45 protein-coding genes (1 of these 45 running past the window's edge) are annotated in these 44496 nt (G+C 70.5%); 38 read left to right on the top strand and 7 right to left on the bottom strand.

Annotated features, from left to right (window positions below):
* Positions 1 to 67: 67 nt before the first annotated feature.
* Complete coding sequence (gene bldD, locus ABZZ20_RS13535; RefSeq protein ID WP_007263032.1) at positions 68 to 568, bottom strand: transcriptional regulator BldD; 501 nt, start codon at positions 566 to 568, stop codon at positions 68 to 70.
* A gap of 266 nt (positions 569 to 834) precedes the next feature.
* Between bldD and pyrR the strand changes: the two genes are divergently transcribed.
* The 14 genes from pyrR (at position 835) to ABZZ20_RS13465 (ending at position 17614) form a co-directional block, all read left to right on the top strand.
* Entirely contained in the window at positions 835 to 1431 is a 597-nt protein-coding gene (gene pyrR / locus ABZZ20_RS13530) for a bifunctional pyr operon transcriptional regulator/uracil phosphoribosyltransferase PyrR (protein WP_356869567.1), read from the top strand.
* A gap of 126 nt (positions 1432 to 1557) precedes the next feature.
* Complete coding sequence (locus ABZZ20_RS13525) at positions 1558 to 2547, top strand: aspartate carbamoyltransferase catalytic subunit (RefSeq protein WP_356869566.1); 990 nt, start codon at positions 1558 to 1560, stop codon at positions 2545 to 2547.
* Positions 2548 to 2549: 2 nt separating this feature from the next.
* Positions 2550 to 3836, top strand: a complete 1287-nt coding sequence (locus ABZZ20_RS13520) for a dihydroorotase (protein ID WP_356869565.1) — start codon at positions 2550 to 2552, stop codon at positions 3834 to 3836.
* Positions 3833 to 4414, top strand: coding sequence for a hypothetical protein (locus tag ABZZ20_RS13515; protein WP_356869564.1), 582 nt, complete (start codon positions 3833 to 3835; stop codon positions 4412 to 4414). The genes ABZZ20_RS13520 and ABZZ20_RS13515 overlap by 4 nt, the downstream gene beginning before the upstream one ends.
* Positions 4411 to 5568 (top strand): glutamine-hydrolyzing carbamoyl-phosphate synthase small subunit, encoded by a 1158-nt coding sequence (gene carA / locus ABZZ20_RS13510; RefSeq protein ID WP_356869563.1) that lies wholly within the window; start codon positions 4411 to 4413, stop codon positions 5566 to 5568. Before ABZZ20_RS13515 ends, carA begins: the two co-directional genes overlap by 4 nt.
* Positions 5561 to 8869 (top strand): carbamoyl-phosphate synthase large subunit, encoded by a 3309-nt coding sequence (gene carB / locus ABZZ20_RS13505; protein ID WP_356869562.1) that lies wholly within the window; start codon positions 5561 to 5563, stop codon positions 8867 to 8869. The genes carA and carB overlap by 8 nt, the downstream gene beginning before the upstream one ends.
* 84 nt (positions 8870 to 8953) lie before the next feature.
* Positions 8954 to 10063, top strand: a complete 1110-nt coding sequence (locus ABZZ20_RS13500) for a quinone-dependent dihydroorotate dehydrogenase (RefSeq protein ID WP_356869561.1) — start codon at positions 8954 to 8956, stop codon at positions 10061 to 10063.
* Positions 10060 to 10908 (top strand): orotidine-5'-phosphate decarboxylase, encoded by an 849-nt coding sequence (gene pyrF, locus ABZZ20_RS13495; protein WP_356869560.1) that lies wholly within the window; start codon positions 10060 to 10062, stop codon positions 10906 to 10908. The genes ABZZ20_RS13500 and pyrF overlap by 4 nt, the downstream gene beginning before the upstream one ends.
* A gap of 301 nt (positions 10909 to 11209) precedes the next feature.
* A complete protein-coding gene (locus ABZZ20_RS13490) occupies positions 11210 to 11533 on the top strand; it encodes an integration host factor (protein WP_008740406.1) in 324 nt (107 codons plus the stop codon).
* A 61-nt stretch (positions 11534 to 11594) separates the two neighbouring features.
* Positions 11595 to 12158, top strand: coding sequence for a guanylate kinase (gmk, locus tag ABZZ20_RS13485; protein ID WP_356869559.1), 564 nt, complete (start codon positions 11595 to 11597; stop codon positions 12156 to 12158).
* Positions 12159 to 12218: 60 nt separating this feature from the next.
* Positions 12219 to 12491: a DNA-directed RNA polymerase subunit omega gene (gene rpoZ, locus ABZZ20_RS13480; RefSeq protein WP_004948662.1), complete on the top strand. Its 273-nt coding sequence runs from the start codon at positions 12219 to 12221 to the stop codon at positions 12489 to 12491.
* Positions 12492 to 12616: 125 nt separating this feature from the next.
* Positions 12617 to 13846, top strand: a complete 1230-nt coding sequence (coaBC, locus tag ABZZ20_RS13475) for a bifunctional phosphopantothenoylcysteine decarboxylase/phosphopantothenate--cysteine ligase CoaBC (protein ID WP_356869558.1) — start codon at positions 12617 to 12619, stop codon at positions 13844 to 13846.
* Between the two features lie 195 nt (positions 13847 to 14041).
* On the top strand, positions 14042 to 15262 hold the full coding sequence (metK, locus tag ABZZ20_RS13470) for a methionine adenosyltransferase (RefSeq protein WP_356869557.1): 1221 nt from the start codon (positions 14042 to 14044) through the stop codon (positions 15260 to 15262).
* Positions 15263 to 15481: 219 nt separating this feature from the next.
* Positions 15482 to 17614, top strand: coding sequence for a primosomal protein N' (locus ABZZ20_RS13465; protein WP_356869556.1), 2133 nt, complete (start codon positions 15482 to 15484; stop codon positions 17612 to 17614).
* Between the two features lie 131 nt (positions 17615 to 17745).
* On the opposite strand, the gene ABZZ20_RS13460 is transcribed toward ABZZ20_RS13465, so the two are convergent.
* Positions 17746 to 18264, bottom strand: a complete 519-nt coding sequence (locus ABZZ20_RS13460) for a hypothetical protein (protein ID WP_356869555.1) — start codon at positions 18262 to 18264, stop codon at positions 17746 to 17748.
* Between the two features lie 331 nt (positions 18265 to 18595).
* Here ABZZ20_RS13460 and fmt point away from each other — a divergent pair, with 331 nt between their 5' ends.
* From fmt to ABZZ20_RS13425, 7 genes are all read left to right on the top strand, one after another.
* Positions 18596 to 19540: a methionyl-tRNA formyltransferase gene (gene fmt, locus ABZZ20_RS13455; protein WP_356869554.1), complete on the top strand. Its 945-nt coding sequence runs from the start codon at positions 18596 to 18598 to the stop codon at positions 19538 to 19540.
* 98 nt (positions 19541 to 19638) lie between these two features.
* Positions 19639 to 21114: a transcription antitermination factor NusB gene (locus tag ABZZ20_RS13450; RefSeq protein ID WP_356869553.1), complete on the top strand. Its 1476-nt coding sequence runs from the start codon at positions 19639 to 19641 to the stop codon at positions 21112 to 21114.
* Between the two features lie 212 nt (positions 21115 to 21326).
* Positions 21327 to 22013, top strand: a complete 687-nt coding sequence (gene rpe / locus ABZZ20_RS13445) for a ribulose-phosphate 3-epimerase (protein ID WP_356869552.1) — start codon at positions 21327 to 21329, stop codon at positions 22011 to 22013.
* Positions 22014 to 22137: 124 nt separating this feature from the next.
* On the top strand, positions 22138 to 23151 hold the full coding sequence (locus ABZZ20_RS13440; RefSeq protein WP_356869717.1) for a sugar-binding domain-containing protein: 1014 nt from the start codon (positions 22138 to 22140) through the stop codon (positions 23149 to 23151).
* A 106-nt stretch (positions 23152 to 23257) separates the two neighbouring features.
* Positions 23258 to 23479, top strand: a complete 222-nt coding sequence (locus tag ABZZ20_RS13435; RefSeq protein ID WP_030157491.1) for a CarD family transcriptional regulator — start codon at positions 23258 to 23260, stop codon at positions 23477 to 23479.
* A gap of 61 nt (positions 23480 to 23540) precedes the next feature.
* Positions 23541 to 24023, top strand: a complete 483-nt coding sequence (locus ABZZ20_RS13430; RefSeq protein WP_356869551.1) for a ribonuclease domain-containing protein — start codon at positions 23541 to 23543, stop codon at positions 24021 to 24023.
* Complete coding sequence (locus ABZZ20_RS13425; protein WP_356869550.1) at positions 24020 to 24436, top strand: barstar family protein; 417 nt, start codon at positions 24020 to 24022, stop codon at positions 24434 to 24436. The genes ABZZ20_RS13430 and ABZZ20_RS13425 overlap by 4 nt, the downstream gene beginning before the upstream one ends.
* A 178-nt stretch (positions 24437 to 24614) precedes the next feature.
* On the opposite strand, the gene ABZZ20_RS13420 is transcribed toward ABZZ20_RS13425, so the two are convergent.
* The 5 genes from ABZZ20_RS13420 to ABZZ20_RS13400 all read right to left on the bottom strand — a co-directional run bounded on the left by ABZZ20_RS13420 (position 24615) and on the right by ABZZ20_RS13400 (position 28459).
* Complete coding sequence (locus ABZZ20_RS13420) at positions 24615 to 25094, bottom strand: group II truncated hemoglobin (RefSeq protein WP_356869549.1); 480 nt, start codon at positions 25092 to 25094, stop codon at positions 24615 to 24617.
* A complete protein-coding gene (locus tag ABZZ20_RS13415; protein WP_356850942.1) occupies positions 25091 to 25426 on the bottom strand; it encodes an antibiotic biosynthesis monooxygenase family protein in 336 nt (111 codons plus the stop codon). Before ABZZ20_RS13415 ends, ABZZ20_RS13420 begins: the two co-directional genes overlap by 4 nt.
* 77 nt (positions 25427 to 25503) lie before the next feature.
* A complete protein-coding gene (locus tag ABZZ20_RS13410; protein ID WP_356869548.1) occupies positions 25504 to 26004 on the bottom strand; it encodes a hypothetical protein in 501 nt (166 codons plus the stop codon).
* A gap of 88 nt (positions 26005 to 26092) precedes the next feature.
* The gene (locus tag ABZZ20_RS13405; protein WP_356869547.1) at positions 26093 to 27811 is read right to left on the bottom strand and encodes an FAD-dependent oxidoreductase; all 1719 of its coding nucleotides are present in this window, start codon (positions 27809 to 27811) and stop codon (positions 26093 to 26095) included.
* A gap of 375 nt (positions 27812 to 28186) precedes the next feature.
* The gene (locus tag ABZZ20_RS13400; protein WP_356869546.1) at positions 28187 to 28459 is read right to left on the bottom strand and encodes a UBP-type zinc finger domain-containing protein; all 273 of its coding nucleotides are present in this window, start codon (positions 28457 to 28459) and stop codon (positions 28187 to 28189) included.
* A gap of 267 nt (positions 28460 to 28726) precedes the next feature.
* Here ABZZ20_RS13400 and ABZZ20_RS13395 point away from each other — a divergent pair, with 267 nt between their 5' ends.
* The 17 genes from ABZZ20_RS13395 to ABZZ20_RS13315 all read left to right on the top strand — a co-directional run.
* Positions 28727 to 29551, top strand: coding sequence for a type 1 glutamine amidotransferase domain-containing protein (locus tag ABZZ20_RS13395; protein ID WP_356869716.1), 825 nt, complete (start codon positions 28727 to 28729; stop codon positions 29549 to 29551).
* A gap of 32 nt (positions 29552 to 29583) precedes the next feature.
* Positions 29584 to 31233 carry a thiamine pyrophosphate-binding protein gene (locus ABZZ20_RS13390; RefSeq protein WP_356869545.1) on the top strand — a complete coding sequence of 550 codons (1650 nt, stop codon included), beginning with the start codon at positions 29584 to 29586 and terminating at the stop codon, positions 31231 to 31233.
* Between the two features lie 53 nt (positions 31234 to 31286).
* Entirely contained in the window at positions 31287 to 31718 is a 432-nt protein-coding gene (locus ABZZ20_RS13385) for a nuclear transport factor 2 family protein (protein ID WP_356869544.1), read from the top strand.
* A 23-nt stretch (positions 31719 to 31741) separates the two neighbouring features.
* Positions 31742 to 32197 (top strand): nuclear transport factor 2 family protein, encoded by a 456-nt coding sequence (locus ABZZ20_RS13380; RefSeq protein ID WP_356869543.1) that lies wholly within the window; start codon positions 31742 to 31744, stop codon positions 32195 to 32197.
* A 13-nt stretch (positions 32198 to 32210) separates the two neighbouring features.
* On the top strand, positions 32211 to 32591 hold the full coding sequence (locus ABZZ20_RS13375; protein WP_356869542.1) for a nuclear transport factor 2 family protein: 381 nt from the start codon (positions 32211 to 32213) through the stop codon (positions 32589 to 32591).
* A 13-nt stretch (positions 32592 to 32604) separates the two neighbouring features.
* Positions 32605 to 34239, top strand: coding sequence for a GMC oxidoreductase (locus ABZZ20_RS13370; protein ID WP_356869541.1), 1635 nt, complete (start codon positions 32605 to 32607; stop codon positions 34237 to 34239).
* Positions 34232 to 34843: a DJ-1/PfpI family protein gene (locus ABZZ20_RS13365; protein WP_356869540.1), complete on the top strand. Its 612-nt coding sequence runs from the start codon at positions 34232 to 34234 to the stop codon at positions 34841 to 34843. The genes ABZZ20_RS13370 and ABZZ20_RS13365 overlap by 8 nt, the downstream gene beginning before the upstream one ends.
* A complete protein-coding gene (locus ABZZ20_RS13360; RefSeq protein WP_356869539.1) occupies positions 34843 to 35298 on the top strand; it encodes a VOC family protein in 456 nt (151 codons plus the stop codon). The genes ABZZ20_RS13365 and ABZZ20_RS13360 overlap by 1 nt, the downstream gene beginning before the upstream one ends.
* Positions 35299 to 35376: 78 nt before the next feature.
* Positions 35377 to 37197, top strand: a complete 1821-nt coding sequence (locus ABZZ20_RS13355) for an AGE family epimerase/isomerase (RefSeq protein WP_356869538.1) — start codon at positions 35377 to 35379, stop codon at positions 37195 to 37197.
* A 38-nt stretch (positions 37198 to 37235) separates the two neighbouring features.
* Positions 37236 to 37580, top strand: a complete 345-nt coding sequence (locus tag ABZZ20_RS13350; protein ID WP_356869537.1) for an STAS domain-containing protein — start codon at positions 37236 to 37238, stop codon at positions 37578 to 37580.
* Positions 37577 to 39712: a glycogen debranching protein GlgX gene (gene glgX, locus ABZZ20_RS13345; protein ID WP_356869536.1), complete on the top strand. Its 2136-nt coding sequence runs from the start codon at positions 37577 to 37579 to the stop codon at positions 39710 to 39712. Before ABZZ20_RS13350 ends, glgX begins: the two co-directional genes overlap by 4 nt.
* Before the next feature lie 74 nt (positions 39713 to 39786).
* Complete coding sequence (locus tag ABZZ20_RS13340) at positions 39787 to 40098, top strand: STAS domain-containing protein (protein ID WP_030157520.1); 312 nt, start codon at positions 39787 to 39789, stop codon at positions 40096 to 40098.
* Positions 40099 to 40103: 5 nt separating this feature from the next.
* Positions 40104 to 40580, top strand: coding sequence for an anti-sigma regulatory factor (locus ABZZ20_RS13335; protein ID WP_356869535.1), 477 nt, complete (start codon positions 40104 to 40106; stop codon positions 40578 to 40580).
* Positions 40562 to 41827, top strand: coding sequence for a PP2C family protein-serine/threonine phosphatase (locus ABZZ20_RS13330; RefSeq protein WP_356869534.1), 1266 nt, complete (start codon positions 40562 to 40564; stop codon positions 41825 to 41827). The genes ABZZ20_RS13335 and ABZZ20_RS13330 overlap by 19 nt, the downstream gene beginning before the upstream one ends.
* Positions 41827 to 42576, top strand: coding sequence for a MinD/ParA family protein (locus tag ABZZ20_RS13325; RefSeq protein ID WP_356869533.1), 750 nt, complete (start codon positions 41827 to 41829; stop codon positions 42574 to 42576). Before ABZZ20_RS13330 ends, ABZZ20_RS13325 begins: the two co-directional genes overlap by 1 nt.
* Before the next feature lie 70 nt (positions 42577 to 42646).
* Positions 42647 to 43387 (top strand): type 1 glutamine amidotransferase domain-containing protein, encoded by a 741-nt coding sequence (locus ABZZ20_RS13320; protein ID WP_356869532.1) that lies wholly within the window; start codon positions 42647 to 42649, stop codon positions 43385 to 43387.
* Between the two features lie 36 nt (positions 43388 to 43423).
* Positions 43424 to 44496, top strand: partial view of an aldehyde dehydrogenase family protein gene (locus tag ABZZ20_RS13315; protein WP_356869531.1) — the 5' portion only. 412 nt of this gene lie beyond the right edge of the window; the window shows 1073 of its 1485 coding nt (coding positions 1-1073); the start codon lies at positions 43424 to 43426; the stop codon falls past the right edge of the window.

Below are 44496 nucleotides of genomic sequence, written 5' to 3'. Positions count from 1 at the left end.
TGGGCCGGGAGCCGCAACCGGCTCCCGGCCCACGCCGGTAACGTTTCTGCTGTTCCTGGGCGCGGGACTAGATGTCCTCGTGCGCCACGGCGCGACGCGCATCCGCGTCCAGTACGCCCCAGCTGATCAGCTGCTCGGTCAGGACCGAGGGGGACTGGTCGTAGATGACGGCGAGGGTGCGCAGGTCGTCCTGGCGGATCGACAGCACCTTGCCGTTGTAGTCGCCACGCTGGCTCTGGATGGTCGCCGCGTAACGCTGGAGCGGGCCGGCCTTCTCGGCGGGAACGCCCGCGAGGCGCTCCAGGTCCAGGCGCAGCTTCGGCGGCGGCTCGGCAGCCCCGCCCGGAGTCGTGCCCGGAAGGAGCTCCTGCACCGGCACTCCGTAGAAGTCCGCCAGCTCGGCGAGGCGCTGGACGGTCACGGCGCGGTCCCCGCGCTCGTAAGATCCGACCACCACGGCCTTCCACCGGCCTTGGGACTTCTCCTCGACACCATGGAGGGAGAGGCCCTGCTGGGTGCGGATGGCGCGGAGCTTGGCCCCGAGCTGTTTGGCGTATTCGCTGGACATAACGCTCCCGGACGCTGTGACGCTGTGACGACATGGACGCTGTGACGACATTGACCACGTGCGGCTCCGCCGCGCGGCTGGTAACTCACTGTGAGGTTACGCAGCGTTACTTGGATGCGTCAAGCCGAATGCTCTCCATCGACCACGTACGAGGGTCCTCGCCCGGGCCCGGTGCGGGTTCCCCGCCATCCCCCTGGTACCGTGGAAGACGTACATCAGACGTCCTTTAAGGTCCGTCCCGTGAGGCGGAGAAGGAGGTCCTTTCCATGGACGCTCAGGCTGCTCAGAACGTCGATGCCCAGGGCATCGAAGCGATGCGCCCCGTGCTCGAAGCACAGGACATCGCGCGGGTGCTGACCCGCATCGCCCACGAGATCGTCGAACGCGCCAAGGGCGCCGACGACGTGGTGCTCCTCGGCATCCCCACCCGCGGTGTGTACCTCGCCCGCCGGCTGGCCGCCAAGCTCGAAGAGATCACCGGTACGAAGATCCCGGTCGGATCCCTCGACATCACCATGTACCGCGACGATCTGCGGATGAAGCCCGCCCGTGCGATCGGTCGCACCGAGATCCCCGGCGACGACATCGACGGACACCTCGTCGTCCTCGTCGACGACGTGCTCTTCTCCGGCCGCACCATCAGGGCCGCCCTCGACGCGCTCGGCGACCTCGGCCGCCCCCGCGCCGTGCAGCTCGCGGTCCTCGTCGACCGCGGCCACCGCGAACTGCCGATCCGCGCCGACTACGTCGGCAAGAACCTCCCCACGTCGCTGCGGGAGACCGTCAAGGTCCAGCTCCAGGAGGAGGACGGCCGAGACGCCGTGCTGCTCGGCCAGCGGACCGACGCGGCAGCCGGCCAGTAGCCCGTACGAGTGATGGGCCCCGACAGCGGGGTCCGCGCGCAAGCCTGCCCTGCCCGCACCCCGGTCAGCCCGCACTCCAGACAGCCCGCCCGCCTGCCTGCCCTCCCCGACTTACGGAGCACCCAGATGAAGCGCCACCTCATCTCGGCCGCCGATCTCACGCGCGACGACGCCGTCCTCATCCTCGACACCGCCGAGGAGATGGCCCGCGTCGCGGACCGGCCGATCAAGAAGCTGCCCACCCTGCGCGGGCTCACGGTCGTCAACCTCTTCTTCGAGGACTCGACCCGCACCCGGATCTCCTTCGAGGCCGCCGCCAAGCGGCTCTCCGCCGACGTCATCAACTTCTCCGCCAAGGGCTCCTCGGTTTCCAAGGGCGAATCCCTGAAGGACACCGCGCTGACCCTGGAGGCCATGGGCGCGGACGCGGTCGTCATCCGCCACCACGCCTCCGGCGCCCCGTACCGGCTCGCGACGTCCGGCTGGATCGACTCCGCCGTCGTCAACGCCGGCGACGGCACCCACGAGCACCCCACCCAGGCCCTGCTGGACGCCTTCACCATGCGCCGCCGCCTGGTCGGACGTGACGCCGGCCTCGGCAAGGACCTGGCAGGCCGCCGGATCACCATCGTCGGTGACGTCCTGCACAGCCGGGTGGCCCGCTCCAACGTCCAACTGCTCCACACGCTCGGCGCGGAGGTCACCGTGGTGGCCCCGCCCACCCTGGTCCCGATCGGCGTCGAGAGCTGGCCCTGCGAGGTCTCGTACAACCTCGACGAGGTGCTGCCGAAGTCCGACGCGGTGATGATGCTTCGTGTGCAGCGCGAACGCATGAACGCGGCCTTCTTCCCGACCGAGCGCGAGTACTCCCGCCGGTACGGGCTCGACGGCGACCGCATGGCCAAGATGCCCGAGCACGCCATCGTGATGCACCCCGGTCCGATGAACCGCGGCATGGAGATCACCGCCGAGGTCGCCGACTCCGACCGCTGCACGGCCGTCGAACAGGTCGCCAACGGCGTCTCCACCCGGATGGCCGTCCTGTACCTGCTGCTCGGAGGCTCCGAGCCCGCCGTCACCACCACCAGCACGCCCCGCATCGAGGAGAGCAAGTAAAGATGAGCAAGATCCTGATCCGTGGCGCGAAGGTACTCGGCGGCGAGGCGCAGGACGTCCTGATCGACGGCGAGACCATCGCCGAGGTCGGTCAGAACCTCTCCGCCGACGACGCGACCGTCATCGAGGCCGGGGGCCAGGTCCTCCTCCCCGGCCTCGTCGACCTGCACACCCACCTGCGCGAGCCCGGCCGCGAGGACTCCGAGACCGTGCTGACCGGCACCCGCGCCGCGGCCTCCGGCGGCTACACCGCCGTCTTCGCCATGGCGAACACCTTCCCGGTTGCCGACACCGCCGGCGTCGTCGAGCAGGTCTGGCGCCTCGGCAAGGAGTCCGGCTACTGCGACGTGCAGCCCATCGGCGCCGTCACCGTCGGCCTGGAGGGCAAGCAGCTCTCCGAGCTGGGCGCCATGCACGACTCCGCCGCCCGCGTCACCGTCTTCTCCGACGACGGCAAGTGCGTCGACGACGCGGTCATCATGCGCCGCGCCCTGGAGTACGTGAAGGCCTTCGGCGGTGTCGTCGCCCAGCACGCCCAGGAGCCCCGCCTCACCGAGGGCGCCCAGATGAACGAGGGCGTCGTCTCCGCCGAACTGGGCCTGGGCGGTTGGCCGGCCGTCGCCGAAGAGTCGATCATCGCTCGCGACGTCCTCCTCGCCGAGCACGTCGGCTCCCGCGTGCACATCTGCCACCTCTCCACCGCCGGCTCCGTCGAGATCGTCCGCTGGGCCAAGTCCCGCGGCATCGACGTCACCGCCGAGGTCACCCCGCACCACCTGCTCCTGACCGACGAGCTCGTCCGCTCCTACAACGCGGTCTACAAGGTCAACCCGCCGCTGCGCACCGAGCGCGACGTGATGGCCCTGCGCGAGGCGCTCGCCGACGGCACGATCGACATCGTCGCCACCGACCACGCCCCGCACCCGCACGAGGACAAGGACTGCGAGTGGGCCGCCGCAGCCATGGGCATGGTGGGCCTGGAGACCGCGCTCTCCGTCGTCCAGCAGACGATGGTGGAGACCGGGCTGCTCGACTGGGCGGGCGTCGCGGAGCGCATGTCCTTCGCCCCCGCGCGCATCGGCAGCCTGGAGAACCACGGACGGCCCGTCTCGGCAGGTGAACCCGCGAACCTGACGCTGGTCGATACCTCGTACCGTGGTGTCGTGGACCCCGCACACTTCGCTTCCCGCAGCCGCAACACGCCTTACGAGGGCCGTGAGCTGCCGGGGCGCGTCACTCACACCTTCCTGCGGGGCCGGGCAACGGTCGTGGACGGGAATCTGGCGTGACACCTGCAGTAATCCGACTGGCCGCCGAGGCCGCCGAACGACAGTCGGCGGAGGTGACGGACTGGGGCGCCCGCATCGCGTGGGTGATCGGTCTGCTCGTCTTCATCGCGTTCGTGTACTGGCTGATGCGGCAGGGCTGGAAATGGCGCGGCGCCCTGCAGAGCGATCTGCCGGAGCTGCCCGTCGCCCCCGGCGGTCTCCCCGAACACCGGCTGGCCCTGACCGGCCGGTACCACGGGTCCACCACCGCCGGGCAGTGGCTCGACCGGATCGTCGCCCACGGTCTGGGGGTGCGCAGTCGGGTCGAGCTCACGCTCACCGACGCCGGCCTCGACGTGGTCCGTCCGGGTGCCACCGACTTCTTCGTACCGGCTGCGCAGCTGCGCGGCGCCCGCCTCGACAAGGGGATCGCGGGCAAGGTACTCACCGAGGGCGGTCTGCTCGTCGTCACCTGGGCGCACGGCGACACGCTGATCGACTCGGGATTCCGCTCCGACCGCGCGGCCGAACACGCCGCCTGGGTCGAAGCCATCAACCTCATGAACCCATCCATCACGACGGAAGGCGCCGAACGATGACGACCTCCACCAGGGGAGCAGCCAAAGCTCCCGCCGTACTCGTCCTGGAGGACGGTCGGATCTTCCGCGGCCGTGCCTACGGCGCTGTGGGGGAGACCTTCGGCGAGGCCGTGTTCTCCACCGGCATGACCGGATACCAGGAGACCCTCACCGACCCGTCGTACCACCGGCAGGTCGTCGTGATGACCGCCCCCCACGTGGGCAACACCGGAGTCAACGACGAGGACCCCGAGTCCTCCCGCATCTGGGTGGCCGGGTACGTGGTCCGCGACCCCGCCCGCAAGCCCTCCAACTGGCGCGCGCAGCGCTCGCTGGACGAGGAGCTGGTCGCGCAGGGCGTCGTCGGCATCTGCGGCATCGACACCCGCGCCCTGACCCGCCACCTGCGCGAGCGCGGCGCCATGCGCGTCGGCATCTTCTCCGGCAAGGCCGTCGCTGACGACGCGAGCCTGCTGGCCCGCGTCCTTGAGGCCCCGCAGATGAAGGGCGCCAACCTCTCCGCCGAGGTCGCCACCAAGGAGACGTACGTCGTCCCCGCCATCGGCGAGAAGAAGTTCACGGTCGCCGCCGTGGACCTCGGCATCAAGGGCATGACCCCGCACCGGATGGCCGAACGAGGCATCGAGGTGCACGTGCTGCCCGCGACCGCCACCGTCGAGGACGTGTACGCGGTCGCTCCGGACGGCGTGTTCTTCTCCAACGGCCCGGGCGACCCGGCCACCGCCGACGGTCCCGTCGCCCTCATGCAGGCCGTCCTGGAGCGCAAGACCCCGCTCTTCGGCATCTGCTTCGGCAACCAGATCCTCGGCCGCGCGCTCGGCTTCGGCACCTACAAGCTGAAGTACGGCCACCGCGGCATCAACCAGCCGGTCCAGGACCGCACCACCGGCAAGGTCGAGGTCACCGCGCACAACCACGGCTTCGCCGTCGACGCGCCCCTCGACAAGGTCTCCGAGACCCCCTACGGCCGCGCCGAGGTCTCCCACGTCTGCCTGAACGACCAGGTCGTCGAAGGCCTCCAGCTGCTCGACCAGCCGGCCTTCTCCGTCCAGTACCACCCCGAAGCGGCTGCCGGCCCGCACGACGCCGCGTACCTCTTCGACCGCTTCACGTCTTTGATGAGCACCGCCCAGATGGAGGCCGAGCGTGCCTAAGCGCACCGATATCCAGTCCGTCCTGGTCATCGGCTCCGGCCCGATCGTCATCGGACAGGCCGCCGAGTTCGACTACTCCGGCACCCAGGCCTGCCGCGTCCTCAAGGCCGAGGGCCTGCGGGTCATCCTGGTGAACTCGAACCCCGCGACGATCATGACCGACCCGGAGATCGCCGACGCCACGTACGTCGAACCGATCACCCCCGAGTTCGTCGAGAAGATCATCGCGAAGGAGCGCCCCGACGCGCTGCTCCCGACCCTCGGCGGCCAGACCGCGCTCAACACCGCCATCTCCATGCACGAGCAGGGCGTGTTGGAGAAGTACGGCGTCGAACTCATCGGCGCCAACGTCGAGGCCATCAACAAGGGCGAGGACCGCGACCTCTTCAAGGGCGTCGTCGAGGCCGTCAACGCCAAGATCGGCCACGGCGAGTCCGCGCGCTCGGTCATCTGCCACTCGATGGAGGACGTCCTGGCGGGCGTCGAGACCCTCGGCGGCTACCCCGTCGTCGTCCGTCCCTCCTTCACCATGGGCGGCGCCGGCTCCGGCTTCGCCCACGACGAGGAGGAGCTGCGCCGCATCGCCGGCCAGGGCCTCACGCTCTCCCCGACCACCGAGGTCCTCCTGGAGGAGTCCATCCTCGGCTGGAAGGAGTACGAGCTGGAGCTGATGCGCGACACCAAGGACAACGTGGTCGTCGTCTGCTCCATCGAGAACTTCGACCCGATGGGCGTCCACACCGGTGACTCGATCACCGTCGCCCCGGCGATGACGCTGACCGACCGCGAGTACCAGCGGCTGCGCGACATCGGCATCGCGATCATCCGCGAGGTCGGCGTCGACACCGGCGGCTGCAACATCCAGTTCGCCATCGACCCGGTCGACGGCCGCGTCATCGTCATCGAGATGAACCCGCGCGTCTCGCGCTCCTCGGCCCTCGCGTCGAAGGCCACCGGCTTCCCGATCGCCAAGATCGCCGCCAAGCTGGCCATCGGCTACACGCTCGACGAGGTCCCCAACGACATCACCGAGAAGACGCCGGCCTCCTTCGAGCCGACGCTCGACTACGTGGTCGTCAAGGCACCGCGCTTCGCCTTCGAGAAGTTCCCGGCCGCCGACGCCACCCTCACCACCACCATGAAGTCGGTGGGCGAGGCCATGGCCATCGGCCGCAACTTCACCGAGGCGCTGCAGAAGGCCCTGCGCTCCCTGGAGAAGAAGGGCTCGCAGTTCACCTTCGTCGGCCCCGTCGGCGACAAGGACGAGCTGCTGGCCACCGCGGTCCGCCCGACCGACGGCCGCATCAACACCGTCATGCAGGCCATCCGCGCCGGCGCCACCCAGGAAGAGGTCTTCGAGTCCACGAAGATCGACCCCTGGTTCGTGGACCAGCTCTTCCTGATCAAGGAGATCGCGGACGAGCTGGCCGCCGCCGAGAAGCTCCACCCCGAGCTGCTCGCCGAAGCCAAGCGTCACGGCTTCTCCGACGCCCAGATCGCCGAGATCCGAGGCCTGCGCGAGGACGTCGTCCGCGAGGTCCGCCACGCCCTCGGCGTCCGCCCGGTCTACAAGACGGTCGACACCTGCGCCGCGGAGTTCGCCGCGAAGACCCCGTACTTCTACTCGTCCTACGACGAGGAGTCCGAGGTCGCGACCCGCACCAAGCCCGCGGTCATCATCCTGGGCTCCGGCCCGAACCGCATCGGCCAGGGCATCGAGTTCGACTACTCCTGCGTCCACGCCTCCTTCGCGCTCAGCGAGGCCGGCTACGAGACCGTGATGGTCAACTGCAACCCCGAGACCGTCTCCACGGACTACGACACCTCCGACCGCCTGTACTTCGAGCCGCTGACGCTCGAAGACGTGCTGGAGATCGTCCACGCCGAATCGCTGGCCGGCCCGATCGCGGGCGTGGTCGTCCAGCTCGGCGGCCAGACCCCCCTCGGCCTCGCCCAGGCGCTCAAGGACAACGGCGTCCCGGTCGTCGGCACCCCGCCGGAGGCCATCCACGCCGCCGAGGACCGCGGTGCCTTCGGCCAGGTCCTCGCCGAGGCCGGACTGCCCGCCCCCAAGCACGGCACCGCCACCACCTTCGCGGGTGCGAAGGCGATCGCCGACGAGATCGGCTACCCGGTCCTGGTGCGCCCGTCGTACGTGCTCGGCGGCCGCGGCATGGAGATCGTCTACGACGAGGCCCGCCTGGAGTCGTACATCGCCGAGTCCACCGAGATCTCGCCGACCCGCCCCGTGCTCGTCGACCGCTTCCTCGACGACGCGATCGAGATCGACGTCGACGCCCTCTACGACGGCAACGAGCTCTACCTCGGCGGCGTCATGGAGCACATCGAGGAGGCCGGCATCCACTCCGGCGACTCGGCCTGCGCCCTGCCCCCGATCACCCTCGGCGGCTTCGACATCAAGCGCCTGCGGGCCTCCACCGAGGCCATCGCCAAGGGCGTCGGCGTACGCGGCCTGATCAACATCCAGTTCGCGATGGCGGGTGACATCCTCTACGTGCTGGAGGCCAACCCGCGCGCCTCCCGCACCGTCCCCTTCACCTCGAAGGCGACCGCGGTCCCGCTCGCGAAGGCCGCCGCCCGCATCTCGCTCGGCACCACCATCGCCGAGCTGCGCGAAGAGGGCATGCTTCCGAAGACCGGCGACGGCGGCACCCTGCCGCTCGACGCGCCGATCTCCGTGAAGGAGGCCGTCATGCCGTGGTCGCGCTTCCGCGACATCCACGGCCGCGGCGTGGACACCGTCCTCGGCCCGGAGATGCGCTCCACCGGCGAGGTCATGGGCATCGACTCCGTCTTCGGCACGGCGTACGCCAAGTCGCAGGCCGGCGCCTACGGACCGCTGCCGACGAAGGGCCGCGCGTTCATCTCCGTCGCCAACCGTGACAAGCGCTCGATGATCTTCCCGGCGCGCGAGCTGGTCGCCCACGGCTTCGAGCTGATGGCCACCTCGGGCACCGCCGAGGTGCTGCGCCGCAACGGCATCAACGCCACCGTGGTGCGCAAGCTCAGCGAGGGCGAGGGCCCGAACGGCGAGAAGACCATCGTCCAGCTGATCCACGACGGCCAGGTCGACCTGATCGTCAACACCCCGTACGGCACCGGCGGCCGGCTCGACGGTTACGAGATCCGTACGGCGGCCGTGGCGCGCAGCGTCCCGTGCCTGACCACGGTCCAGGCGCTCGCCGCGGCCGTCCAGGGCATCGACGCGCTCAACCACGGGGACGTGGGCGTCCGTTCGCTCCAGGAGCACGCGGAGCACCTGACCGCCGCCCGCGACTAGCAGACTGCACGAGGAGGGGGACACCGCGATCGCGAACGCGCGACGGTGTCCCCCTCCTCATGAGCGCACAAGGATCTCCACGACATGTACAAATTCTTCTTCGACCTGGTCTTCAAGCGGATGGACCCGGAGCAGGCCCACTACCTGGCCTTCCGCTGGATCCGCCTCGCGGCCCGCACCCCGGTGCTGCGCACCTTCGTGGCGGCGGCCTTGGCGCCGCGCTTCAAGGAACTGCGCACCGAGGCGCTCGGGCTGCGCATGCACGGCCCCTTCGGCCTCGCGGCGGGCTTCGACAAGAACGCCGTCGCCATCGACGGCATGTCCATGCTCGGTTTCGACCACGTCGAGATCGGCACCGTCACCGCGCAGCCGCAGTCGGGCAACCCGAAGAAGCGCCTGTTCCGCCTGGTGCCGGACCGCGCGCTGATCAACCGGATGGGCTTCAACAACGAGGGCTCGGCGGTCGTGGCGGAGCGCCTGGCGGCCCGCACGCCGGTCTTCCACACGGTGGTGGGCGTCAACATCGGCAAGACGAAGGTCGTGCCGGAGGAGGAGGCGGTGGCGGACTACGTCGCCTCCACCGAGCGCCTGGCCCGCCACGCGGACTACCTGGTCGTGAACGTCTCCTCGCCGAACACCCCGGGTCTGCGCAACCTCCAGGCCACCGAGTCCCTGCGCCCGCTCCTGACGGCCGTACGGGAGGCCGCGGACCGCACGGTGACGGACCGCCGGGTGCCGCTCCTGGTGAAGATCGCGCCGGACCTCGCCGACGAGGACGTGGACGCCGTCGCGGACCTGGCGCTGGAGCTGGGCCTGGACGGCATCATCGCGACGAACACGACCATCGCGCGGGAGGGCCTGGGCCTGAAGTCCTCCCCGTCCCTGGTGAAGGAGACCGGCGGCCTCTCCGGCGCACCGGTCAAGGAGCGTTCCCTGGCGGTCCTGCGCCGCCTGTACGCCCGTGTGGGCGACCGCCTGGTGCTCGTGGGGGTCGGGGGCATCGAGAACGCCGAGGACGCCTGGCAGCGCATCCTGGCCGGCGCGACCCTGATCCAGGGGTACAGCGCCTTCATCTACGAGGGCCCCTGCTACGCCCGCGCCATCCACAAGGGCCTGGCCGCGCGCCTGGCCGCCAGCCCGTACGCGACCCTCGCCGAAGCGGTGGGCGCCGAGACCCGAAAGGCCGCGCAGTGACCGAGACCCCCGTGACCCCGTTCGGCACCCGCCTTCGTGCGGCGATGGACTCCCGCGGCCCGCTGTGCGTGGGCATCGACCCGCACGCCGCGCTGCTCTCGGCATGGGGCCTGGACGACGACATCGCCGGGCTGGAGAAGTTCTCCCGCACGGTCGTCGAGGCGCTGGCCGACTCGGTCGCCGTCTTCAAGCCGCAGGCGGCCTTCTTCGAGCGTTTCGGCTCGAAGGGGATCGCCGTGCTGGAGCGGACCGTCGCGGACGCTCGGGCCGCCGGCACGCTGGTCGTGATGGACGCCAAGCGCGGGGACATCGGCTCGACGATGGCCGCGTACGCGCAGACGTTCCTGTCGCCGGCCTCGCCGCTGTTCTCCGACGCCCTGACGGTGTCCCCCTACCTGGGCTACGGCTCGCTGCAGCCGGCGGTGGACCTGGCCCGTGCCTCGGGCGCGGGCCTGTTCGTCCTGGCCCTGACCTCCAACCCGGAGGGTGCGGAGGTACAGCGCGCGGTGCGCGAGGACGGTCGTACGATCGGCGCGACGATGCTGGCGCACCTGGCGGCGGAGAACGAGGGCGCGTCGCCGATGGGCTCCTTCGGAGCGGTGGTCGGTGCCACGCTCGGCGACCTGTCGTCCTTCGACCTGGACATCAACGGACCGCTGCTGGCGCCCGGCATCGGTGCCCAGGGTGCCACCGCGGCCGACCTGCCGGCGGTCTTCGGTGCGGCCGTGGGCAACGTGGTGCCGAACGTGTCCCGCGGGGTCCTCAAGCACGGGCCGGATGCCGCCGCGCTGCGTGCCTCGGCCACCCGGTTCGCGGACGAAATCCGCCGGGCCGTCTCCGCCTGACCTCGTTCGACGGGGTCGGCGGGCGAGTCGATCACACCACGCGTCGTACGGTCTGACGAAAATCGAGCGTCTTTCGCCGGACAAAACCGGGGTGTTTTGTCTGTGATGTACGGTTCAGTGGAGGCTGACCAGGACTTTTCGTCCGTTCTCGCTGACTGGAGCGGTCATGCCCGCTAGTCTCCGACCAGAGTGAACGAGCAGCGAACGAGTTCCATCGCTGTTCGGGCATTCGCCTGGTGTGGCGCCCTAGGGTTCCCCACCGGTCCGTATCCGACAGTTCGACATCCGAGGTGACGTAGGCGTGGCTCTTCCGCCCCTTACCCCTGAACAGCGCGCAGCCGCGCTCGAAAAGGCCGCCGCGGCTCGCCGGGAGCGGGCCGAGGTGAAGAATCGACTCAAGCACTCCGGCGCCTCGCTCCAAGAGGTCATCAAGACGGGCCAGGAGAACGACGTCATCGGCAAGATGAAGGTCTCCGCCCTGCTGGAGTCCCTGCCTGGCGTGGGCAAGGTGCGCGCCAAGCAGATCATGGAGCGCCTCGGCATCTCCGAGTCCCGGCGTGTCCGAGGTCTCGGTTCCAACCAGATCGCGTCTCTGGAGCGTGAGTTCGGCACTCCTGCCGGCTGACGCTTCGCCCGGAGTTCCCCCGGCGTTCTCAGGCAGTCCTGAGAACCTGGATAATCGCTCTATGGCAGCAGAGGTTCGTCCGCGGCTGACCGTGCTCTCCGGCCCTTCGGGGGTCGGCAAGAGCACGGTCGTCGCGCATATGCGCAAGGTCCACCCTGAGGTTTGGCTCTCGGTGTCGGCCACCACCCGCAAGCCGCGGCCCGGTGAGCGACACGGAGTCCACTACTTCTTCGTCAGCGACGACGAGTTCGACAAGCTGATCGCCAACGGCGAGCTGCTGGAGTGGGCCGAGTTCGCGGGCAACCGCTACGGCACACCGCGCGGCGCGGTGGTGGAGCGACTGGAGAACGGCGAACCCGTCCTCCTGGAGATCGACCTCCAAGGCGCACGGCTCGTCCGCGAGTCGATGCCCGAAGCCCTGCTCGTCTTCCTGGCGCCGCCGAGCTGGGACGAACTGGTCCGCCGGCTCACCGGCCGCGGCACCGAATCGCCCGAGGTCATCCAGCGCAGGCTGGAGACCGCCAAGGTCGAGCTCGCTGCCGAATCCGAGTTCGACACCACCCTGGTCAACACCTCCGTCGAGGACGTGGCGCGCGAGCTGCTAGCCTTGATGGAAGTTGTCTGATCGTTGATCGATTCAATCGATCAATGTTTGATCTTTCACCCATTCTTCGGAAGGTAGAGCGTGTCCTCTTCCATCACTGCGCCCGAGGGCATCATCAACCCGCCGATCGACGAGCTGCTCGAGGCCACGGACTCGAAGTACAGCCTCGTGATCTACGCGGCCAAGCGCGCGCGTCAGATCAACGCGTACTACTCGCAGCTCGGTGAGGGCCTGCTCGAGTACGTCGGCCCGCTGGTGGACACCCACGTCCACGAGAAGCCGCTTTCGATCGCGCTGCGCGAGATCAACGCGGGTCTGCTGACCTCCGAGGCCATCGAGGCCCCGGCCCAGTAAGGCACCGAGAATTCCTTTCACCACAGGCCCGGCAGAACATCTGCCGGGCCTGTGGTGTGTCATAGGTAGGTGTGCCGCGGGCAGGGGTGCGGCACGGATGACGGTCAGCCGAAGGGGCGTGTGTGGTGGGTAAGCCGAAGGTCGTGCTCGGAGTCAGCGGCGGGATCGCCGCGTACAAGGCGTGCGAGCTGCTGCGCCGGCTGACCGAATCCGGACACGACGTACGAGTGGTGCCCACGGCGTCGGCCCTGAACTTCGTGGGCGAGGCCACCTGGGCCGCACTGTCCGGCCACCCGGCCGGGACCGAGGTGTGGGAGACCGTCCACGAGGTGCCGCACGTCCGGATCGGGCAGTCCGCCGACCTCGTCGTGGTCGCCCCGGCCACGGCCGACATGCTCGCCAAGGCCGCGCACGGCCTGGCCGACGACCTGCTCACCAATACGCTCCTCACCGCCCGCTGCCCGGTGGTCTTCGCCCCCGCCATGCACACCGAGATGTGGGAGCACCCCGCCACCCAGGAGAACGTGGCCACGCTGCGCCGGCGCGGCGCCGTCGTCATCGAGCCCGCAGTCGGCCGGCTCACCGGCAAGGACACCGGCAAGGGGCGACTTCCCGACCCCGAGGAGATCTACGAGGTGTGCCGCCACGTCCTGCGCAGGCGCAGCCCGGCCGGCGGGGTCATCGAGCCCGATCTGGTCGGCCGGCACGTGGTGGTCAGCGCGGGCGGAACCAGGGAGCCGCTCGATCCGGTCCGGTTCCTCGGCAACCGCTCCTCCGGCAAGCAGGGCTACGCGCTGGCCCGCACGGCCGTCGCCCGCGGGGCCCGGGTCACCCTCGTGGCGGCCAACACCGCGCTGGCGGACCCGGCCGGGGTGGACGTCGTACGCGTCGGCACCGCCGTGCAGTTGCGGGAAGCCGTCCTCAAGGCGGCGGCGGACGCCGACGTCGTGGTGATGGCGGCGGCCGTGGCCGACTTCCGGCCGGCCGAGTACGCCGGAGGCAAGATCAAGAAGAAGGACGGGCAGGACCCCGCGCCGGTGGCGCTGGTGCGCAACCCCGACGTCCTCGCGGAGATCTCGGCCGACCGGGGCCGGGAAGGCCAGGTCGTGGTGGGTTTCGCCGCCGAAACCGACGACGTGCTCGCCAACGGTCGCGCCAAGCTGCTCCGCAAGGGGTGTGATCTTCTCGTCGTGAATGAGGTGGGCGAGTCCAAGACCTTCGGTTCCGAGGAGAACGAGGCGGTGATCCTGGCCTCCGATGGGGTCGAGCTGGCAGTGCCCTATGGTCCCAAGGAGGCGCTGGCCGACGTGCTGTGGGACCAGGTCGCGCCGCGACTTGCTCCGCGGCGCGCCTGAACGAAGACCCTTCTCGTAGCCAATTCCATGAGCCAGAATGGAGTGCCGCAGGTCACATGGCTCCCATAGGGCGAGACAGGTGGTCCCGCAAACGGTGGCGACCGATAAACTGCATCCGGAACGTGATCGGGCGCAGCCCCCGATAAGGTTCCGCCAAATGATCAGCCAGCAGCCGCTGCAACCCCAGGGAGCGTTGTGTCCCGTCGCCTGTTCACCTCGGAGTCCGTCACCGAGGGGCACCCCGACAAGATCGCTGACCAGATCAGCGACACGATCCTCGACGCACTTCTCACCGAGGACCCGACCTCGCGCGTGGCCGTGGAGACCCTCATCACCACCGGTCTCGTGCACATCGCGGGCGAGGTGACGACGAAGGCCTACGCGCCGATCGCGCAGCTCGTCCGCGACAAGATCCTTGAGATCGGCTACGACTCCTCGAAGAAGGGCTTCGATGGCGCCTCCTGCGGCGTGTCGGTGTCCATCGGCGCGCAGTCCCCGGACATCGCGCAGGGCGTCGACACCGCGTACGAGAAGCGGGTCATGGGTACCGCCACGGGCGACGAGGACGAACTCGACAAGCAGGGCGCCGGCGACCAGGGCCTGATGTTCGGCTACGCCTGCGACGAGACGCCCGAGCTCATGCCGCTCCCGATCCACATCGCGCACCGGCTCTCGCGCCGCCTGTCCGAGGTCCGCAAGAACGGGACCATCCCGTACCTGCGCCCCGACGGCAAGACCCAGGTCACCATCGAGTACGACGGCGACAAGGCCGTCCGCCTCGACACCGTCGTCGTCTCCTCGCAGCACGCCTCCGACATCGACCTCGACTCGCTGCTCGCCCCGGACATCCGCGAGTTCGTCGTTGAGCACGTGCTCAAGCAGCTCATCGAGGACGGCATCAAGCTGGACACCGACGGCTACCGGCTGCTGGTCAACCCGACCGGCCGCTTCGAGATCGGCGGCCCGATGGGCGACGCCGGCCTGACCGGCCGCAAGATCATCATCGACACGTACGGCGGCATGGCCCGCCACGGCGGCGGTGCCTTCTCCGGCAAGGACCCGTCCAAGGTCGACCGCTCCGCCGCGTACGCGATGCGCTGGGTCGCCAAGAACGTGGTCGCCGCCGGCCTCGCCTCGCGCTGCGAGGTCCAGGTCGCGTACGCCATCGGCAAGGCCGAGCCCGTCGGTCTCTTCGTCGAGACCTTCGGCACCGCCAAGGTCGAGGTCCAGAAGATCGAGGACGCCATCGGCCAGGTCTTCGACCTGCGCCCGGCCGCGATCATCCGCGACCTGGACCTGCTGCGCCCGATCTACGCCCAAACCGCCGCGTACGGCCACTTCGGCCGCGAGCTGCCGGACTTCACCTGGGAGCGCACCGACCGCGTCGACGCCCTGCGCACGGCCGCAGGCCTGTAGGACCACCGCGCACGCCCAAGCACGGCGACGGCTCCGGACCCTGTGGGTGTCCGGGGCCGTCCGCGTTCCTCGGGCCCTCACGCCCTACGACGCGCTTGCGTCCCCCGGGGCGCCCTCGCGGGTACGCCGGCGTACCCGGCCCGGTGCGGGGCGCCGGGGAGGTCCCGGGAGCGCGGCCGGGCCCGTCCGTTGTCGGTGGGGTTTGGTAAGAATGCGGGTGTGAGCAGCGCGAACGGGTCCGGACAGCGGGGCGGGGACGAGGGTCCCGGCGGTCCGCCGGAGCAGCTCGCCCTCATCCGGGAGATCGTCGCCGAGGCGAAGGCCAAGGCCCCCAAGGCCAAACCACGTACCTGGCGGGGCGCCGCCCTCGCCCGAGAGCTTCCCGTCGCCCGGGTCCTCGTCAACAAGGGCGTGCTCCACCTCGACCAGCTCTGGGACTACGCTGTCCCCGAGGAGCTCTCCGAAGCCGCCCAGCCCGGGGTCCGCGTCCGGGTCCGGTTCGGGGCCGGGTCCCACCAGGTCCACGGTGGCCGCCGCGAGGGCGGCGGCCTCATCGACGGGTTCGTCGTCGAGCGCTGCGCCGAATCCGACTACACCGGGGCGCTGGCCGCACTGGCCCACGTCGTGTCGCCCGAGGTGGTGCTCACCCCGGGCATGCTCACGCTCGCCCGCGCCGTCGCCGACCGGTACGCCGGCAGCCTGGCCGATGTGCTCCAGCTCGCACTGCCCCCGCGCAACGCCCGCGCCGAGGCCAAGCCCTCGCCCGAGCCGCTGCCCGCGCCAGCCGCGCCCGACCCCGGCGGCTGGGCGCGCTACGGTGCGGGGCCCGCCTTCCTGCGGGCCCTCGCCACCGGAGGGACCCCGCGCGCCGTCTGGACCGCCCTGCCGGGGCCCGGCTGGGCCGACGAGCTGGCCCGGGCCGTCGCCGCCACCCTCGCGTCAGGCCGGGGCGCCCTCGCCGTCGTGCCGGACGGGCGCACCGCCGCACGCCTCGACGCCGCCCTCACCGCCCTGCTGGGCGAGGGACGCCACGCGCTGCTGACCGCCGAATCGGGCCCCGAGAAGCGCTACCGCCAGTGGCTCGCCGTGCACCGGGGCTCGGTGCGGGCCGTCATCGGCACCCGGGCGGCGATGTTCGCGCCCGTGCGGGACCTCGGGCTGGTCGCGATCTGGGACGACGGCGACTCCAGCCACAGCGACGACCACGCCCCGTTCCCGCACGTACGGGAGGTGCTGGAGCTGCGGGCCGTCAGCGACGGCTGCGCCTTCCTGGCCGGGAGCACGAGCTGCACCGTGGAGGCTGCCCAACTGGTCGAGTCCGGGTGGGCACGGCCGCTGGTCGCGGACCGGGAGACCGTACGGGCGTGTGCGCCCCGCATCCGGACCGTCGGGGACGAACTGCTGGCCCGGGACGAGGCGGCGCGGGCCGCCCGGCTGCCGAGCCTGGCGTGGGAGACCGTACGGGAGGGGCTGAAGTCCGGGCCCGTGCTCGTCCAGGTGCCCCGGCGCGGGTACGTGCCCCGGCTGGCCTGCGAGCGGTGCCGCACCCCGGCCCGCTGTACGGTCTGCGCGGGGCCGCTGGAGGCCCCCGACGCGCGGGACCTGCAGTGCGGCTGGTGCGGGCGGGCGGAGCCGTCCTGGCACTGCGAGGAGTGCGGTTCCTTCCGGCTGCGCGCCCAGGTGGTGGGCGCCCGGCGGACGGCCGAGGAGCTCGGGCGGGCCTTCCCGGCCGTGCCGGTCCGGACGTCCGGGCGCGACCACGTCCTGGACGAGGTGCCGGACCGGCCGGCGCTGGTGGTGTGCACCCCGGGCGCCGAGCCCGTTGCGGCGGGCCCCGGGTACGCGGCGGCCCTGCTGCTGGACGGCTGGGCCATGTTGACCCGGCCCGATCTGCGGGCCGGCGAGGACGCGCTGCGCCGGTGGATCGCCGCCGCCTCGCTGGTGCGGGGGGACGGACAGGTCGTCGTGGTGGCCGAGCCGACGCTCCGGCCGGTCCAGGCGCTCGTGCGGTGGGACCCGGTGGGCCATGCGGTGCGGGAGCTCGCGGAGCGGGCCCAGCTCGGCTTCCCGCCGGTGTCCCGGATGGCGGCGGTGGCGGGGCGGGGCGAGGCGGTGGAGGCCTTCCTGGCCGGCGCCGGCCTGCCGCCGGACGCGGAGGTGCTGGGGCCCGTACCGCTCCCGGGGCGGCGCGGGGAGCCGTCCCCGGGGGAGCGGGCGTTGGTCCGGGTCCCGCCCGGCAGCGGGGCTGCGTTGGCGGCTGCCCTCAAGTCGGCCCAGGCGGCCCGGATGGCGCGGGGGGTTCCGGCGGCGGAGGCGGTCCGGGTGCGGATCGACCCGCCGGACATCGGCTGAGGCGTTCGTCGTCGGCACGGACCCGCCCCCGGTGGGAACGGCCTGAGGGTCGTTCCGCCGGGGGCGGGTTAGGGGCGCGGCGTCGGTCCGGCCGGCCGTCGGGGGTCGGCGTCCCGGCGGCCTTCGGAGGATCAGCCGTTACGGGGCCCCGGGAAGGCCGCGGAGCGGGAGGAGGCCGCGGCCTGGGACTCCTCGCGCACCGGCTGCGGCGGTACCGAGCGTGCCGCCGGGACCGTGGGGAGCGGCCCCAGCGCCCGGGTGGTCGTCCCCTCGGCCAGCGGCTCCGCCGACTCGGCGGTCTGGGCCCGCCGGGCCCCGTACCGCCGGTGGACCGCCTGCTTGGTGACACCGAGCGCGGAGCCGACGGCGTCCCACGAGAAACCGAGTGAGCGGTCGAAGTCCACCGCAGCGGTGACCAGCGTCTCGACGCTGTCCCGCAGCTCCTGCGCGAGGCGGACGGTGGGCGCGGGGGCCCGGCCGTAGACGACGAAGCCCGTGGAGGGACCGGAGCGGCGCGGGCGGTACACGTTGCCGAGCTGGGCGGTAAGCGTACGCAGAGCATCCACCTGCCGGCGAACCCGCTCGATGTCCCGCACCAGGAGGTGCAGGCTGGCCCGTGCTTGGGCGTCGTGGGTGGCGTGGTCGGCCATGAAGAAGCCTCTCGAACCGGTGCTGAAGAGCGGATCGGGCCGCAGACACCGTTCTCATCGCGGCCCGGTTTCGGTCAATCTCTCTTGACCAACGCGCCAAACGGCAATGAAGTCACGCCCCGGGGGCGTGTCGGCATATGCGAGAGGCGCGTGGAAGTACGTACGCCCCCTGGTGGGGCGGGTGGGGGCTGTGGGGCGTACCAGAAAGGGTCTGTCAGGTGCGGCGGAAGGTACGTGTGGGGCGGGGGCCGATCGGCCCGGGCGCCCCCGTCGGCGCCGGGACCATAGACTGGTGTGCTGCTGACAGCCGAGATAGCGAGGTAGGACCCCAGTGAAGCTCGTCTTCGCAGGCACCCCCGAGGTCGCCGTGCCCGCCCTGGACGCCCTGATCGCCTCCGGGCGCCACGAGGTCGCGGCCGTCGTCACCCGGCCCGACGCACCGGCCGGCCGCGGTCGCCGGCTCGTCGCCAGCCCGGTCGCCGAGCGCGCCGAGGAGGCGGGCATCGAGGTCCTCAAGCCGGTCCGGCCGCGGGACCCGGAGTTCCAGGCCCGGCTGCGCGAGATCGACCCCGACTGCTGCCCGGTCGTCGCGTACGGCGCATTGATCCCCAAGAGCGCCATCGAGATCCCCCGCCACGGCTGGGTCAACCTGCACTTCTCGCTGCTGCCCGCATGGCGCGGAGCCGCGCCCGTGCAGCACTCGATCATGGCAGGGGACCAGGTCACCGGCGCCTCCACCTTCCGGATCGAGGAGGGCCTGGACTCCGGGCCCGTCTACGGGATCCTGACCGAGGAGATCCGTCCCACCGACACCAGTGGTGACCTGCTGACCCGGCTGGCCTTCGCCGGCGCGGGCCTGCTCGCTGCCACGATGGACGGCATCGAGGACGGGACGCTGCGCGCCGTCGAGCAGCCCGCCGGCGGGATCTCGCTCGCCCCCAAGATCACGGTCGAGGACGCCCGGATCGACTGGAACGCCCCGGCGATGCGGGCCGACCGCGTGGTGCGCGGCTGCACTCCGGCGCCGGGCGCGTGGACCGTCTTCCGCGGGGAGCGGCTCAAGCTGATCTCCGTCGGCCTCGTGCCCGAGCGCACCGACCTGGCGCCCGGCGAGCTGGCCCCGGCCAAGAACAACGTCTACGTCGGAACCGGCTCGCACGCCGTGGAACTGCTCTGGGTACAGCCGCAGGGCAAGAAGCCGATGCGCGGAGCCGACTGGGCCCGCGGGGTGCGGATCGCTCCCGGCGAGCGGCTGGGCGCGGCCGACGTAGGCTGAACCCGGTCGTACTTTCCGTCTTCTTTGCAGGATCCGCCGTTGCGGACCCGTCGTACCCGTAGCACGCGTAGCACTCGTACATCCGGAGCACCTTTCACGTGAGCGAACAGCCCCGCCAGCCCCGTCGGCGTCCTTCCGCCCCCGGCACGGCCGGCAAGCAGGCCAAGCCGTACCGCCGGCCCAAGAAGGACCCCGTCCGCATGCTGGCCTTCGAGGTGCTGCGGGCGGTGGACGAACGCGACGCCTACGCCAACCTCGTCCTGCCGCCGCTGCTGCGCAAGGCCCGCCAGGACGAGAACTTCGAGGCACGGGACGCGGCGCTGGCCACCGAGCTGGTGTACGGGACGCTGCGCCGGCAGGGCACGTACGACGCGGTCATCAAGGCCTGCATCGACCGTCCGCTGCGCGAGGTGGACCCGCCGGTGCTCGACGTGCTCTCACTGGGCGCGCACCAGCTGCTGGGGACCCGGATCCCGACGCACGCGGCCGTGTCGGCGAGCGTGGAGCTGGCCCGGGTGGTGCTCGGGGACGGGCGCGCGAAGTTCGTGAACGCCGTCCTGCGGAAGATCTCCGCGCACGACCTCGAAGGCTGGCTGGAGCGCGTGGCCCCGCCGTACGAGGAGGACGCCGAGGAGCACCTCGCGGTGTACCACTCGCATCCGAGGTGGGTCGTCAGCGCACTGTGGGACGCCCTCGGCGGTGGGCGGGCCGGGATCGAGGACCTGTTGGAGGCCGACAACGAGCGGCCCGAGGTCACCCTGGTCGCCCGGCCGGGGCGCTCCACCCGCGAGGAACTGCTGGCGGCGGTGGGCGAGGACTCGGCGCTGCCGGGCCGGTGGTCCCCCTATGCCGTCCGGATGGCCGAGGGCGGCGAGCCCGGGGCGCTGGAGGCGGTCCGCGAGGGACGCGCCGGCGTCCAGGACGAGGGCAGCCAGCTGGTGGCGATGGCGCTGGCCGCCGCGCCGGTCGAAGGCCGCGACGAGCGCTGGCTGGACGGCTGCGCCGGCCCCGGTGGCAAGGCGGCCCTGCTGGCGGCCCTGGCGGCGCAGCGCGGGGCGTTCCTGCTGGCGTCCGAGAAGCAGCCGCACCGGGCGAGGCTCGTGGAGCGGGCCCTGGCCGGCAATCCCGGTCCGTACCAGGTCATCGCGGCGGACGGGACCCGCCCGCCGTGGCGGCCCGGCTCCTTCGACCGGGTCCTGATGGACGTACCGTGCTCCGGCCTCGGTGCGCTGCGCCGCCGGCCGGAGGCGCGGTGGCGTCGGCGGCCGGAGGACCTGGAGGGCTTCGCCCCGCTGCAACGGGCGCTGCTGCGGGAGGCGTTGTCGGCCGTAAGGGTGGGCGGCGTCGTGGGGTACGCGACGTGCTCGCCGCACCTGGCGGAGACCCGCGTGGTCGTGGACGACGTCCTGAAGGGCCGCGGTGCGGGGGCGAACCCCGTCTCGGCCGAACTGATCGACGCCAGGCCGTACATGGAGGGCGTACCGGCCCTGGGCGACGGCCCCGACGTACAGCTGTGGCCGCACCTGCACGGCACGGACGCGATGTACCTGGCGCTGCTGCGGCGCACGGCGTAGCGCAACCCGACGAGGGTGCGGAAGCCCTTGGTGCGCCAGGGCGAGGGGGCGGGGGTACTGGTCGCGGCGACGGGTGTCATGAACGGAGCCGTGCGAGAGGCGATCCGGAAGGATTAGTGAATTGTTCGCCGTGATCATTTAAGTGTCGCTACACTGGTCTTGAGATCCGGGGTCATGGCCGGAAGTGTGCGAGGGCATGGCAGGCTTGGGGCATGGCCGCTCAGATTTATCCCAGCATCCTGTCCGCCGACTTCGCCCGCCTCGCCGACGAGGCGAAGGCCGTAGAGGGGGCCGACTGGCTGCACGTCGACGTCATGGACAACCATTTCGTCCCGAACCTGACCCTCGGGATGCCCATCGTGGAGTCCCTGAGTCGGGCCACGGACATTCCGCTGGACCTGCACCTGATGATCGAGGACCCGGACCGCTGGGCCCCGCGGTACGTCGAAGCCGGCGCCGGGTCGGTCACCTTCCACGCCGAGGCCGCCGCCGCTCCGGTACGGCTCGCGCGGGAGATCCGGGCCAAGGGGGCGCGGGCGTCCATGGCGCTCAAGCCCGCGACGCCGATCGAGCAGTACGAGGACATCCTCCCCGAGCTCGACATGCTGCTGATCATGACGGTCGAGCCGGGCTTCGGTGGCCAGCCCTTTCTGGACATCATGCTCCCCAAGATCCGCCGTACCCGGGAGCTGATCGCCAAGCACGGCCTGGAGCTGTGGCTCCAGGTCGACGGCGGGGTCTCGGCCTCGACCATCGAGCAGTGCGCCGAGGCCGGTGCCGACGTGTTCGTCGCGGGAAGCGCGGTCTACGGGGCGGTCGATCCGGCCTCCGCCGTGCGTACCCTTCGTGAGCAGGCCGACGTCGCGATCTCCGCAGCGCCCTGGGCCTGTGACCACTGAGACAAGGCTTGGTGAACAGCTCGGTGAACGGGAGCCGTCCAGGCCGATCAGCGGCCGTCGGATCTGACAGGATGAATGGCGAGTCGAGAATGTGAACAGCAGTGAGGAGAACGCGGTGTCTGCAATGTCGGCGGGACGGTCAGCCCTGCGGATGGGACCCGCGGAGCTGGTGCAGGCGGCGGCCATGGCCCGCCGCTTCTACCTGGAGGGCAAGTCCAAGATCCAGATTGCCGAGGAGTTCGGCGTGAGCCGCTTCAAGGTGGCCCGGGTCCTGGAGACCGCCCTGGAGCGCGACCTCGTGCGGATCGAGATCCGGGTGCCCGCCGAGCTCGACGCGGAGCGCTCCGACGCACTGCGGGCCCGGTACGGGCTCCGGCACGCGGTGGTGGTCGAGTCCCCGGCGGATGCGACCGAGGACGCGCCCGACCCGGAGAACCTGGGCGCCGTCGCGGCCGATCTGCTCGGTGAGCTGGTCAACGAGGGCGACGTACTGGGCCTGGCGTGGGGGCGGTCGACCATTCACATGGCCGCCTCCCTGCACCGCCTCCCGCCGTGCACCGTGGTGCAGCTGACCGGTGTGTACGACGCGGGCACGGCCGAACGAGGGTCCGTCGAGGCCGTGCGTCGGGCCGCCCAGGTCTCGGGTGGCGACGCGCACCCGATCTACGCGCCCATGCTGCTCCCCGACCCGGCGACCGCTGCCGCGCTGCGGAACCAGACCGGGATCGCGCGCGCCTTCGAGTACTTCGACAAGGTGACCGTCGCGGCGGTGTCGATCGGCTCGTGGGAACCCGGCATCTCCACCGTTCACGACATGCTCACGGACGAAGAGCGGGCGCACTACGCCTCGCTCGGCGTGGCCGCCGAGATGTCAGCCCACCTGTTCGACTCCGAGGGGCGGCGCGTCGGCCGAGACCTGGGCGAGCGCTGCATCACCGTCGAGGCGGACCGGCTGCGCCGCATCCCCGAGGTCGTGGCGATCGCGGGCGGGCTGCGCAAGGCCGCCGCGATCGGCGCGGTGCTCCGATCCGGCCTGGTGACCAGCCTGGTCACGGACACGGCGGTCGCGGACTACCTGCTCACCGAATCGGCCCCCGGACTGCGCCCGGCGCTGGAACGGGCCGACCCGGACGACTGATCCGGGGGCGGCGGGCGACCCGAAGGGCCTCCCGGGGCGGATGGTGCCGCAATTGAGATCCGAGCGGCGGGCCGTGCGGAGGCCTGCGGGGCGCATACTGGTCTCAATGACAAAGTCCGCAGTACCTCGCCGCCATTTGCCGTCCAGCCCGTTCAAGGCCCCCGTGGAACCGCCGCTCCGGCAGTTCAGCGTCGGCGACCGGGTCTCTCACGATGAGCACGGCCTCGGCCGTGTCGTCGGTATCGAGGAGGGGATCGCAGTCCTGGTCGACTTCGGGTCGGTCCAGAAGAGAATCCTGAGCCCTTACACCAAGATGTCCGCGCTCTGAGGCCATCGCGGACGCCGTCGAGCGGTTCGCGACAGAATCGGATATTCGGCACGATCGGTGCATGATCTCCAGGGACGTGCCCCGATCGTTGCTGCGTTCGCCCCGCGTGCCGCGCTCGCCGTACGTGCTGCGCCTCCTGGGGGTGCTGTTCCTGTGCGTGGCGCTGGTCGGCGTGGCGGGGTGTGGCGGCGGGAAGACGACGTCATCCTCCGCCGGGGTGCGTGCCAGCCCCGGTGTGTCCACACCCGCACCGGCCTGGGCCGACGGGATGGCGACCGTACGGGTCGATGCTCTCCCACAGCAGGCGCGAGGCGTGCTCGCGCTCATCGACAGCGGCGGGCCGTACCCGTACCGGCAGGACGGGGCCGTCTTCGGAAACTTCGAGAAGGCCCTGCCCCCGCACCCACGCGGCTACTACCACGAGTTCACGGTGCAGACGCCGGGCGAGCGCGACCGCGGGGCCCGGCGGATCGTGACGGGTGCGGGCGGGGAGTTCTTCTACACGGACGACCACTACGACACCTTCAAGGCGGTTCTGCGATGACCCTGGATCCGCAGCCGCTCGCCCCGGCGGTGGCCGCCGCCGAGGAGGCGGGCTGGACGACGCTACGGGTGGACCTCGACGGAGTGCGCGACAAGGCCGAGCTGATGCGGCGATGGGGGGCGGCGCTGGACGCTCCCGCGTGGTTCGGGGGGAACTGGGACGCGCTGGCCGATCTGCTGATCGACCTGTCGTGGTTGCCGTCGTCGCCGGGGCGGTTGCTGGTGGTGACGTCGTGGCAGTCGTACGCCGGGTCGCGGCCGGAGGAGTGGGAGACCTTGCAGGAGGTTGTGGAGGGGGCGGTGGAGCATTGGGGTGACGCCGGTGAAGGGGCGTTGGCCGTGGTCCTCGCCGATGCCGAGGTCGATGCGGAGGTTCCGGACCGGGACGCCCCGCGGAAGCGGTCCGGGCGCTGAGTCGGGGGTGGGGGCCGCTGCGCGGACCGTTTCTTCCCGCCCCGCCCCGCCGCGCCCTTTCGCCGTTTCTTGGGGCTCCGCCCCGGACCCCGGTCCTCGCACGCCGGACGGGCCGGAAGGATCCCCCGACCTGGATGTGACGGTGGGGGCAGGGGCGCTGGCCCTGCCCCCACCGGGGTCAGCCCTTCGGGATCCAGGGGGGTGTCTGCCCCCAGGACCAGACGGGGATGGCGGCCGCGTCGACCGGCGGGGGGTTGGGGCCCGAGTAGATCAGGGCCATCCGGGTGCCCCACTCGATGTAGTAGGCGAACACACCGCGGAATTCGGGGTCCGTCGGGAGGCCGACCTCGTCGGCCGTGTCCATCAGCAGGTCCACCCAGCGGCGGCGCTGCTTCTCGGTGATGCCGCGACCCAGGTGCTTGGTGGCCATGTGCTGGTGGCCGCCGTGGTGGGCCGTGTACTGCGCCGGGCCGCCGAAGACCTCCGACAGCCAGACGGCGACGTGCCGGGGGTGCTCCGAGTCCATGCCCGCGAAGACCGGGGCCAGGATCTCGTCTTGCAGGGCGTGGGCGTAGAAGACGTCCGTGAGGCGGTTCATCGCCTCAGCTCCGCCCATCCACTCGTAGATGGTGGGAGTGGTGTCGGGTGTGGTGCTCATGACTGGGGTGCGGCCTTTCCGGGGCCGGCCACGTCGGTGACGCGGTAGTGCTGCATCTCCTCGATGGCCTTCACGTACGGGCGGATCGCGCTGAAGAACGCCGGGAAGTGCTCGCCCTTGCGGAACCCGTTGAGGTGGGCGTCGACCGAGGTCCAGCGGATGCGGAGGACGTAGTGCTCGCGGTCGTTCTCCTCCTCGCAGCGGGCCAGTTCGTAGTCGATGCACTCGGGCGATGCGGCCAGGGCCTCCGCGGCCTGCCGGTACGAGTCCTCGAAGGCCTGCTGGTCGTCCAATGCGATCCGGTAGCGGATGTATTCGACGGTGGTGGTCATGGGGCGTGCCTCTCCCTGTGATCGGTGCCGGTCGCAGTCAGACTTCCGTGATCATGCGCGCGTGGGGAGGGATTTCGTCATTCCGACTCAGACTTCTGGGAGTCCGTGACGTCCGGGCCCGCCGCGCGGACCTGCTGGACCTTGGCCAGCGAGTCGCGGAGCTCGGTCAGCCACGCGTCCGTGTTGCGGCCGACGAGGCGGACGCACCAGGCCAGGGCGTCGGCCCGGCTACGGGCCACGCCGCCCGCGACCAGGGTGTCGAGGACCTGGCGTTCGGGCTGGCGCAGGCGCGTCATCACCGGAACCGCCAGGTGGGTGAACAGCACGCGGTCGTCTCCCGCCTGGACGGCCCAGGCCACCTTGCGGCGGTAGAGCTCCTCCGCCTCCCGGGCCACCTCGATGCGCTGCTCGCGGGTGCGCTCGCGGAACTCCTTGACCGACTCGGTCGCCGGGATGGTCCCCACGACCGTGATCTCCTCGCGGTCGACCGCCACCTCGACCAGGGACTCGTACACGTCCACCGGAAGGCGATCCGCGAACCACGTGCGAAGCTGCTCGCTCTGCTCGGATGTAATCATGTAATCAACGTTGCATCCGCAGGTGGCTTGATCGCAAGCGATCGGGCTGCATTTCGTTGACGTAGCCCTCGCAGTCCTCGCAGCCTTCTCAGCCCATCGAGCGGTAGCGGTGGAGCAGCGAGACCGCCATCGCCCCCTCTCCCACGCCCGAGGCGACGCGCTTGACCGAGTGGGCCCGGACGTCGCCCGCCGCGAAGACACCCGGAACGCTGGTCTCCAGCGGGTAGGGGGCGCGCTCCAGGCTCCATTCCGCCGGGAGCTCACCACCGTTCGCGATCAGGTCGGACCCGGTCAGGACGAAGCCGTACTCGTCGCGCTCCACCACACCGGACAGCCAGTCGGTGTGCGGGCGGGCGCCGATGAAGGTGAACATGAAGCGGGCCGGTACCTGCGTGTCCTCGCCGGTCGTCGCATCGTGCAGGGTCAGCGTCTCCAGGTGCTCGTCACCGTCCAGTCGGACCACCGTCGTACGGACCATCACTTCGATGTTCGGGGTGCGGTCGATCTCGTCGATGAGGTAGCGGGACATGCTCGCGTCCAGCGATGCGGCGCGGACCAGGATCGTCACCCGGGCCGCGTACTTGGCGAAGTGCACCGCCGCCTGGCCGGCCGAGTTGGCGCCGCCGACGATGAACACGTGCTGCGAGATGCAGGCCGAGCTCTCGGTGGTGGCCGCTCCGTAGTACAGCCCCGCGCCCTCGAAGCGGTCCGCGCCGGGGGCCTCCAGGCGGTTGTACGAGACCCCGGTGGCCAGCAGCACCGTCTCGGCGCTGATCTCGGTCCCGTCGGCCAGCGTCAGGATCTTCGCCGGATCGTCCCGGGTCAGCGAGACCACCTCCACCGGGTGCAGGATCTCGGCGCCGAACCGGGAGGCCTGGATGGTGGCCCGGCGGGTCAGGTCGCCGCCCGAGAGGCCCGAGGGGAAGCCGAGGTAGTTCTCGATCAGACTGGAGGTACCGGCCTGGCCGCCCGGGGCGCGGGAGTCCAGCATCAGCGTCGAGAGGCCCTCGGAGGCCGCGTAGACGCCTGCCGCCAGACCTGCGGGGCCCGCCCCGACGATGACGCACTCGTAGTGCGGGCGCGAGGCGGTGGTGGCCAGCCCCAGGCGCCGGGCGAGCTCGGTGTCGGACGGGGCGGAGAGCACCGTCCCGTCCGGGAAGCGGACGAGGGGGAGCGCCCCGTCGGGCTGGGCGGCGATCAGGGTCAGCGCCTCGGGATCCCGCTCGACGTTCAGGAAGCGGAACGGCTGGCCGTTGCGGGTGAAGAAGTCCCGCACGGCATGGGTGCCGGGGGAGACGAGGTGGCCGGCGACGATGATGCCGTCGTACGCGGGACGGTAGGTGGCCAGCCAGTCGGAGAGCAGGTCGTCCAGGACCGGGAAGAGCCGTTCGTGCGGCGGGTCCCACGGTTTGAGCAGGTAGTAGTCCAGTCGGACCCGGTTGATGGCGGTGATCGCGGCGTCCGTCTCCGCGTACGCCGTCAGCAGCACGCGGCGGGCGTCCGGGAACCGGCTGACCGCTTCGAGGAGGAACTCGACGCCGGTGACGTCGGGCATCCGCTGGTCCACCAGGAACAGGGCCGGGTCGTGGCCGCGTTCGTCGAGCGAATCCAGGATCTTGAGGGCGTCGGCGGCCGAGGAGGCGCCGAGTACCCGGTAGCGGTCGCCGTAGGCGCTGCGCAGGTCACGGCGTACGGCCCGCAGCACCTGCGGATCGTCGTCGACGGCCAGGATGACGGGCTTCTTGTTCTCCGCGCGCTCGGCCGCGGCCGCCGTGGCGGGGGCGCTTTCGGGGGCCGTGGAGCTCATCGCAATCTCCTTGTGTGGAACCCGCCGACTTCAGCCGGGGGAGCAAGCGCATCCTCGGCTCGGAGCCGTGCAGCGGCGGAGTGCCGCTGCGTGATGCTGTGGCGTGGGATGGTGCACGGAACATGGCCGCCCCCGGCGTCCGGGGGCTTCTCCTCCTGTGGAGCGGGCGGTCACGTACCTCGTCCCTCCGAGCGATGCGCGGGCAGTCGAGCTGTCGCGGACGTTTGGGTGCGTGGGGGAGGTCTACGACCTTGCGCGCCTCGCGGTCCGCACCGAGGCGTGCAAGGCCCGTCGGGAGCGGGTGGCCCGCGCCGTCCCGGTCGCGGCCCGGGGGCGAGCCGCGCACGGCGACGCAGCGGTGAATCTCGGGGCCGGTCACACCTCGTCCAGCATCAGCTGGTCGGCGTAGCACCAGGCCCACGTCTCGCCGGGCTCGTGCGACGCCGCGACGGGGTGCTCGGTGGTGCGGTAGTGCTTGGTGGCGTGGCGGTTCTTCGAGGAGTCGCAGCATCCGACGTGCCCACAGCTCAGGCACATCCTCAGGTGCACCCAGGCGTCGCCGAGGACGAGACACTCCTCGCAGCCCTCGGTGCCCGGCTTCACCGGACGTATCTGATCGACGTGCGTGCACAACAGGTCCGTCGTCATCGTCCCCGTCCCTCTCCTCGATCCTTTGCGCACCCGTGATTCACGGCGCGTCCAGACCATAGGTCCGGGCCTCGGTAATGGTTCAGCGATTCGGCCGAAGTCATGAAGTCTCGCAGCTACTTCATGACCTCCGGAAGCGACTACGTGAGGTGGCCCTGCGACCTGCCCCGCTACCTCACGAAGTCGCACACGGGCGCTTTGACGCAGGCCCCGGGCACAAGCAGTGTGGTGGACGCCAACGACAACAGGCGGCGCCTGGAGGAATCCGTGAGCAGAAAGATTCTGGTCATTGTCTCCGAACACGGTTACTGGGCCGAAGAGTTGATAGGCCCCGTATCGAAGTTCGATGAGCGGGGCTATGAAGTCGTATTCGCCACGCCGACCGGAAAGCGTGCGCACGCTCTTCCGCCGAGCCTCGACGCGAACTACATCGACCCTCCACTGGGACGCTCGGTCACGACCGAGGAGAACGCCCGGCTGGGCCGCGAGTTCGAGCGGTCGAGCCGGCTGGACTCGCCGCTCGACATCGAGGCGTGGGTCCCCGAGCGCCCGTACACGAGCGACGAGGACTACCTCCGCAAGCTGGAGCAGTACCACCGCGACCTGGACAAGCTGGAGTCGGACATCGCCGGCTACGACGCGGTCCTCATCGTCGGCGGCAGCGGCCCCATCGTCGACCTCGCCAACAACGAGCGGGTGCACGCCCTGATCCTGGCCTTCAAGAAGGCGGGCAAGGTCGTGGCGGCCGAGTGCTACGGGGTGGCCTGCCTGGCCTTCGCCCGCGACTGGGGCGACCGCAGGAGCATCATCTGGGGCAAGCACGTCACCGGCCACTGCAAGGAGTACGACTACAAGGACGGCACCGGATTCCTCGGTACCGATTTCAACATGGGGCCGCCGCCGTACCCGCTGGAGTACATCCTGCGCGATGCGACCGGCCCGCGCGGGGCGTACCACGGGAACTTCGGCCACCCCCTCTCGGTGATCGTCGATTACCCGTTCGTGACCGGCCGCTCCACCCCCGACTCCTATCTCACGGGACAGAAGATCGTGGAAGTCCTGGAGGAAGGCCTCACCCGGTACGGGTGGTGATCCAGAAACCCGTGAGAAAGAGGGGGAGTTCGATGAATTCCGAAGCCACTCCCGGACGGGAAAGGCTGATCGAGCAGTTCAAGGCCGACGGTCTGAATGTGATGTTCGGAAATCCGGGGACGGTGGAACAGGGATTCCTCGACGCGGTGGACGCGGCGGAGGAATTCCACTACGTCCTCGCCCTCCAGGAGACCGTGGCCGCCGGCATCGCCGACGGCTACGCCCGGGCCACCGGCGGCGCGGCCCTGCTCCAGCTGCACTCCGGAGTGGGCTTGGGCAACGGCATCGGGATGCTCTACCAGTCACTGCGCGGCCACACCCCGCTGGTCGTGGTCGCGGGCGACGCCGGGGTCCGCTACGACGCCATGGACGCGCAGATGGCGTCCGACCTGGTGGCGATGGCGAAGCCGGTCACTAAGTACGCGACGCGGGTCACCGACCGGCACTCCGTACTGCGCACCGTCCGACGGGCGGTCAAGATCGCCCTGACCCCGCCGCGCGGCCCGGTGTTCGTGGCCCTGCCGATGGACGTGCTCGACGAGCTGAACTCCGAGCCCATCCTGCCCACCACGGTGCCCCTCACGGACGTGGCGCCCTCGCCGGCCTCGGTGGGGCGGGCTGCGGAGCTGCTCGCCTCCGCAGAGCGGCCCGTCGTCCTCGTCGGCGACGGGGTGTCGCTCTCCGGGGCCCAGCGCGAACTCGTCGCCGTCGCCGAGCTGCTGGGCGCCGACGTGTACGAGGTGGACTCCTCGGAGGTGAACATCGCGGCCTCGCACCCGCTGCGCCGGGGCCAGACGGGCCACATGTTCGGCCCGCACAGCAAGGAGCTCGTCGGCGGCGCGGACGGGGTGCTGATCGTTGGCACCTACGTCTTCCCGGAGGTGTTCCCCGAACTGGAGAGCCCCTTCCGGCCCGGCGCCAAGGTCGTCCACATCGACCTGAACGCGTACGAGATCGCCAAGAACCACCCGGTGGACCTGGGCCTGGCCGCCGACCCCAAGCAGGCGCTGCGCGCGCTGGCCGGCGTACTCGAACGCCTGCTGACCCCGCAGCGCAGGGCGGTCGCCGCCGCCCGGCTCGACGCCCGCACCCGGGAGCGGGCGCTGGCCGCCCGGTCCGCGGAGGCGGAAGAGGACGGCACGCCGATGGCCGTCTTCCTGCGGACCCTGGCCGAGCGGACGGGCGGGGACCTGATCGTCTTCGACGAGGCGCTGACCACCTCCCCGCTGGTGACCAGGTACCTGCCGGCTGAGCGACCGGGCGACTACCACCTGACCCGGGGCGGTTCGCTCGGAGTGGGCTTCCCGGGGGCGGTCGGGGCCAAGCTGGCCCGCCCCGACCGCCTCGTCGTCGGCTTCGCGGGCGACGGCGGGTCGATGTACACGTACCAGGCGCTGTGGACCGCGGTCCGGCACGGCATCGACGCCAAGTTCGTGGTCTGCAACAACCGCAAGTACCGGCTGCTGGACGACAACATCGCCCAGTACTGGCGGGAGCGGGACATCCCGGAGCACGGATTCCCGGGCTCCTTCGACCTCTCCCACCCCGAGATCGACTTCGCAGGGCTGGCCCGGGCGCTCGGCGCCGACGGCGTACGGGTGGAGAAGCCGGACGAGGCGGCCTCGGCCGTGGGCCGGATGCTGGACCACCCCGGTCCGTTCCTCGTCGACATCCAGATCTGACCAGAGCCCAACACCGAGCATCCAGCACGGACAGACGGACAGGAGGAGACCGCATGCCCGCCGAGCGGCTGACCGAGGACGCGATCCGCACCTTCGCGGAGAACTGGTACGTGGCCCTGGACCAGCACCTTCCGCTGGACCAGGTGCTCGCCCTCAGCACCGAGGACCTGGAGTTCAAGGTCCCCGAGGACACCTTCCTCGGACACCAGGGCTTCGCCCGCTGGTACGCGGCGGTCACGAACCGCTTCTTCGACGAGGTGCACACGGTCACCAAGGTGGAGCCCGTCATCGAGGGCGACCGGGCCATCGTCCGGGTCCTCGTCAACTGGCAGGCCAAGATCTGGGACCCGCCGGCCGCCCGCAGCCAGTGGCTCGGCTTCGACGCCGACCAGACCTGGACGGTCGTGGCCGGTCCCGACGGACCGCTGATCAAGCAGTACACCGTCAACGACCTGGCGCCGATGCCCGGTTCCGGCTCGCTCTGAGCGTCGGCGAAGGAGAAGCGACGATGACCGAAGTGACACGGGAGCGGGTCGAGGCGGCCTACGCCGCCCTCGGCTCCGGCGACCGGGCCCGCATCCTCGAGTTCTATTCCGAGGACCTGCGCTGGCTGGTGCCGGGCAACCACCCGTTGGCCGGCTGGTACGAGAGCCTGGACGCCTTCCTGGAGCTGATGGGCCAGACCCACAAGCTCACGGCCGGCACCTTCCGGATGGACGTCCAGGCGGTCCTCGTCGGCGAGGACTGCAGCGCCGACGTCTGCCGCAACGTTGCCCTGCGCGACGGCGCCGACCGGGCGAGCACGTCCCCGTACGAGCGGATGGACTACCCGGTCTTCCACTTCATGCGGTGGCGGGACGGCCGGATCGTCGAGGGCCGCGACGGGCTCTTCGGGGACTCGGCGACCGCCTTCAGCCAGTTCTGGGCGCCGTTCGCACCGGACGGATCCCGCCGGGACCGATAGGGGGAGGAGCGCGATGAGCGCTGTGGACGCACGAAAGATCCTTGAGAAGTACTACGAGTACGCCAACGCCGGGGACTGGGACCGCTGGTGCGACCTGTTCGCCGATGACCAGGTCATGGACGAGCAGCTCGCCGGACACATCGAGGGGCTGGAGGTCCTGCGCTCGATGATGAAGGGCATGGGGACGATGTACCGCGTCTTCCGGAACGAGCCCGTGCACTTCCTCGTCGACGGGGAGAAGGCCGCGGCCGTCTCCCACCTCAGCGCCGTCAGCGCCTCCGGCGAGGCGATCGAGGCCGAGGTCATGAACTTCTTCCGGATCGTGGACGGAAAGATCGCCTACATGGCGAACTACCACGACACCGTCCCGTTCCAGGTGCTGAGCCAGGGCTGAGGGGGGCCGACTCGTGGCGATCGCCGACAGAGATGAGTACGACTACGTCATCGTGGGATCCGGCACCGCGGGCAGCGTCCTCGCGAACCGGCTCTCCGCAGGCCCGGACGTCTCCGTCCTGGTCCTGGAGGCGGGCGGCAACCGCATCCCGCCCGAGGTGGACGACCCGTCCTCCTGGTACAAGCTGCTGGGCGGGTCGGTCGACTGGGGCTACACCAGCGTCCCGCAGCCCGGGCTCGACGGCCGCCGTACGTACGAACCGCGGGGCAAGGCCCCCGGCGGCAGCAGCAACCTCTACATCATGATGCACATCCGCGGCCACGCCTCGGACTTCGACAACTGGGCCTACCAGGGCGCCGCCGGCTGGGCGTACGAGGACGTCCTCCCGTACTTCGCCCTCATGGAGGGCCAGGAGGACGTCACCGCCGCCACCACCGGCACCCGCGGCCCGCAGCGCATCACCAACGCCGGTCAACACGGCCCCAACCCGGTCTCCCGCGCCTTCATCGACGCGGCCGTCGAACTCGGCCACCAGGAGATCGCGGACTTCAACACCGACGGTCCCCGGCGCGGCCTCTTCGGCACCGGCTGGCACCACCTCGACGTGGCGGACGGCCGTCGCCAGGGCACCCTCGCCGCCTATCTGGAGCCCGCGCTCGACCGCTCCAACCTGACCCTGCGCACGAGCGCGCAGAGCACCCGGCTGCTCTTCGACGGCGACACCTGCACCGGCGTCGAGTACGTCCAGCTCGCACCGCCCGCCGAGTTCCCCGGCCGGACCGTGGGGGCTGTCCACGGCCCCGGCGGCTCGGCAGTCGAGCCCGGGCTGCACTCCGTACGGGCCCGCCGGGAGGTGATCGTGGCGGCCGGGGCGATCGAGTCCCCGAAGCTGCTGCTGCTCTCCGGCATCGGCCGGCCGGAGCAGCTGCGCGAGCACGGCATCGAGGTCACCGCGGCACTGCCCGGGGTCGGCGAGAACTTCCACAACCACGTCCTGACCGGGCTCATGGCCGAGGTCACCCAGGAACTCCCGCCGCCGGCGCAGAACCTGTCGGAGAGCGCTCTGTTCCTCTCGTCCCAGCCCGGGCTACCCGCCCCCGACCTGCAGATCGCCTTCGTCCACGTGCCGTTCGACGTGATCGTCGGCAAGGACCACCCGAACACGGTGAGCATCCTGCCCGGCGTGGTCCGTCCCGCCTCCCGCGGCTGGATCAGGCTCGCGAGCGCCGATCCGCTGGCCCACCCGCTGATCAACCCGAACTACCTGGGCGACCGGTGGGACCTGGAACGGATGGTGCAGGGGGTCAAGTTGGCCCGCGAGATCTTCGCGACCTCGGCCTTCTCGCCCTGGTACAAGCAGGAGCTCCAGCCCGGTCCCGGTTACGGCACCGACGAGGACCTGCGCACGTTCGTGAAGCAGAAGGCCGAGAGCTACCACCACCAGTCCGGCTCCTGCCGCATGGGCATCGACGACCTCTCCGTCGTCGACCCCGAGCTGCGGGTGCACGGCGTGCGCAACCTGCGCGTCGTCGACGCCAGCGTGATGCCCGCCGTGCCGTCGGGCAACTGCCACGCCGCCATCGCGATGATCGCCGAACGCGCGGCGGACTTCCTCACCGGTATGAACAGGGGGGTGCCCCGTGCCTGACGTGGTGCTGCGCGAGGGCGCGCTGACCGGGACCCGGATCGCGGTCCTGGTCGAGAGCGACTTCTACGAGCCGGAGATCTTCTACTACCAGCACCGGTTCGCCGAGGAGGGCGCCGAGGTCGACTTCCTGACCCGGCTGTGGGGCAACGACTCCCTCACCTTCGCCGGTCACGAGTACCGGGCGCCGTTCACCGCCGACAAGTCCCTGGAGGGGCTGAGCGGCGAGGACCTGCGCCGGTACGCGGCGCTCATCGTGCCCTCGGGCATGGTGGCCGACCGGCTGCGCTACACCGAGGACGTGGACGTGCTGGCGCCCGCGACGGAGCTGCTGCGCCGGGCGTTCGAGGAGCCGACGGTCCTCAAGGGGATCATCTGCCACGGCATGTGGCTGGCGTCCTCGATCCCGGGCAAGGTGCGTGGTCGCAAGGTGGTGTGCCACAACAATCTCATCGGTGACGTGCGGAACATGGGAGCCGAGTACGTCGACGAGGACGTGGTCGTCGACGGGGACCTGGTCACCGGCCGCACCGGCGCCCACCACCACCTCTTCGCCCGCCGGATCATCGAACTGATCGCGGCGGGGCGGGGCCGGGGGGCCGCCTGATGGGACGGATGGTCTGGTCGCACGTGGGCCTGAACTGCACGGACCAGAAGACCACCGAGGAGTTCTACACCCGGTACTTCGGCTTCGCACGGGCCAGGGTGGTCGATCTCGGAGAGGCCCAGATCGTGTTCCTGCGCAAGGGGGACGCGTACCTGGAGCTCTTCGCGGCCGGCACCGAACCGACCCGGCAGGCGCCGGAGGACCCCACAGCGGTAGCGGGGGGAGACGGGCCGCAGACCCCCGGCCGGATGCGTCACCTGGCCTTTCAGACCGACAGCGTGGACGCGTTCCTGGCGGAGCTGGGCGACGCGGCCGACGTGACCCTGGGGCCGCTGGACTTCGACGACTTCATCTGCGGCTGGCGGACCGTCTGGGTCCGCGATCCCGACGGGGTGATCGTCGAGGTCAGCCAGGGCTTCGAGGACGACCGCACGCACCCATCCTCCGGCGAGTGAGCCGAAGGGGCGCGCCTGTGAGTGAGGCATCAAGCGCCCCGGAGGCGAACCGAGCCCTCAAACAAAGGACGGCATGACATGACGGACGCCGTGAGCTTCACCTTCTCCGACACCATCGCGGGCTACGTCGGCCGCTTCGACTCCGAGTCCCGCCTGCTGCGGTTGAAGACCTCGGACGGCCGCGAGTTCGACGTCTCCCTCGCCGGGGACCCGAGCGCCGAGCTGGTGCGCAACCTGGACGAGCCGTACATCGACGCCTCCGGGCACATCGACGAGATGCTCTCGCCCGGCCGGTTCCTCTTCGTCTACGGGGTCCACTACCCGGAGCAGGGCGGGCGCTTCGACGCCAAGCGCCTGGTGTTCCTGGGCCGCGGCGCCGAGGACTACCGCTTCGAGGAGCCCAGCTGGTGGGTCAAGCAGATCGAGTCGCTGGCCGACTTCTACAAGCGGGCGCAGTTCGGCGAGGGCCCGGTGGACTTCACCGAGTACCGCACCGAGATCAGGCTCGGCGGCGACAAGACCGCCAGCCACGTCCAGGAGACGGACACCATCTCCCGCCTGGTCTACGGCATGGCCTCCGCCTACCTGCTGACCGGCAAGGACGAGTACCTGGAGGTCGCCGAGCGCGGCACCGAGTACCTGCGCAAGCACATGCGGGTCGTGGACAGCGAGGAGGACGTGGTCTTCTGGTACCACGGCATCAGCGTCGACGGCGACAGCGAGCGCAAGCTGTTCACCTCGGAGTTCTCCGACGACTACGACGCGATCCCGATGTACGAGCAGATCTATGCGTTGGCCGGCCCGATCCAGACCTACCGGGTCACCGGTGACCTGCGGATCAAGAACGACGCGGACGCGACCATCCGGCTGTTCGACAAGTTCTTCCTGGACCGCGAGCAGGGCGGCTACTACTCGCACATCGACCCGATCCTGTTCAGCGCGGACCACGAGTCCCTCGGTGAGAACGCCGAGCGCAAGAACTGGAACTCGGTCGGCGACCACGCGCCCGCGTACCTGATCAACCTGTACCTGGCGACCGGCGAGCAGAAGTACGCCGACTTCCTCGAATACACCTTCGACACCATCGCGGACAGGTTCCCGGACTACGAGAACAGCCCCTTCGTCCAGGAACGCTTCTTCCGTGACTGGTCGCACGACACCGCGCACAGCTGGCAGCAGAACCGTGCGGTGGTCGGGCACAACCTGAAGATCGCCTGGAACCTGATGCGGATGAACTCCCTGAAGCCGAAGCCGGCCTACGAGGAGCTCGCCCGCAAGATCGGCGAGATCATGCCGGCCGTCGGCAGCGACCAGCAGCGCGGGGGCTGGTACGACGTCGTCGAGCGGGTCAAGCAGGGCGACCAGGAGACGTATCGTTTCGCCTGGCACGACCGCAAGGCCTGGTGGCAGCAGGAGCAGGCGATCCTCGCCTACCTCATCCTGAACGGCACGGTCGGCGGCGACGCCTTCCTGCGCGAGGCGCGGCAGGCGGAGGCCTTCTACAACACCTTCTTCCTCGACCACGACGAGGGAGCCGTCTACTTCAACGTGCTCGCCAGCGGTACGCCGTACCTGCTCGGCACCGAGCGGCTCAAGGGCAGCCACTCGATGTCCATGTACCACTCGGCGGAGCTCTGCTACCTGTCCGCCGTCTACAACAACCTGCTCGTCAACGGGCGGGAGATGGACTTCCACTTCAAGCCCGATCCGACGAACCTGCCCGAGCGCGTCCTGCGCGTCTCGCCCGACCTGCTGCCCGCGGGTTCGGTGCAGATCGCGTCCGTCGAGATCGACGAGAAGCCGTACCGGGACTTCGACGCCGACGGGCTCACCGTCCGGCTGCCCGACGTCCAGGGACGGGTCAAAGTCAAGGTCCGGCTGCGGCCGGTGACCAAGTAGTGCCCAACGGGGGGCGCCCCAAGTAAGAGGGGAAGGCAATGACTCTCAACCTCAAGGAACGCCGGAACAAGACGGGCACCGTGCTCGTCGCCACCGGCGAGATCAACAGCGAGACCTCCGGACAGCTGCTGCAGACCCTGCTGCCGCTCGTCCGCGAGAGCCGGCCGTTGCGAATCGACCTCACGGCCGTCACCTACGTCTCCAGCGCGGGCCTGCGCACGCTGCTCGTCGCCTACCGCGAAGCCCAGCACGTCGGGGTCGCCGTCACCCTCTACGGGGTGAGCGAGGAAGTCCGGTTCGTCATGTCGGCCACCGGCTTCCTCGACTTCTTCGAGACCGGCGAGGCAGCCGCCGCGGCGACGAAGGCCAAGGCCGCGCGATGACCGACGCCTCCTCCGAACAGGTCCTGCGCGTCGACGCGTACCCGACCCACGAAGTGGGCGGGTACCGCGTCCGCGCGGGCAAGCCGTTCCCCTTCGGGGCCAACGTGGTCCCCGGCGGGGTCAGTTTCTCCGTCTTCTCCGACCAGGCCACCACCATGACCCTGGTCATCTTCAAGCGCGGAGAGCCCGAGCCGATGGCCGAGCTGCAGTTCCCCGAGGAGTTCCGCACCGGCAGCGTCTTCGCCATGACGGTCTTCGGCCTCGACCACGAGAACATCGAGTACGGGTACCGGGCCGACGGTCCGTACGACCCGGTCACCGGGCACCGCTTCGACGCCCGACAGATCCTCTCCGACCCCTACGCCCGGCTGATCGCCGGCCGCGACGTCTGGGGCGTGGAACCGGACCGCAGTCGCGGCTACCAGTACCGCTCGCGGGTCTGCCTCCAGGACTTCGACTGGGGCGACGACACACCGCTGCGGCTCCCCGCCGAGGACCTCGTCGTGTACGAGACCCACGTGCGCGGCTTCACCCGGCACCCCTCCTCGGGGGTTACCGCCCCCGGCACCTTCGCGGGGCTGCGGGAGAAGATCCCGTACCTGAAGGAGCTCGGGATCAACTGCATCGAGCTGCTCCCGGTGTTCGAGTTCGACGAGAGTGACAACCCGCGGACCAACCCGGAGACGGGGGAACGGCTCTTCGACTACTGGGGCTACAACACCGTCTCGTTCTTCGCGCCCAAGGCCGGCTACGCGGCCACCGGACGCTACGGCATGCAGGGCGACGAGTTCCGCACCCTGATCAAGGACCTACACGCGGCCGGCATCGAGGTCATCCTCGACGTCGTCTTCAACCACACCGCCGAGGGCAACGAGCAGGGGCCGACGATCTCCTTCAAGGGGCTCGACAACGCCACGTACTACATGCTCACGCCCGAGGGGTACTACTTCAACTTCAGCGGCACGGGCAACACGGTCAACTGCAACCACCCCGTCGTGCGCAACTACGTGCTCGACTGCCTGCGCCACTGGGTCGCCGACTACCACATCGACGGCTTCCGCTTCGACCTCGCGGCCATCCTCGGCCGGGACCTGGACGGCACTCCGCTGCCCAACCCGCCGCTGCTGGAGCTGCTCGCCTACGACCCGGTCCTGCGGCACACCAAGCTCATCGCCGAGGCCTGGGACGCGGGCGGCCTCTACGAGGTCGGCAACTTCCCGGCGTACGGCCGTTGGGCGGAGTGGAACGGGAAGTACCGCGACACCGTGCGCAGCTTCCTCAAGGGCGACCCCGGGATGACCGGGGAGCTGGCCACCCGGATCGCCGGCTCGCCCGACCTGTACGCCAGCCGCGGCACCTCCGCCTCGGTCAACTTCCTCACCGCCCACGACGGTTTCACCCTGGCCGACCTCGTCTCGTACAACGACAAGCACAACGAGGCGAACGGCGAGGGCAACAACGACGGGGCCAACGACAACAACAGCTGGAACTGCGGGGTCGAGGGACCGACCGAGGACGCCGAGGTCAACGCGTTGCGGCTGCGGCAGATGAAGAACGCCCTGGCCATCCTCTTCACCAGTCAGGGCATCCCGATGCTGCTGGCCGGGGACGAGGTCGCACGCACCCAGCAGGGCAACAACAACACGTACTGCCAGGACAACGAGCTCTCCTGGTTCGACTGGGACCAGGTCGACGACAACGCCGAACTGCTCCGCTTCACCCGGGAGATGATCGCCTTCCGGGGACGCCACCGTGAGCTGCGCTCCACGTCCCACCCCACCGGCCAGTTCCGGGAGAGCCTCGGCCTGCCGGACATCAGCTGGCACGGGGAACGGGCCTGGCAGCCCGACTGGTCACCCGAGAGCCGGCTGCTGGTGGTGGCCCGCTGCGGTACCGGGGACGACGACGTGGTGTACGTGGCCATGAACGCCCACTGGGAGCCGCGCGACCTGGAGCTGCCCGCGCTGCCGCACGGGCGCAGCTGGCACCTGTTCGCGGACACGGGGGCCGAGGCCCCGTACGACATCCGCACCCCGGGGGGCGAGCCCGAGCTGGAGAACGCCGGGAAGTACCTGATCGGTCCGCGCTCGGTCGTGATCCTGGTCGGCCGGACGCCCGATCCCGAGCTCTAGCCCGTCCGCGTCAGGAGCGAACGACCGACCGGACGACCGAACGATCCGAACCGTACGGCCGAAGGAGACCTCACATGCCGCTTTCCGTGTCCCTGAGCATCGAGGGCGACACCACCGTGATCGAACTGGCGGGCGAGCTGGACGCCAAGACCGCACCGGACTTCCACCAGACCATCGAGAAGGCCGCCGGGCACGGCACCGGCACGGTCGAGATCAGGATGGCCGGCGTCGGCTACATGGCCAGTGCCGGGCTGCGCTCCCTGGTCTTCGCCCAGCAGAAGGTCGCGAACCACGTGACGATCAAGGTGGTCGGCGCGATCGAGCCCGTCTCCCGCACCATCCGGACGGCCGGGCTGGACCGCAGCATCGTGCTCTCGGACGAGTGAGGCCGATGGCCGACCCGCTGCGCGACATGGTCGAACTGGCGAGGACGCCCGCCGAACTGGAGGTGCCCGCAACGACTGGGGCACTGGGCGACATCGCCTCGTTCGTCCTGCGGCTGGCCGGCCGGGCGGGCCTGGACAAGCGGGCCGCGTACCGGATCCGGCTGGCCGTGGACGAGCTGGCCACGAACATCGTGATGCACGGGTACCGGGGCGGCGACGGGCGGATCACCGTCCGCGGCCGTTCCGGTCCCGGCCGGGTGCAGATATCCCTCACGGACTCCGCACCGGCCTTCGACCCCGTCGAGGGCCGCCTGCCCCCTGCCCCCGGGACTCCTCCCGAGCGGCGGCGGATCGGTGGACTCGGCATCCACCTGGCCCTGACCAGCGTGGACGAATTCAGCTACGTACGCAGGGACGGCCGCAACATCAGCACGCTGACCGTGAAGGCTGAGGGGACGGAGCCATGCCCTCCACGAACGTGATCATCCTCGACGAGTACCCGCCGCCTCCGGCGGAGCTGCTCGACGCGCTGGCGACGATGGACGCGTCGCTCGTCGCCCGCACCCTGACGGAGCTGCTGAGCGGCCCGCTCGACGATCTGCCCGTGGCCGACGTACTGCTCGCCCCGGCCGAGGCCGAGGGAGAGTCGGTACGGCTGGCCGTACGCCGGCTGCGCCGTTGGGGCGGGGCTCCCATCGTGGTCGTCTGGACGGTGACCGAGTTCGCCGCCCTGGAGGAACACGTCCGGCTGGGCCACGACTACCTCGTACCGCCCTTCCTGCCCGCCCTCGTCGGGGCCCGGCTGCACAGCTGCTCGGAGCGGGCCGGACTGGGCCGCACCCTGCGCGAAGCCGATGCCCGCGCCGAACTCATGGGGTACGAGAAGGAGTTGGAGATCGGTCGGGAGATCCAGGCCGGGTTCCTGCCCGAATCGCTGCCGGTGCCCGAAGGCTGGGAGATCGACGTACGGTTCCGGCCCGCCCGGCAGGTCGCCGGGGACTTCTACGACGTCTTCGAGATCTCCCGCGGACGCCGGCTCGCCTTCGTCGTCGCCGACGTCTGCGACAAGGGGGTCGGCGCCGCGCTCTTCATGGCCCTGATCCGCTCGCTGCTGCGGCACACCGCCGAGAACAGCGGACTGCAACACCTGGTGGCCGCCGGGCGGGCGGGCGGCAGTCGGCGGATACCCGTCGTCGGCGCGACACCGCTGCTCAACGCGGTCACCGCCACCAACGGCTACCTCACCCGGAACCACCTGAGGCAGGGCTACTTCGCCACCCTGTTCTTCGGTGTGCTCGACCCGCTGACCGGCAGCCTCGTGTACATCAACGGCGGCCACAACCCGCCGCTGCTGCTGCGGGCCGACGGTGGCGGCCCGCTCGCCCTGGAAGTCACCGGACCTGCCGTCGGGGTACTGCCCGACTGCGTGTACACGCTCGGTTACGCCCAGTTGGAGCCGGGTGACACCCTCTTCGTGTTCACGGACGGAGTGCCCGAGGCGCGCTGCCCGGGCGGCAGCTTCCTCGGTGACGAGCGGATGCTGGAGCTCCTCGCCGGCCCCCCGGCGAGCGGCAGGGAGGTGGTCGACCGCATGGACGCCGCGGTGCGCGAGCACACCGGCACGGCCGAACAGCACGACGACGTCACCATGCTGGCCCTGCACCGGCCCCGTGCGGCGCGGGGGCCGCGCGGGGGCCGTACCGCCGCGGGCCGTACGGCGGTGGCCTGATGGCCCGGACCATCGTGGTGCACTCGCACCGCGGCGGTACGGGGAAGTCCTCGGTACTGGCGAACCTGGCCCTGCTCATCGCGGGCGAGGGACGCCGGGTGGGGGTGGTCGACACGGACATCCAGTCGCCCACCCTGGACCTGCTCTTCCGTCTCGGTCCGGGCCCCTCCCTGGCCGACTACCTGCTCGGGCGGTGCGAGATCGAGGCCACTGCCCAACAGGTCGGCGCTTGCGGTCCGGGCCTGTACGTCGTACCGGCCCGGACGGGGACGGCCGCCCTGCGCGAGCTGATGACCAGCGGTTACGACGTGGGGCTGCTGCCGGAGGGCTTCGACCGGCTGATCGAGCACTACGCGCTCGACGTGTTGCTGCTCGACACCCATGCCGGACTCAACAACGAGTCGGTGACCGCCATGGCGAGCGCCGACGTACTGATGATCATGGCCCGGGTCGACCGGATCGACCTCTCCGGCGTCGAGGAGACCATCGCTCTGGCCGGGCGGCTGGCCTGCCGACGGGCTCTGGTCATGAGCATGGCCCCCGAGGGCGCGGACGGGGAACAGGTCCGCCGGCGTGCCGAGGAGGTGTACGGCGCCCCCCTGGCCGGGATCCTTCCTTATGTGCCGGAAATGGCCGCCCTGTACGGCGAGCGCATATTCGCCGAAGCGCACCCCGACCACCCCCTGGTCGGTGAATTCCGCACCATCATCAACGCGTTGGACGCACCTCACGAAGTATCGCGCGCCTGACGCTCCCCCCTTACGCCCCCCGCAGGGTGCGTGTTGAATCGGCAGCGATTCCAGAACAAGGAGAACAGTCATGAAGATTCTCGTCGTCATGACGGCCAAGGCAACGCTCCACCTCTTGGACGGGGAACAGCACCCCTCGGGATTCTGGGCCGAGGAATTCGTGGTTCCCTACACCCTCTTCAAGGCCGCAGGCCACACCGTGGACGTGGCGACGATCGGCGGTAAGGCCCCCACGGTCGACCGGACCAGCATCGACCCCCAGTTCCTCCAATGGGTCCGCCCCCAGGGCTCGCCGGACGAGGACGCGGCCAACGCCGCCGAGTACGTGAGAGTCATCGAGAACACCCCCCAGCTGGCGACCCCGATCGCCGTGGAGTCCCTGACCGAGAAGGACATCGCCGACTACGACGGCATCTACGTCAGCGGCGGCCACGGCGCGATCGGGGACCTGCCCCACTCCGACGAGCTCGCCCAGATCCTGCGATGGGCCCTCGCCGCGGACAAACCGCTCGCCACCGTCTGCCACGGTCACACCGCGCTGCTCGCACTGCGCGACGGCGAGGGCCGCTGGCCCTTCGAGGGCTACCGGATGACGGCCTTCTCGCACAGCGAGGAGCTGGTCACCAACATGGCCGGCCGGCTCCCGCTGATCCTGGAGGTCGAGCTCACCCGGCTCGGCGCGCGCTACGAGAAGGCCGAGGCGATCTGGGACTCGCACGTGGTCGTCGACCGCAAGCTCACCACCGGCCAGAACCCGTACTCCTCCAAGGCCCTTGCCGAGACGTTCTTACGGCAGCTCGCGAAGGGCTAGCACGACCGCCCCGCACCCCGAGACCGGAAGGCAACCATGACCAAGCGCGCGCTCAGCGGCCAGCCTCTGGCCAACCCCGGGAAGCTGTTCATCGGCGGCAAGTGGGTCTCCGCCCAGGACGGCCGCACCGAGCCGGACATCAGCCCCGTGGACGGGCAGGAGATCGTTCCGGTGGCCCAGGCCGCCGCCGCCGACGCGGACGCGGCCGTGGCCGCCGCGCGCGCCGCGTACGAGGAAGGCCCCTGGAGCAGACTGTCCGCCCAGGAGCGCGCGCTGCGGCTGAACCGGGTCGGCGAGCTCATCGAGCGCGACCTGGAGGAGATCGCCCTGCTGGAGACGGTGGACATGGGCAAGCCGTTCGCCTTCTCCAGCACGGTCGACGCCCCCATGGCCGCCCAGCTCATGCACTACTACGCCGGCGCCGTGACCCGCGTCGACGGCTCCTCGCGGGCCCCGGCCGGCGGGCAGCTCGCGTACACCCTGCGCGAACCGCTGGGCGTCGTCTGCGCCATCACCCCGTTCAACTTCCCGCTCCTGCTGTCCATGACGAAGATCGCGCCGGCCCTGGCGGCGGGCAACACGGTCGTCCACAAACCCTCCCCGGCCACCCCGCTCACCGCCCTGAAGATCGCCGAACTCTTCCAGGAGGCGGAGATCCCGGACGGGGTGCTGAACGTGATCACCGGCCCCGGCGTGGAACTCGGCGAGACCCTCACGGACCACCCCGGCATCGACAAGATCGCCTTCACCGGCTCCACCGCGGTCGGCCAGTCGATCATCCGCAAATCGGCCGGGACCCTGAAGAAGGTGACGATGGAACTCGGCGGCAAGTCCGCCAACATCATCTTCGCCGACGCCGACCTGGAAGCCGCCGAGGAGCTCGCCTTCTTCGGCATCTACTACAACAAGGGCGAGATCTGCACCGCCGGATCGCGGCTGCTGCTCCAGCGTCCCATCCACGACGAACTCGTCGAACGCCTGGTCCGACGGGCCGCCGCCCTCAAGCCCGGCGACCCGCGCGACCCGGCCACCCTGTTCGGGCCGCTGGCCCACCGCGGCCAGTTCGACAAGGTCAGCTCCTACATCGAGGTCGGAGAGAAGGAAGGCGC

Source organism: Streptomyces sp. NPDC006430 (assembly GCF_040612395.1).
GTDB lineage: Bacteria > Actinomycetota > Actinomycetes > Streptomycetales > Streptomycetaceae > Streptomyces.
This window is presented reverse-complemented; position numbering and strand designations above follow the sequence as displayed.

Coding starts and splice junctions, on each gene's coding strand:
- bldD (WP_007263032.1), bottom strand. CDS start 568: ATGTCCAGCGAATACGCCAAACAGCTCGGGGCCAAGCTCCGCGCCATC.
- pyrR (WP_356869567.1), top strand. CDS start 835: ATGGACGCTCAGGCTGCTCAGAACGTCGATGCCCAGGGCATCGAAGCG.
- ABZZ20_RS13525 (WP_356869566.1), top strand. CDS start 1,558: ATGAAGCGCCACCTCATCTCGGCCGCCGATCTCACGCGCGACGACGCC.
- ABZZ20_RS13520 (WP_356869565.1), top strand. CDS start 2,550: ATGAGCAAGATCCTGATCCGTGGCGCGAAGGTACTCGGCGGCGAGGCG.
- carA (WP_356869563.1), top strand. CDS start 4,411: ATGACGACCTCCACCAGGGGAGCAGCCAAAGCTCCCGCCGTACTCGTC.
- ABZZ20_RS13500 (WP_356869561.1), top strand. CDS start 8,954: ATGTACAAATTCTTCTTCGACCTGGTCTTCAAGCGGATGGACCCGGAG.
- gmk (WP_356869559.1), top strand. CDS start 11,595: ATGGCAGCAGAGGTTCGTCCGCGGCTGACCGTGCTCTCCGGCCCTTCG.
- ABZZ20_RS13460 (WP_356869555.1), bottom strand. CDS start 18,264: ATGGCCGACCACGCCACCCACGACGCCCAAGCACGGGCCAGCCTGCAC.
- rpe (WP_356869552.1), top strand. CDS start 21,327: ATGGCCGCTCAGATTTATCCCAGCATCCTGTCCGCCGACTTCGCCCGC.
- ABZZ20_RS13440 (WP_356869717.1), top strand. CDS start 22,138: ATGTCGGCGGGACGGTCAGCCCTGCGGATGGGACCCGCGGAGCTGGTG.
- ABZZ20_RS13435 (WP_030157491.1), top strand. CDS start 23,258: ATGACAAAGTCCGCAGTACCTCGCCGCCATTTGCCGTCCAGCCCGTTC.
- ABZZ20_RS13430 (WP_356869551.1), top strand. CDS start 23,541: ATGATCTCCAGGGACGTGCCCCGATCGTTGCTGCGTTCGCCCCGCGTG.
- ABZZ20_RS13425 (WP_356869550.1), top strand. CDS start 24,020: ATGACCCTGGATCCGCAGCCGCTCGCCCCGGCGGTGGCCGCCGCCGAG.
- ABZZ20_RS13420 (WP_356869549.1), bottom strand. CDS start 25,094: ATGAGCACCACACCCGACACCACTCCCACCATCTACGAGTGGATGGGC.
- ABZZ20_RS13415 (WP_356850942.1), bottom strand. CDS start 25,426: ATGACCACCACCGTCGAATACATCCGCTACCGGATCGCATTGGACGAC.
- ABZZ20_RS13410 (WP_356869548.1), bottom strand. CDS start 26,004: ATGATTACATCCGAGCAGAGCGAGCAGCTTCGCACGTGGTTCGCGGAT.
- ABZZ20_RS13405 (WP_356869547.1), bottom strand. CDS start 27,811: ATGAGCTCCACGGCCCCCGAAAGCGCCCCCGCCACGGCGGCCGCGGCC.
- ABZZ20_RS13400 (WP_356869546.1), bottom strand. CDS start 28,459: ATGACGACGGACCTGTTGTGCACGCACGTCGATCAGATACGTCCGGTG.
- ABZZ20_RS13390 (WP_356869545.1), top strand. CDS start 29,584: ATGAATTCCGAAGCCACTCCCGGACGGGAAAGGCTGATCGAGCAGTTC.
- ABZZ20_RS13385 (WP_356869544.1), top strand. CDS start 31,287: ATGCCCGCCGAGCGGCTGACCGAGGACGCGATCCGCACCTTCGCGGAG.
- ABZZ20_RS13380 (WP_356869543.1), top strand. CDS start 31,742: ATGACCGAAGTGACACGGGAGCGGGTCGAGGCGGCCTACGCCGCCCTC.
- ABZZ20_RS13375 (WP_356869542.1), top strand. CDS start 32,211: ATGAGCGCTGTGGACGCACGAAAGATCCTTGAGAAGTACTACGAGTAC.
- ABZZ20_RS13360 (WP_356869539.1), top strand. CDS start 34,843: ATGGGACGGATGGTCTGGTCGCACGTGGGCCTGAACTGCACGGACCAG.
- ABZZ20_RS13355 (WP_356869538.1), top strand. CDS start 35,377: ATGACGGACGCCGTGAGCTTCACCTTCTCCGACACCATCGCGGGCTAC.
- ABZZ20_RS13350 (WP_356869537.1), top strand. CDS start 37,236: ATGACTCTCAACCTCAAGGAACGCCGGAACAAGACGGGCACCGTGCTC.
- glgX (WP_356869536.1), top strand. CDS start 37,577: ATGACCGACGCCTCCTCCGAACAGGTCCTGCGCGTCGACGCGTACCCG.
- ABZZ20_RS13340 (WP_030157520.1), top strand. CDS start 39,787: ATGCCGCTTTCCGTGTCCCTGAGCATCGAGGGCGACACCACCGTGATC.
- ABZZ20_RS13335 (WP_356869535.1), top strand. CDS start 40,104: ATGGCCGACCCGCTGCGCGACATGGTCGAACTGGCGAGGACGCCCGCC.
- ABZZ20_RS13330 (WP_356869534.1), top strand. CDS start 40,562: ATGCCCTCCACGAACGTGATCATCCTCGACGAGTACCCGCCGCCTCCG.
- ABZZ20_RS13325 (WP_356869533.1), top strand. CDS start 41,827: ATGGCCCGGACCATCGTGGTGCACTCGCACCGCGGCGGTACGGGGAAG.
- ABZZ20_RS13320 (WP_356869532.1), top strand. CDS start 42,647: ATGAAGATTCTCGTCGTCATGACGGCCAAGGCAACGCTCCACCTCTTG.